The sequence below is a fragment of the Pantoea sp. MT58 genome, assembly GCF_014495885.1.
In the GTDB taxonomy this organism is placed as follows: Bacteria; Pseudomonadota; Gammaproteobacteria; order Enterobacterales; family Enterobacteriaceae; genus Pantoea; species Pantoea eucalypti.
In genome coordinates this window covers 1,543,115-1,600,785 of sequence record NZ_CP061083.1, presented here as the reverse complement: position 1 = coordinate 1,600,785, position 57,671 = coordinate 1,543,115, and the positions used below count along the sequence as shown (strand labels likewise).

The 57,671-nt window shown below is 47.3% G+C and carries 53 protein-coding genes, 1 tRNA gene and 1 pseudogene; 24 read left to right on the top strand and 31 right to left on the bottom strand.

The annotated features are described in order from the left end of the window. Positions 1–241: 241 nt before the first annotated feature. From nac to IAI47_RS07555, 4 genes are all read right to left on the bottom strand, one after another. On the bottom strand, positions 242–1,159 hold the full coding sequence (nac, locus tag IAI47_RS07570) for a nitrogen assimilation transcriptional regulator NAC (RefSeq protein ID WP_003852599.1): 918 nt from the start codon (positions 1,157–1,159) through the stop codon (positions 242–244). Between the two features lie 452 nt (positions 1,160–1,611). Further along, positions 1,612–2,637 (bottom strand): ABC transporter permease, encoded by a 1,026-nt coding sequence (locus tag IAI47_RS07565; protein ID WP_181162214.1) that lies wholly within the window; start codon positions 2,635–2,637, stop codon positions 1,612–1,614. 23 nt (positions 2,638–2,660) lie between these two features. Continuing rightward, the gene (locus IAI47_RS07560; protein ID WP_003852594.1) at positions 2,661–4,145 is read right to left on the bottom strand and encodes a sugar ABC transporter ATP-binding protein; all 1,485 of its coding nucleotides are present in this window, start codon (positions 4,143–4,145) and stop codon (positions 2,661–2,663) included. A 32-nt stretch (positions 4,146–4,177) separates the two neighbouring features. Beyond that, positions 4,178–5,101 carry a sugar ABC transporter substrate-binding protein gene (locus IAI47_RS07555; protein WP_008925990.1) on the bottom strand — a complete coding sequence of 308 codons (924 nt, stop codon included), beginning with the start codon at positions 5,099–5,101 and terminating at the stop codon, positions 4,178–4,180. A 506-nt stretch (positions 5,102–5,607) separates the two neighbouring features. Between IAI47_RS07555 and IAI47_RS07550 the strand changes: the two genes are divergently transcribed. The 5 genes from IAI47_RS07550 to IAI47_RS07530 all read left to right on the top strand — a co-directional run bounded on the left by IAI47_RS07550 (position 5,608) and on the right by IAI47_RS07530 (position 12,462). Then, positions 5,608–5,683, top strand: a tRNA-Asn gene (locus IAI47_RS07550). Between the two features lie 180 nt (positions 5,684–5,863). Continuing rightward, the gene (locus IAI47_RS07545; protein WP_187961265.1) at positions 5,864–7,135 is read left to right on the top strand and encodes an integrase arm-type DNA-binding domain-containing protein; all 1,272 of its coding nucleotides are present in this window, start codon (positions 5,864–5,866) and stop codon (positions 7,133–7,135) included. A 178-nt stretch (positions 7,136–7,313) separates the two neighbouring features. Then, positions 7,314–7,598, top strand: coding sequence for a hypothetical protein (locus tag IAI47_RS07540; protein ID WP_000623194.1), 285 nt, complete (start codon positions 7,314–7,316; stop codon positions 7,596–7,598). An 11-nt stretch (positions 7,599–7,609) separates the two neighbouring features. Further along, on the top strand, positions 7,610–9,550 hold the full coding sequence (locus IAI47_RS07535) for a site-specific DNA-methyltransferase (RefSeq protein ID WP_187961264.1): 1,941 nt from the start codon (positions 7,610–7,612) through the stop codon (positions 9,548–9,550). Between the two features lie 2 nt (positions 9,551–9,552). Beyond that, positions 9,553–12,462 carry a type III restriction-modification system endonuclease gene (locus IAI47_RS07530; protein WP_187961263.1) on the top strand — a complete coding sequence of 970 codons (2,910 nt, stop codon included), beginning with the start codon at positions 9,553–9,555 and terminating at the stop codon, positions 12,460–12,462. A 509-nt stretch (positions 12,463–12,971) separates the two neighbouring features. Here the strand turns inward: IAI47_RS07530 and IAI47_RS07525 are convergent. After that, positions 12,972–13,283: a conjugal transfer protein TraD gene (locus IAI47_RS07525; protein ID WP_187961262.1), complete on the bottom strand. Its 312-nt coding sequence runs from the start codon at positions 13,281–13,283 to the stop codon at positions 12,972–12,974. 806 nt (positions 13,284–14,089) lie between these two features. On the opposite strand from IAI47_RS07525, the gene mobQ reads away from it, so the two are divergent. Together mobQ and IAI47_RS07515 are read left to right on the top strand one after the other, a co-directional pair. Next, complete coding sequence (gene mobQ, locus IAI47_RS07520) at positions 14,090–15,607, top strand: MobQ family relaxase (protein WP_187961261.1); 1,518 nt, start codon at positions 14,090–14,092, stop codon at positions 15,605–15,607. Between the two features lie 184 nt (positions 15,608–15,791). Beyond that, positions 15,792–16,724, top strand: a complete 933-nt coding sequence (locus tag IAI47_RS07515) for a hypothetical protein (RefSeq protein WP_187961260.1) — start codon at positions 15,792–15,794, stop codon at positions 16,722–16,724. A gap of 54 nt (positions 16,725–16,778) precedes the next feature. On the opposite strand, the gene IAI47_RS07510 is transcribed toward IAI47_RS07515, so the two are convergent. The 3 genes from IAI47_RS07510 to IAI47_RS07500 are packed head-to-tail and all read right to left on the bottom strand — an operon-like array spanning position 16,779 to position 18,201. Then, a complete protein-coding gene (locus IAI47_RS07510) occupies positions 16,779–17,054 on the bottom strand; it encodes a hypothetical protein (RefSeq protein WP_187961259.1) in 276 nt (91 codons plus the stop codon). A gap of 10 nt (positions 17,055–17,064) precedes the next feature. Next, positions 17,065–17,616, bottom strand: coding sequence for a DNA-directed RNA polymerase subunit beta (locus IAI47_RS07505; RefSeq protein ID WP_187961258.1), 552 nt, complete (start codon positions 17,614–17,616; stop codon positions 17,065–17,067). A gap of 15 nt (positions 17,617–17,631) precedes the next feature. Continuing rightward, a complete protein-coding gene (locus tag IAI47_RS07500; RefSeq protein ID WP_187961257.1) occupies positions 17,632–18,201 on the bottom strand; it encodes a hypothetical protein in 570 nt (189 codons plus the stop codon). A 369-nt stretch (positions 18,202–18,570) separates the two neighbouring features. Between IAI47_RS07500 and IAI47_RS07495 the strand changes: the two genes are divergently transcribed. The 3 genes from IAI47_RS07495 (at position 18,571) to IAI47_RS07485 (ending at position 21,185) form a co-directional block, all read left to right on the top strand. After that, positions 18,571–18,882, top strand: coding sequence for a hypothetical protein (locus IAI47_RS07495; RefSeq protein WP_187961256.1), 312 nt, complete (start codon positions 18,571–18,573; stop codon positions 18,880–18,882). A 1,143-nt stretch (positions 18,883–20,025) separates the two neighbouring features. Next, the gene (locus tag IAI47_RS07490) at positions 20,026–20,691 is read left to right on the top strand and encodes a DNA-binding protein (RefSeq protein WP_187961255.1); all 666 of its coding nucleotides are present in this window, start codon (positions 20,026–20,028) and stop codon (positions 20,689–20,691) included. Positions 20,692–20,798: 107 nt separating this feature from the next. Then, positions 20,799–21,185: a DUF4756 family protein gene (locus IAI47_RS07485; RefSeq protein WP_187961254.1), complete on the top strand. Its 387-nt coding sequence runs from the start codon at positions 20,799–20,801 to the stop codon at positions 21,183–21,185. Between the two features lie 114 nt (positions 21,186–21,299). Here the strand turns inward: IAI47_RS07485 and IAI47_RS07480 are convergent, their stop codons facing one another. The 4 genes from IAI47_RS07480 to IAI47_RS07465 all read right to left on the bottom strand — a co-directional run bounded on the left by IAI47_RS07480 (position 21,300) and on the right by IAI47_RS07465 (position 23,286). Further along, positions 21,300–21,593 carry a hypothetical protein gene (locus tag IAI47_RS07480; protein WP_187961253.1) on the bottom strand — a complete coding sequence of 98 codons (294 nt, stop codon included), beginning with the start codon at positions 21,591–21,593 and terminating at the stop codon, positions 21,300–21,302. A 139-nt stretch (positions 21,594–21,732) separates the two neighbouring features. Beyond that, positions 21,733–22,038, bottom strand: a complete 306-nt coding sequence (locus IAI47_RS07475; protein WP_187961252.1) for a hypothetical protein — start codon at positions 22,036–22,038, stop codon at positions 21,733–21,735. Between the two features lie 24 nt (positions 22,039–22,062). Then, a complete protein-coding gene (locus IAI47_RS07470; RefSeq protein ID WP_187961251.1) occupies positions 22,063–22,281 on the bottom strand; it encodes an AlpA family transcriptional regulator in 219 nt (72 codons plus the stop codon). Positions 22,282–22,449: 168 nt separating this feature from the next. After that, positions 22,450–23,286 (bottom strand): DUF6387 family protein, encoded by an 837-nt coding sequence (locus IAI47_RS07465; RefSeq protein WP_187961250.1) that lies wholly within the window; start codon positions 23,284–23,286, stop codon positions 22,450–22,452. 201 nt (positions 23,287–23,487) lie between these two features. Here IAI47_RS07465 and IAI47_RS07460 point away from each other — a divergent pair, with 201 nt between their 5' ends. Continuing rightward, positions 23,488–23,718: a hypothetical protein gene (locus IAI47_RS07460; protein WP_187961249.1), complete on the top strand. Its 231-nt coding sequence runs from the start codon at positions 23,488–23,490 to the stop codon at positions 23,716–23,718. Between the two features lie 162 nt (positions 23,719–23,880). On the opposite strand, the gene IAI47_RS07455 is transcribed toward IAI47_RS07460, so the two are convergent. Together IAI47_RS07455 and IAI47_RS07450 are read right to left on the bottom strand one after the other, a co-directional pair. Continuing rightward, a complete protein-coding gene (locus IAI47_RS07455) occupies positions 23,881–24,375 on the bottom strand; it encodes a FidL-like protein (protein ID WP_008925991.1) in 495 nt (164 codons plus the stop codon). A gap of 1 nt (position 24,376) precedes the next feature. Beyond that, positions 24,377–25,159 (bottom strand): winged helix-turn-helix domain-containing protein, encoded by a 783-nt coding sequence (locus IAI47_RS07450; RefSeq protein WP_008925992.1) that lies wholly within the window; start codon positions 25,157–25,159, stop codon positions 24,377–24,379. Positions 25,160–26,004: 845 nt separating this feature from the next. On the opposite strand from IAI47_RS07450, the gene IAI47_RS07445 reads away from it, so the two are divergent. From IAI47_RS07445 to IAI47_RS07430, 4 genes are all read left to right on the top strand, one after another. After that, positions 26,005–26,790, top strand: coding sequence for a fimbria/pilus periplasmic chaperone (locus IAI47_RS07445; protein WP_008925993.1), 786 nt, complete (start codon positions 26,005–26,007; stop codon positions 26,788–26,790). A 72-nt stretch (positions 26,791–26,862) separates the two neighbouring features. Next, positions 26,863–29,319, top strand: a complete 2,457-nt coding sequence (locus tag IAI47_RS07440) for a fimbria/pilus outer membrane usher protein (RefSeq protein ID WP_369700113.1) — start codon at positions 26,863–26,865, stop codon at positions 29,317–29,319. A gap of 55 nt (positions 29,320–29,374) precedes the next feature. Next, positions 29,375–29,827: an AfaD family invasin gene (gene afaD / locus IAI47_RS07435; RefSeq protein WP_008925995.1), complete on the top strand. Its 453-nt coding sequence runs from the start codon at positions 29,375–29,377 to the stop codon at positions 29,825–29,827. A gap of 170 nt (positions 29,828–29,997) precedes the next feature. Next, on the top strand, positions 29,998–30,549 hold the full coding sequence (locus IAI47_RS07430; protein ID WP_008925996.1) for a hypothetical protein: 552 nt from the start codon (positions 29,998–30,000) through the stop codon (positions 30,547–30,549). 466 nt (positions 30,550–31,015) lie between these two features. Here IAI47_RS07430 and IAI47_RS07425 read toward each other — a convergent pair whose 3' ends face one another. The 4 genes from IAI47_RS07425 to IAI47_RS07410 all read right to left on the bottom strand — a co-directional run bounded on the left by IAI47_RS07425 (position 31,016) and on the right by IAI47_RS07410 (position 35,645). After that, a complete protein-coding gene (locus IAI47_RS07425) occupies positions 31,016–32,002 on the bottom strand; it encodes an isopenicillin N synthase family oxygenase (protein ID WP_004571376.1) in 987 nt (328 codons plus the stop codon). A gap of 27 nt (positions 32,003–32,029) precedes the next feature. Next, a complete protein-coding gene (locus tag IAI47_RS07420; protein ID WP_008925997.1) occupies positions 32,030–33,457 on the bottom strand; it encodes an amidohydrolase family protein in 1,428 nt (475 codons plus the stop codon). An 11-nt stretch (positions 33,458–33,468) separates the two neighbouring features. Continuing rightward, positions 33,469–34,458 (bottom strand): ABC transporter substrate-binding protein, encoded by a 990-nt coding sequence (locus IAI47_RS07415; protein WP_008925998.1) that lies wholly within the window; start codon positions 34,456–34,458, stop codon positions 33,469–33,471. Positions 34,459–34,721: 263 nt separating this feature from the next. Continuing rightward, on the bottom strand, positions 34,722–35,645 hold the full coding sequence (locus IAI47_RS07410) for a LysR family transcriptional regulator (protein WP_008925999.1): 924 nt from the start codon (positions 35,643–35,645) through the stop codon (positions 34,722–34,724). Positions 35,646–35,857: 212 nt separating this feature from the next. On the opposite strand from IAI47_RS07410, the gene IAI47_RS07405 reads away from it, so the two are divergent. From IAI47_RS07405 to IAI47_RS07365, 9 genes and pseudogenes are all read left to right on the top strand, one after another. After that, entirely contained in the window at positions 35,858–36,832 is a 975-nt protein-coding gene (locus IAI47_RS07405) for a PDR/VanB family oxidoreductase (protein WP_008926000.1), read from the top strand. Between the two features lie 20 nt (positions 36,833–36,852). Beyond that, positions 36,853–38,133, top strand: a complete 1,281-nt coding sequence (locus IAI47_RS07400; protein ID WP_187961248.1) for an amidohydrolase family protein — start codon at positions 36,853–36,855, stop codon at positions 38,131–38,133. Beyond that, complete coding sequence (locus IAI47_RS07395) at positions 38,123–38,584, top strand: RidA family protein (RefSeq protein ID WP_008926002.1); 462 nt, start codon at positions 38,123–38,125, stop codon at positions 38,582–38,584. The genes IAI47_RS07400 and IAI47_RS07395 overlap by 11 nt, the downstream gene beginning before the upstream one ends. Before the next feature lie 29 nt (positions 38,585–38,613). Beyond that, positions 38,614–39,495, top strand: a complete 882-nt coding sequence (locus tag IAI47_RS07390) for a creatininase family protein (protein ID WP_004571368.1) — start codon at positions 38,614–38,616, stop codon at positions 39,493–39,495. Between the two features lie 13 nt (positions 39,496–39,508). After that, entirely contained in the window at positions 39,509–40,492 is a 984-nt protein-coding gene (locus tag IAI47_RS07385; protein ID WP_008926003.1) for an ABC transporter substrate-binding protein, read from the top strand. Continuing rightward, the gene (locus IAI47_RS07380) at positions 40,489–41,316 is read left to right on the top strand and encodes an ABC transporter ATP-binding protein (RefSeq protein WP_008926004.1); all 828 of its coding nucleotides are present in this window, start codon (positions 40,489–40,491) and stop codon (positions 41,314–41,316) included. Before IAI47_RS07385 ends, IAI47_RS07380 begins: the two co-directional genes overlap by 4 nt. A 4-nt stretch (positions 41,317–41,320) precedes the next feature. Then, entirely contained in the window at positions 41,321–42,136 is an 816-nt protein-coding gene (locus IAI47_RS07375) for an ABC transporter permease (protein WP_004571365.1), read from the top strand. 27 nt (positions 42,137–42,163) lie between these two features. Beyond that, on the top strand, positions 42,164–43,567 hold the full coding sequence (locus IAI47_RS07370) for an FAD-binding oxidoreductase (protein ID WP_008926005.1): 1,404 nt from the start codon (positions 42,164–42,166) through the stop codon (positions 43,565–43,567). Positions 43,568–43,697: 130 nt separating this feature from the next. Further along, positions 43,698–44,976: pseudogene (locus tag IAI47_RS07365) on the top strand (OprD family outer membrane porin). Positions 44,977–45,002: 26 nt separating this feature from the next. On the opposite strand, the gene IAI47_RS07360 reads toward IAI47_RS07365, so the two are convergent. The 13 genes from IAI47_RS07360 to IAI47_RS07300 all read right to left on the bottom strand — a co-directional run bounded on the left by IAI47_RS07360 (position 45,003) and on the right by IAI47_RS07300 (position 57,561). Beyond that, the gene (locus IAI47_RS07360; protein ID WP_008926008.1) at positions 45,003–45,488 is read right to left on the bottom strand and encodes a hypothetical protein; all 486 of its coding nucleotides are present in this window, start codon (positions 45,486–45,488) and stop codon (positions 45,003–45,005) included. After that, the gene (locus IAI47_RS07355) at positions 45,478–46,260 is read right to left on the bottom strand and encodes a winged helix-turn-helix domain-containing protein (RefSeq protein ID WP_008926009.1); all 783 of its coding nucleotides are present in this window, start codon (positions 46,258–46,260) and stop codon (positions 45,478–45,480) included. The genes IAI47_RS07360 and IAI47_RS07355 overlap by 11 nt, the downstream gene beginning before the upstream one ends. Positions 46,261–46,621: 361 nt before the next feature. Continuing rightward, a complete protein-coding gene (locus tag IAI47_RS07350; protein WP_008926011.1) occupies positions 46,622–46,876 on the bottom strand; it encodes a hypothetical protein in 255 nt (84 codons plus the stop codon). A gap of 283 nt (positions 46,877–47,159) precedes the next feature. Continuing rightward, positions 47,160–48,005 (bottom strand): hypothetical protein, encoded by an 846-nt coding sequence (locus IAI47_RS07345; protein ID WP_033743209.1) that lies wholly within the window; start codon positions 48,003–48,005, stop codon positions 47,160–47,162. A 277-nt stretch (positions 48,006–48,282) separates the two neighbouring features. Beyond that, the gene (locus IAI47_RS07340) at positions 48,283–49,113 is read right to left on the bottom strand and encodes a hypothetical protein (protein WP_223296449.1); all 831 of its coding nucleotides are present in this window, start codon (positions 49,111–49,113) and stop codon (positions 48,283–48,285) included. A gap of 191 nt (positions 49,114–49,304) precedes the next feature. Further along, positions 49,305–50,003 carry a hypothetical protein gene (locus IAI47_RS07335; RefSeq protein ID WP_008926014.1) on the bottom strand — a complete coding sequence of 233 codons (699 nt, stop codon included), beginning with the start codon at positions 50,001–50,003 and terminating at the stop codon, positions 49,305–49,307. A 252-nt stretch (positions 50,004–50,255) separates the two neighbouring features. Next, the gene (locus IAI47_RS07330) at positions 50,256–50,987 is read right to left on the bottom strand and encodes a hypothetical protein (protein ID WP_143756069.1); all 732 of its coding nucleotides are present in this window, start codon (positions 50,985–50,987) and stop codon (positions 50,256–50,258) included. Between the two features lie 140 nt (positions 50,988–51,127). Further along, complete coding sequence (locus tag IAI47_RS07325) at positions 51,128–51,673, bottom strand: fimbrial protein (protein WP_008926016.1); 546 nt, start codon at positions 51,671–51,673, stop codon at positions 51,128–51,130. Between the two features lie 14 nt (positions 51,674–51,687). Next, positions 51,688–52,299, bottom strand: a complete 612-nt coding sequence (locus tag IAI47_RS07320; RefSeq protein ID WP_033743212.1) for a fimbrial protein — start codon at positions 52,297–52,299, stop codon at positions 51,688–51,690. A 37-nt stretch (positions 52,300–52,336) separates the two neighbouring features. Then, on the bottom strand, positions 52,337–54,997 hold the full coding sequence (locus IAI47_RS07315) for a fimbrial biogenesis usher protein (RefSeq protein ID WP_008926018.1): 2,661 nt from the start codon (positions 54,995–54,997) through the stop codon (positions 52,337–52,339). A gap of 37 nt (positions 54,998–55,034) precedes the next feature. Beyond that, complete coding sequence (locus tag IAI47_RS07310) at positions 55,035–55,646, bottom strand: fimbria/pilus periplasmic chaperone (RefSeq protein WP_255348849.1); 612 nt, start codon at positions 55,644–55,646, stop codon at positions 55,035–55,037. Positions 55,647–55,806: 160 nt separating this feature from the next. Beyond that, positions 55,807–56,397, bottom strand: a complete 591-nt coding sequence (locus IAI47_RS07305) for a fimbrial protein (protein WP_187961247.1) — start codon at positions 56,395–56,397, stop codon at positions 55,807–55,809. 891 nt (positions 56,398–57,288) lie between these two features. Next, the gene (locus IAI47_RS07300) at positions 57,289–57,561 is read right to left on the bottom strand and encodes a hypothetical protein (RefSeq protein ID WP_039659875.1); all 273 of its coding nucleotides are present in this window, start codon (positions 57,559–57,561) and stop codon (positions 57,289–57,291) included. Between the last annotated feature and the right edge of the window lie 110 nt (positions 57,562–57,671).

Here is a 57,671-nt window from a genome sequence, read left to right as displayed (position 1 = left end):
ACGCCGGGATTGTTAAGGGGCGGGCGTTCGCCCCTTAATGCGTCCGCCTGCACGGGAGACCTGAAATTCGCCACCGCCTGGCGGGCGTTACCCGCTCAGTGGGCAGGCACCGCGCAACGTAATCTTCTCAGTGTGAAGGTGCAGCAAAGCGAGACCCGCCCCCGCTGCTAAGCGTAATCAGCTCAATACCTGGCCCGCTGCTAAGCGAGAACGATTCAGAACCCGCCCGCTGCAAGCGCCCCTACCCCACTAACATCAACTCCCGCTCCTCAGTCAGCGGCTTGTTCAGCAGCGACAGCAGGATATTCTTCACCGCCTGTGCGGAAGGCGACAGCGGCAAACGGGCGGAAATGTTCAGCGACAGCGGCAGGCTCAACGATGGACTGTTAATGCGCGACATCCAGGCATCCGTTGATCCCACCAGCGCACGGGCAGCGGATTCAGGTAATACCGTCACACCCATCCCACTGGAAATCGCTGCGGTCAGAGTAGAAATTGATTCGATCTCTCCGATGATGCGCGCGCTCAGGCGACGCAGTGAAAATGCCTCATCAACCCGCTTGCGCACGGCGCTGTAGTCGCGTGGTAAAAACAGGCTCATCTGTGCCACATCGGCCAGATCGACGCTGACACCGGGATAATCAGTGGCGCCTACCAGGAAGAGATCCTCTTTCATCAGCGGCATACTGTTAATTCCGGCAGTGGGTGCGCGATCGTACAGCACCGCCATATCCAGCTGACCGCTCATCACCTTCTCGTTCAGCACGCTGCCACTGTTTTCATGCAGGTAGACCAGCACTTCCGGAAACTGATCGCGTACGGTTTGCAGCAGCGGCATGGTCAGCGAGGATGCCGCCGTGCCGGGTGCCAGTCCAATCGACACCTGACCGCTCAGCACCTGACCGGCGTTGATGACCGCGGTCTGGGCCTGCTCGCACTGGCGCAGAATAGTACGCGCATGGCCATAGAGAATCTTACCGGCTTCCGTTGGCGTAACGCCGCGCTTGGTGCGAATCAGTAATTGCTGATCCAGTTCATTCTCCAGTGTCGCGACCTGCTGACTGAGTGCAGGCTGTGCGATGTGCAGCACTTCTGCTGCCTGCGTCAGACTGCCGATATCGACGATTTTGACAAAGTACTTTAGTCGTCTTAAATTCATCTTGCCTCCGTCACTCACCCCGAATAGCGAAATGGGTCTGATCCAATCGCCCTGATAACTGAGATTTTGCAAGATGCAGGCCAGGTTTAAAGAGCAGCAGTCAGTGTCCAGCCAGATTTTTCCTAACGGCCCGGAAAATAAGCGTTTCTGATTACCTCTTAAGGGTTAATAAGGATCAGGAATGCGTAATCAGTGTGAGTAAGGATCCCGGGCGCACTGTGACAGTGCAGACGCTGCGAGTCAGACGTGCATAAAAGTGATGACAGACTGTACAGTTTTAGTGCAGTGGAAACGTATTGCACCTGATGAAGGCTTGCAGGGCCTGAAGCGTAGCGGTAAAGCGCAGGATAAAAATGTAAACGCTATCAGCAGGATTTCTTATCGCTGACGAAGGGAGGGAGGAAAGTAAACAGTGCCCTCTCCCGCATGCAGAAGAGGGCAACGCCTGCTGATTAACGTTTTTTGCGGTTACGGTGCATATCGATTGAGACCGCCGCCACGATGATGATCCCTTTGATGATGTCCTGAATGTAGGCATCGACACCAACGAAAGTGAATCCACTTTTAATCAGGCCGAGAATGACCGCGCCGATTAACGTGCCGGTGATACGGCCCACGCCGCCCATCAGGCTGCTGCCGCCGATCACAGCTGCGGCAATCGCATCCAGCTCGTATGACATCCCCATGCTTGACTGACCGCTGCTGACACGCGCCGCCAGGACCACACCCGCCAGGCCAGAGAGTGCACCAGCAATGGTGTAGACGATGATCAGATACTTATTAACGTTAATACCGGAGACTTTCGCCGAGGTCATGTTGCCGCCGATGGCGTAAACATATTTACCGTAGCGGGTATGTTTCAGGGCGATGTGGAACAGCAGCGCCACCACCAGGAAAATCACCACCGGCATTGCACCCTGCCCGATTGAGGTAAAACCGTCGGACAGGAAGCTGATTGGGTTACCCTGGGTGTAATACTGCGCCAGACCGCGTGCCGATACCATCATGCCCAGTGTGGCAATGAACGGTGGAATCCCGGTGCGGGTAATCAGTACGCCGTTGACGACGCCCGCCAGTAAACCGACGCCAATACCGGCCGCGATAGGGATCACCGCAGGCATATTCACCAGCGAGGGATACATCGGTGACAGACTGTCAGACGTTTGCGCCAGGCTCGCGGCAACCACCGCCGCCAGGGCAATCACCGACCCGGAGGAGAGATCGATACCGGTGGTAATGATGACCTGGGTCACGCCAACGGCGATAATCCCGATAATCGCCACCTGCAGGACAATCAGGATCAGACGGTTGGTGTTGAGCAGGAAAGACTGGTCACGCACGTACCAGCCAAACATTTCAAAAATTAACGCAATCCCCACCATCACCACGAAAATGCCGGTATCTTTCGGCAATTTATGACGCAGGCTGGCGAAAAAAGAGGGTTGCTGCGGGGCTGCCGGGGTAGCAGTAGCTTTCATATTGCTCATAGTGGTCTCGCGCCTCACTCGGATGCCAACGACAGAATGGTTTCCTGATCGGCTTCTTCTTTATCGAGGATGCCGGTTATACGCCCGCCGTGCATCACCATCACCCGGTCGCTCATGCCAAGGATTTCCGGCAGTTCAGAGGAGACCATGATGATAGCCACGCCACGGTTGGCAAGTTCACTGATTAAGCGGTAAATCTCCGCTTTAGCGCCGACATCAATGCCGCGCGTCGGTTCGTCCAGAATCAGAATCTTCGGTTGCGCCAGCAGCCAGCGGGCAATCAGGACTTTCTGCTGATTACCGCCGCTGAGGTTGTTGATGATCTGATCCATGGTCGGTGTTTTGATATTCAGGCGACGGATCTGGTCCATGCAGTCCTGCGCCATCTTCACATGGCTGACAAACCCGCTTTTACCGCTGTACTCCGGCATGTTCACGATGCTCATGTTCTCCATCACCGACAGCACCAGAAACAGCCCGGACTTTTTGCGATCTTCGGTCAGAAACGCCATGCCCTTTTCAATCGCCGTGGAAGGTGAGTCGATCGTCACCGGCACGCCATCAATTAAGATCTCGCCGCTGTCGAAGCTCTCCATGCCGAACAGGCTCTCCATCACTTCGCTGCGACCGGCACCCACCAGTCCGGCGACGCCGAGAATTTCACCCCTGCGGACGTTGAAACTGACATCAGTAAAACGATCTTTGCAGGTGAGATTGCGAACCGTCAGGACATCTTCTCCGATGGCGCTGTTGAATTTCGGGAACAGCTGGGTCAGTTCACGTCCCACCATCTGCGTAATCAGCGACTGACGGGTATATTTCGCCGTCTCATCACTGGCAATCCAGGCGCCGTCGCGGAAAATACTGACTTCATCAGTGATGTTAAAAATTTCATCCATCTTGTGACTGATGTAGATGATTGCTTTGCCTTGCTCCCGCAGATCACGAATGATGGTAAACAGGTGCGCCACTTCAGTTTCGGTGAGCGCGGAGGTGGGCTCATCCATGATGACGATATCTGAATCCCAGGAGACCGCTTTGGCAATCTCGACCATCTGCTGTGACGCAATGCTCAGCTCGCCCACCATGCTCTCCGCTTTCAGGCGGATATTCAGCCGGTTGAGCAGCTCCTGCGTCTTCTGATTCAGCCGGGCGTGATCAACAAAACCAAACTTCATTGGCTCACGACCCAGCCAGATATTCTCAGCGACGGTCATGTAGGGCACCAGATTGAGTTCCTGGTGAATCATCGAAATGCCGGAACGCAACGCGTCCATGGTGTCCTGAAACTGCACCGGCTCCCCTTTAATTTTGATGGTGCCCTTATCGGGACGGTACATCCCGATAAGGCACTTCATTAAAGTGGATTTGCCCGCGCCATTTTCGCCCATCAAGGCATGTACCGTTCCCGGACGCACCCGCAACGAGACGTTGTCGAGGGCTTTAACGCCGGGGAAGAACTTGCTGATGCCTTCGGCTTCAAGCGCAAACGCGTTCATACATCACCTCCGTACAGCTGGGTCGGGAACGATTATTTCAGGTTACGGTTGGTAAACTGTTCCATGTTTTCTTTGGTAATCAGCTGGTAAGGAATGTTGATGATTTTCTGGACTTTCTCACCTTTCACCAGTTTGATTGCCGTCTGCACCGCACCTTCACCCTGGCCCTGCGCATCCTGGAATACTGTGGCGACCATCTTGCCCTGCTTCAGCATCTGCAGCGCATCCGGTGTGCCATCGACACCCGCGATCAGGATTTTGTCCGGGTTTTTACCCAGCGCCTGCAGCGCACCAATCGCCATTTCATCGTTGTTCGAGGCGATGGCATTGATCTGATCACCGGCAGTCATCCAGTTACTGACCACATCCACCGCATCGTTACGGGTAAATTTGGCGGTCTGTTTCTGAACGATTTTGATGCCAGGGAATTTAGCTGCGACTTCTTCCACGCCTTTAGTACGGTCGCGGGTCGCTTCGTTTGCCAGGTCACCCATCAGGATGGCAACGTTGCCTTTGCCGTTCATCGCCTTCGCCAGCGCTTCCATCTGTAAGCGTCCGGCCAGTTCTGAGTCGGATCCGACATAAGCCATTTTTCCGGTCAGTTCAGCCCCAGGGCGACGGTTTACGAAGATCAGCGGAATACCCGCTTTGCTCGCCTGATCCATAATCGGTTTCACCGCATTGGTATCGACCGGGTTGACGATCAGCGCATCAACACCCTGTCCGATAAAGTTTTGTACCTGCTGCAGCTGCTGTGAAACGTCGCCTTTTGCATCCTCAACCTGCCCTTTGACGCCATCTTTCTGCATCTCTTTCTGCATTGAGGTACGCAGAATGGTGAGGAAGTTGTCATCAAACAGCGCCATTGAGACGCCAACCGAAATATCTTTTGCCATAGCGGCGGCAGGTAACATGCAGGCTAACAGTGAGGCGACAATCGTTTTTTTAATGTTCATAGGGACCCTTCTTATTTGTTAACTTGCTCAGTGGCTGCGGACCACGAATGAAAAATATCTTTTACATTCACCCAGCCTGTCTGGCGTCTGTTTCGGAAAATTTGAGGTAAGACTTCAGGTTCTGGCTATTTTTGTGATCGACCACTCCTTTTCACAATCACTTGATCTGCAAACAGTTAGTTTCAAAATGCCGTTTCACTTCTGACCGATGATAACGACCGTGATGATAAGCAGTTCATTTGTTCCATATGATCTCGTTTTGAAATTTTTATCATAAAAGCACTGAAACGCTTGTTTTAACATCGGCAAATAACAAAAATTTGACATGCATCTAACATCTACTGAGAAATGCCAGCAAAGTGAGATCCTGTTGGCAGTTTGAAAATCCATCACAAGTGACTAAAAACCGCCAATCCGCTGCTTTTACGAGCATCTGAACGCAAATCAGTAAACAGGGCTTTGACAAGCAGGATCTACGCCGCTAATATTCGCCCCGTTCAAGCGATTCCTCTGTAGTTCAGTCGGTAGAACGGCGGACTGTTAATCCGTATGTCACTGGTTCGAGTCCAGTCAGAGGAGCCAATTTAAGGGAAGCAGACGTTCACTGACGTCTGCTTTCTGCATTCCTATCAATTGGTTATCCCCCTTCAGTCGTTCACCCTCGTTCACTAAAAACCACTCGAAGCCATATCATTTTGATGGTAAAAATGCTGGTAATGCTGGTTCGATTTCCCTTTTACCAACAATCGAGGGGGTGTTTTCATGTCACTGACTGATATTAAAGCAAAAAATGCCAAACCCCTTGAGAAGGAATACAAGCTTACTGATGGCTTTGGTATGTTCCTTCGCGTTACCCCGAAGGGTTCCAAATACTGGCAAATGGCTTACCGCTTCGAAGGGAAGCAAAAACTCTTCTCTATTGGTGTTTACCCTGCTGTCTCTCTTTCTGATGCAAGACAACGCCGTGATGAGGCCAGAAGGCTTCTTGCTCAGGGCATTGACCCTAATGCAAAGAAACAGGCCGAGGTTAAAGAACTGAAGGCTAAGCGTGATAAGACACGCACCTTTGATGTAGTGGCTAAAGCTTGGTTCTCCACGAAAACAAAATGGTCAAAAGATTATGGTGACTCCGTATGGAAGCGCCTTGAAACCTATGTCTTCCCGACAATTGGTGACAAAGATGTTGCCGAACTGGATACAGGTGATCTGCTGGTTCCGGTGAAAAAAGTTGAGGCACTTGGTTATCTTGAAGTTGCCATGCGCATTCAACAATACATTACGGCGATCCTCCGCCATGCTGTTCAGCAGAAACTCATACGCCATAACCCTGCCTATGATATGGAAGGTGCTGTTCAGAAACCACAGACTGAACACCGCCCTGCACTGGAGCTGGAAGAAATTCCTCAACTACTGAAAAAAATTGCCGGATACAAAGGCCGCAGGTTAACCATACTGGCTATTCAGCTCAATCTGATGATTTTCATTCGTTCCAGTGAACTACGCTTTGCTCGCTGGTCTGAAATCGATTTCAAAAGTAAGTTATGGGTGATACCCGAAGAGCGTGAAGCAATTGAAAACGTCAAACATTCGACTCGTGGGGCAAAAATGAAGCGTAAACACTTCGTTCCCCTTTGTAAGCAAGCCATGAGGATACTGAAAGAGATCCGACAACTGACTTATGAAGAAGGTCATGATGATGGATTAATCTTTACTGGCTGTTATGACTCGTTTAAGCCCATGAGCGAAAACACCATCAACAAAGCCCTTCGCAATATGGGCTATGACACGAAGCAGGACATCTGTGGACACGGTTTTCGCACGCTGGCCTGTAGTGCCTTAATTGAGTCCGGTCTATGGTCAGAAGACGCTGTGGAGCTTCAAATGAGCCATAAGGAAAGCAACAGCGTTCGTGCCGCTTACACCCATAAAGCCAAGCACCTTGACCAGCGACGCCTGATGCTTCAGTGGTGGGCAGATTTCCTTGATGCTAACAGCAATGATATGGTCAGGCCATTTGAGTTTGCCCACAGGTGATCGTTTTGAGTTTGAAATCCAAGGCTAAACGCTTGATAACTCATCACATAGCAGCATGTAACTCTTTGTTTTGAATATATTTGAATAGCCATCATTGCTTGATGGCTACTACACCATTCTATTATGATTCTTCAGCAATATTTGATATCGTAGCAGTATTAAATACCGAGGAATAACCATGATATCAGGTCTTAATGGTGGAAATTTTATCCTTAGCTCGATGGCTAAGGAAAGAGTCAAATCAGGTCTACTTGATAGAGCAACAATAGAAGGCTCTAAAGGGGAGTATACCGTGATTTTTGATGGTTCAGAGTGGGAAGGTAAGCCATTAGTCTTAAGTAGCTCCAGACAGCCTTACGAAGCACGAGTCTTCAAAAGCATTGATGGTGCAGCGGCAGAGCTACTACGCATAGGTCTAAGTGAAGCTTCAATCAAAAACACCACTAAATCGAACAATAAATAACCAGGTTTAAAATGGATATGCAAAAAGAAACGATTTTTTCAGAAATTGAAACTGCTAACAGTAAGCAGATTGCTGTTTTAAAAGCTAACTTCCCACAGTGTTTTGATAAAAACGGGGCGTTCATTCAAGAAAAGCTGCTTGAGATCGTCAAATCATCAGATGTTGAACTCTCCAAAGAATCGTACAGCTTAAACTGGCTGGGCAAATCCTATGCCCGTTTGTTGGCTAACTTACCACCGAAGACGTTGCTCGCCGAAGATAAAGACCATAACCAACGTGAAGAGAACAAGAACAGTCAGAATCTGTTAATCAAAGGGGATAACCTCGAAGTATTGAAGCATATGGTTAATGCTTATGCTGAAAAGGTGAAGATGATTTACATTGATCCTCCATACAATACAGGTAAGGATGGATTCGCCTATAATGATGATCGCAAGTTTACACCAGAACAGCTTTCTGAACTGGCAGGTGTCGATCTTGATGAAGCAGCACGTATTCTCAATTTTACTGTCAAAGGTTCAAGTAGCCACAGTGCATGGCTGACATTCATTTATCCTCGTCTTTATATTGCTCGTGAACTAATGAAAGAAGATGGGACTATTTTTATCTCTATCGATCATAATGAGTTCAGTCAATTAAAACTTGTTTGTGATGAGATTTTTGGTGAGCAAAATTATGTTGGAGATATTGTGTGGAAAAATGCAACTGATAATAATCCGTCAAACATAGCCGTAGAGCATGAATATATTATTGTTTACACAAAAAACAAAGAGCAGCTTGAAAGTGAGTGGAAGTCTAACATTTCAGATGTTAAGAATTTACTTGTCAACATAGGTGAAGAATTCACATCAAGATATACGGGTAATGAACTTAAGGAAAAATATACCCAATGGTATCGTGAACATAAATCTGAATTATGGCCTCTTGACCGATACAAATATATAGATAGAGATGGTATCTATACTGGTAGCCAGAGTGTACACAACCCCGGAAAAGAGGGGTACAGGTATGATGTTTTACATCCAGTAACTAAAAAACCATGTAAACAACCTCTTATGGGATATCGTTTTCCATCAGAGACAATGGATCGACTTCTATCAGAAGAAAAGATTATCTTTGGTGATGATGAAAACAAAATTATAGAGTTAAAGGTTTATGCTAAAGATTATAAACAAAAATTAAGCTCTGTTATTAATCTTGATGGGCGTACAGCAACGAATGAACTCAAAGAGTTATTTCCTGAAATGACTCAACCATTTACAAATGCTAAAACAATAAAACTAGTAGAAGATTTAATCTCTTTTGCATGTGATGGAGAAGGTGTTGTTTTAGATTTCTTTGCTGGATCAGGAACTACAGCACATACAGTATTTAATTTAAATCATAAAAATAAAACATCGTATAAGTTTATTACAGTTCAACTAGATGAGCCAACAAAAGACAAATCTGATGCTTTGAAGCATGGCTATAAAACAATTTTTGACTTAACAAAAGAACGGCTAATTAGAGCTTCTAAAAATAACGGAAATCAAGGTTTTAAAGTATATCGACTAATGACTGATTTTCGAGCAAAAGATGAGTCTGAACTTACGCTGTCTAATCTTAGCTTCTTTGACGATGCTGTATTGACACCTGAACAGTATGACACCCTATTGACTACATGGTGTGTATATGATGGTAGCTTGTTAACAACGCCAATTGAAGATATTGATCTTAATGGCTACAAAGCGCACTTGTGCGATGGTCGTCTGTATCTGATTGCGCCTAATTTCACTAGCAAAGCACTGAAAGCTTTACTTCAAAAGCTGGATTCAGACAAAGACTTTGCCCCTAACAAAGTTGTATTTTTTGGCAGCAACTTCGAAAGTGCGAAACAGATGGAACTCAATGAAGCACTAAAAAGTTATGCTAATAAAAAATCTATTGATTTAGATTTGGTGGTAAGGAACTAATCATGTCTAAAGGGTTCACATTCGAAAAGAATTTACCTCATCAAAAGGCTGGCGTTGATGCGGTGATGAATGTATTTGTATCCGCCATACCTCATCAGACGGATCATGTTGCTATTCGCTTGTTAGCTAATCCAGAACTGAATCTATCTGAACAACAATATTACAACAACATAAAAAATGTTCAGGAGTTCAATGGTATTGAGCACTCAAAAGATAATTACGATGCTAAAAGCAACGTAATTGATGTTTCTATGGAGACAGGTACAGGTAAAACTTATACTTACACCAAAACAATTTTTGACCTGAACAAATCATTTGGCATTAACAAGTTTATCATCATTGTTCCGACTCTATCGATCAAAGCCGGAACCGTTAACTTTTTAAAAAGTGATGCTTTAAAAGAACACTTTCGAGATGATTACGAGCGTGAACTAAAGACTTACGTTGTTGAAAGTCAGAAAAGTTCTGGTAAAAATACAAAATCATACATGCCTCAAGCTATCCATGATTTTGTTGAAGCAAGTAATTTCAATAAGAAATATATACACGTTCTTGTGATCAACTCAGGGATGATTAACTCAAAGTCTTTAACTGACACTTATGATGTTGGTTTGCTTGATAATCAGTTTGATACGCCATTTGCCGCTCTTAGTGCGGTTAAACCATTCATTATCATTGATGAACCTCATAAGTTCCCTACAGGTAAAAAAACATGGGAAAATATTGAAAAATTTAACGCTCAATATATTGTTCGTTATGGTGCAACCTTTAGTGAGGGCTATAAGAATTTAGTTTATCGTCTTACAGCCGTGGATGCATTCAATGAAGATCTTGTTAAAGGTATTGATGCATACATTGAGGATATTGTTGGTGATGGTAATGCCAACCTCAAGTTCGTCAAATCTGACGGAAAAGAAGCGACATTTGAACTGAATGAAAATAGCAATAAAAAAACGTTTAAGTTAGCCAAAGGTGAATCGCTATCTAAGACGCATAATGCTATTCATGATTTAACTCTTGATGCTTTAAACAAGAATACAGCAGTGTTGAGTAATGGTATTGAGCTAAAAATTGGTAGCTCGATAAACCCCTATTCTTACGATCAGACACTTGCTGATAACATGATGCGTAAAGCTGTCAAAGAACACTTTAAGTTAGAAAAAGAGTATCTGACACAAAGGCCACGCATAAAGCCTCTTACTCTTTTCTTCATTGATGACATTGAAGGCTATCGTGATGGTAATCATATTGCCGGAAGCCTGAAAACTAAGTTCGAAGAATACGTTTTGGCAGAAGCTAATGAACTGTTAAAAACAGAGAAAGATGAGTTTTATAGAAACTACCTTGAAAAAACTGTTAAGGATATATCTTCTGTTCATGGTGGTTATTTTTCAAAAGATAACAGTGATAAAGATGATAAAATTGAGCAGGAAATCAACGAAATCCTTCATGACAAAGAGCTTCTATTATCTTTAGAAAATCCTCGCCGTTTCATTTTCTCTAAATGGACGTTGCGTGAGGGGTGGGATAACCCAAATGTCTTTCAGATTTGTAAGCTCCGTTCGAGCGGTAGCACCACATCTAAACTTCAAGAGGTAGGTCGTGGATTACGTCTTCCGGTGAATGAATACATGTGTCGTGTGAAAGACCGCAATTTTACTCTCAACTATTATGTTGATTTTACAGAAAAAGATTTTGTCGATTCTCTTGTCAAAGAGGTTAACGATAGTTCTTTCAAAGAAACAGTTCCAAGTAAGTTTACTCAAGAACTTAAGGATAAAATCCTATCTCAGTATCCTGAGCTTTCATCCAGAACACTCATGAATGATATTTTTGATGATGAGATCATTGATGATAATGACAACTTCAAAGATTCAGATGCCTATAGCCGCTTAAAAGCCAAATATCCGGCAGCATTCCCTACAGGAGTGAAACCAAGCAAAATCAAAAAATCCACTGATGGAAAAAGACGCACTAAAATGCGTGTTGGTAAGTTCAGTGAGCTAAAAGAACTATGGCATTTGATCAATCAAAAAGCAGTGATTGAGTATAAAATAAACAGTGAACATGAATTTTTATCTATTTTCAAATCATTCATGCTTGAAGAAACAGATAGATTTACTAAATCAGGCGTTCATACTCGCATTGATAGAATTTATATTCATAATGATACGGCAATGTCGAAAAGTATCGTCGGTGACGATGATAACTTTGCTAAACTAAACACAATGAGCTATCGGGAATTTCTTGATAACTTATCACAAACTATTTTTGCCAAACACGATACCTTACATAAGGTTTTTTGTGATATAAAAGACACTATCAACATCACTGAATACCTGAACATTCAAACAATCAGAAAGATTAAGTCTGGTTTTAGCAAGTATTTGTTGAACAATTCATTTAACAAATTCAGCCTTGGATATAATGTGATTTCAGGTTCAATTCATCCTACAAAGTTCACTAATGCAGACGGTGAGCCTGTGAGTGAGGTATTATCAAGTGATCTTGGTATATTGAATGACAACAAAAAACCACCGTTGAATTCTTATCTTTTTGAAGAAGTCTTTTATGACTCAGAGCTTGAAAGGCTCAACATAACAGATGGAGAGATTCAGTCTGTAGCTGTTTTTACAAAGATACCGAAGAACTCCATTAAGATCCCGGTAGCAGGTGGATACACGTACTCCCCTGACTTTGCATATGTTGTCAAAACAACAAAAGGTGATTATTTAAACTTCATTATCGAAACTAAAAATGTAGATGGGAAGGATAGTTTAAGACTTGAAGAAGAACGTAAGATAAAACATGCACAGGCATTATTCAGTCAAATAAGTCAATCTGTCAAAGTCGAGTTTAGAACACAATTTTCTGCAGACAGAATAGCTGAACTGATTAAAAAAGTTGGATGATAACATTTTATAAATGGAAAAGGGCCTTACGGCCCTTTCCTTTTCCCTTAAAGGGAACTCTCCATTAGAGAGAATACATATCCCCACACTTGGGGCAAATCAATCAGCCCATTGGGCTGTAAACCACTCCCCATATATGGGGCAATCAGACACTTAATGAAGTGAGTGTTCTCAAGGAACTCTTATTAAATATAATGTTAAATGTAGATTGTCAAATATATTTGAATATTTATTAAAAATATATCCACAACCATCAATCACAAATAAGTTTAATCCTCCATAAATAATTAGAGGGACAAACCAAGTTTCTGATGCCTTATCTGTCAGAGATAGATAATAGCATTTTTATTTTCTATCCTATTCACTCTGAATCGATCGGATCACAGCTTGTTGGGGCGTTCGGAACATCAACATAAGATAAAACACATACCATTTAAATAAATCATAAGGTTATGCATGTCAAGATAAAGTATCAAGTTATATAGAAGTTTATCACGCCTATAGACACTTCACTCCTGCCTCCCAATCATATCCTCAAGAAACCTTTTTCCTCGTAATTTTAATCTTGCTTTATCTTCAATGCTAATATTCGATAATTGTAGTATAAGTCCTAATATTAACTCTTTGTCCACCTCATCTACTTTACAGTCCATAGCTTTAGCTACCTCAGCACCAAGGATGATCTTCAAACGTGTCTCAGCACTCTTGGATAAATATTTCTCTTTGGTCTTGAGACGATTCAAACGCATCTGCGCTGATGCTATTTTTTGCTTAATTGTTTTTTCTGTTCTTGGCTTTCTGTTTTTATCATTATCACTCATAATTACTTCACCTTTTAGTTGTTAAAAACATGAAATACAATTAAAAAAGTAAAAGGTCAAACTTTAGGCAAAAGGTTGAATGCTTTGTATTCCAGATTAAATAACGCAGCGCGAGATGATTGTTCCAAAAAACCATATTGCTGGAATAGGGTTCATCTCTGTTAATGATAGGATTTATCCCGGAAAAATGATGTTTTGGTTTAAAAAATGAGATATCAGTAAGCTCAAAATAAAATTATGCAACACAGGCGAGAGCAACTACTAAAGTTAAATACCTGATACTCTCCCCGTTACTTATTTTATCAGAACAATGAAAAATATTTTACCCGTTGTTTTTAAACTCTGACTCATGATCTTAACCTGTGAATTGTGCAACACGGAAAAATATCTGTTATTTTCACTTTTTTATCTAAATTTCACTTTCCCGCCTTACGGCGGGAGAGAAAATACTACTTTCGCCCTTACGGGCACTCTCTAAAACCATAATTATTAAGATTCGTGTAATACCTCAGCCGTTCATCCGGTTCTAGCCCTGTAAATTTCACATTCCGTAAAACTAGAGTTATTATTTAAGTATAGAAAAACTTTTTACATTGTCGTTATAAAATAACGCAATGCCCACCTATACACTCACTTCGTGAGCGTGTGGGGTCTACCGACGGTTGCCTGCCGCAGGCTAACACCGTTTCCTTCGGAAACAAGGTCAACGTCAAAGTTTTTCTTACGAAAAACTAAAACCAGCATAGTTATATTTCCGATTTATCTTCTGGTTTGATATTTAGGTTTATATTGAGGATTTTCATTTTATGGCGATTTTTCATCTGGATTTTAAAATTGTAAAACGAAGTGAGGGCAGATCTTCCGTTGCTAAGGCTGCCTATCATGCTCGTTGCAGAATCACAGATGAAAGAACAGGTGATACGTATGATTATAGCCGCCGTAATGATTTATACGGGCATTTCATATTAGCACCTGCTAATGCTCCTGCACACATAGTAAAAGACTCTACAACATTGTGGAAAGAAGTAGAACGAGTTGAGCGTCAGAATAACGGTCAAACATCCCGTTATTTCGATGTCGCCATTCCTGCCGAGTTAAACAATGATGACAAGAAAAAGCTTGTCCTTGAATACTGCCAGAAAAATTTCGTTGATAAAGGCATGATTGCCGATATCGCTTTCCATGATCTCGATAGCGACAACCCACATGCTCACGTTATGTTGACATTAAAAACTATAGGACCAGAAGGTTTTGGTAAAAAGGAAAGAAGCTGGAACGACAGAAAAATGTCTGTTTTATGGCGTGAATCATGGTCAGCTATGGCTAACAGCTATCTTGCTGCCGCAGGTTCATCAGAACGTATTGATCATCGTTCCCTTCTGGCCCAACACGAGGAAGCGTTAGAAAACGCAGCAGTAGCTTTAGATAATGAAGAAAAAGCGCTATGGCTTGCTAAAGCCGCTGAAACGAACCGCCCTGCAATGAAACGTATCCACAGTTCCAAATGGAGTAGTAAGGCGGCTCAGGAACAAAGAGCAGCAGAACAGACTGTTCGTGATGCTGCTAAACACGAAGCTGTTGAAGTCTGTAAGACATTCAGTGAACTTGACCTTGAAATTGTTGTTGATGTCAGAAGCTTCACTGTGGCTGCTCTTGCTGAACCAGAAGAGATCATAATACCTGAAACACGTTCAAATAGTTCCAATGCTGATGAGCAAAAACCTGTATTGGTTGCTCCTGCACCTCATACTCGCCAGCGTGGTTTTAAATCTTACCGTGATAAAACAAAAGGCAGTAAAGTTGTTGCTGGTTTTCAGCCATCAATCAGTGTTTCTGATTCTGGTACAAATACTATTCTGAAAAAATCCTCCTCTCAAAACCCAAACAGGGCAACCAGAAGCGGCCCTGAACGTGTGAAAAGGAAACAGGTTATTTCGCGTCAGGATAATATCTTTAAACGCTTTACAGCCCTTTTGATTAATTTTATCAGGGATAAACTTATATGGGTTAAAACAAGCAAAACTAAAATTGATATTATTAGTGAAGAACATGATAAACGTATTGCTGAAAACTATATCTTTGATGACGTATTAGGTCATCATGTTCTACGCACTGACTATGAAAAACAAGCTAAGTTTAATCAAGATGACTATAAGCCAGCAGCTGATCAGATCAGCCGTCTCCCAAGTCGTTCAATGAATAAACAACCGGAAACCAATCTAAACATGGCTCCATCTCCACCCATGTCGCCAGAACAAACAAGGAAAAACAAGGAAAAACAGCTCCCCAAAACTGAAACCGCTAGGTCATCGCCGCAGTACTGACTTATCTTCCTAATAGCTATTTAGGACGGTTCTTTGGTGATTTTTTAGACATTAGGCGATAATTATAGATATTCTATTACAAATTTTTATACTGGAAGATTCCAAAAGGATTAATCATATACGGTTGAAAATTAGGAATACTAATGATATACATTTAGTGAAACAATAACCATGAGGCTAAGGAATGAAAAACAAGCTATGGATTTACGGTCGTGATTTTTTTGGAACCACAGAAAAATTCATTTCAACCTATTCTGGTCCGTCCCCTAAGATTTTATTAGATTCGAACGTTTCTGGCAGATACTCTTTATATTCAAAAATAGTAAATTGTCTACCGGGTGATAAAATAACTGTTTTTGCCGAAATTGAACAGGCAGTAAACAACAATTCATCCATACAAGACTCAAAGTTCGAAATATTATCAAATGATAATGAAATCAACTGCCTAAAATCAACCCTTTTGAGCGAATATAAACGATTGTTCAATGAGCAGTTGATTATGAAACATTTCAATTACATTAATAGCATTCCCAGCCTGAAAAATAAAAGTAAGTTAGAAAAAGTAATTTGTCTAATCAATCATTATCAAGACCATAATAGTAAATCATCAATAAACTTTCATTTATTGTTATGCATGTTAAACATAAGTATAAATTGTGACCCCAAAGATCGCTTTAAAAAACTACTTCACTACCCACAAGAAAGGTATAGCGTTGAATTAGTTAAAAACATACTCTTCGACCTTTTTATAATAGAAGAAGTGAATAGATTTATTGATGAAGGGGACAATGTATTTTTTTGCACCAACGATGTTGGCGCTGCATTCTATGCCAATTATATTAAAAAACTAACATTATGTATATCATTATATAATTTACATCAGGAACCAAGTAAAAATGAATTATATGGAATTGAAAAGGAAATCTATTTAACCCTTTCAAAAGACAATCAGTTTTATGAAATTATCGGTCGAATCAGGAGTGCCATATATAAAGAATGGCGTGGAGATTATAAAACAAAATACACATTCCAACTAACACCTATTGCGGATGCTATCGATAAACATCTTAGACCTAGAAAGCATGAGATAAAGAACATTGGGATTCCCACGCCTTAAAAAATTAAACCACGTCTTTTATCCTAAGACGTGGCCTATTTGTTATCGAAAAAATTACATCCTTCGCCTGAACACAACATTATCAGAGAATAATGCCTTACCAGCTATAAACCCAACAGCCGCAATGATTGGTAAGCTGATGGTAGCTCCAGCTATTCCTGTAGACATTCCTATCAGTACCGACAGGGCGAAGGTCAATAATATAATCACGAAAGCATACCAGCCGGGGTAGGTTCCATATAAAACAGTTGCCATGCAGCCAGTGCAGACATGGACGCCTCTCTGACTTTCTTTCAGGCAATACGGACACTGGATAGTTTTGTTTTCCATGATAGCCCCCTTAGATCGCTTTCCAGCCATTGCTGGTTTTAACAAGATTCATGGCACCATCAGCAGATCCGCTCATTCCTTTCACATCAGAGAACGCGCTTTTGTCCACCCATGATGGAATATCAGTTAATTTCCATGTGTAGGAGACGCGAACAACTTTCTGATTACCGTTTCCCGACTCAGTCCATTCTGTAATCTTATCAACGGCACGATGTCCCACACAGGCACCATCCTTGCGATCCCAGAACTCAACCTGTTGGCCTTTGTCTGTGACTTCCAAAACGTCAACGCTACTAAAGCCTTGAGACTGCTGTGAAACATCCAACAGCCCCTGCTTAGCCAGACCTTTTAAGATTTCATCACTGACACTATATCCTGCTGAACGGTAGCCATGGTCGACCTTAATCGGAAAACCTTTATTGAACGCAAAGTCATTGTCCTGAAGTGAGTAGCACAACTTCGATTTTGAAATTTTCGCGTTTATCGCATTCTCAAAATCGCTTTTTTCACCGCATCCTGATAATAAAAGACCAAGAGCTGCAATAGTTAAATATTTATACATAGTATTATCCAAGAATTATTTATTGATAAGACCGTTGCTCAACACAAGCAGACGAACTGGCATATCGGCGTTGTTGACCGTAGCGAAGCCGCGAACCTCGAATTTGTTAACCGTTCCGGCGACGCTGACTTTCTCGCCTCTCTTATAGGTAAGAACAGCATCATCAAGCCCTGAGTAGTAATTGATCCAGACCATGCCACCGCAGTAGTTGGTATCAGATGTTTTAAATAACAGGTAATAGTTCGCGTGAGCGGCTTTAGGCATTCCCGTCATTATATCGCTGGCACTTCTGCCCTTGGTAACCTCCAGAACAGAGGTATTTGTGATAGCGATCCTTTTGCCTGTCCATTTTTTTTCAGCCGCCATCGCGTTTTCTTCATAGTCTTTGCATACAGCTCCAAGACCAGCGACCGGGGAAGCCGGGCCGCTGTCCTGATCGGAAGTTGAAACACCCAGCGTTTTGTTCAGTGATGACAATGAAGAACTGATTGCCCCATTGACCTTACTCACACCTTCATTTAGCTGTTGGCAGCCAGAAAGAACCATCAGCGATACCGCCAGTGGTAAAAAGTTATGTCCTTTCATTTATTCCTCAAAGATTTAGCCAGATTTATATCCCACGATCCGAGCGCCCTTGCTCACAGCTCAGGACCTATCGTCTAATCAATTGATAGAATTGAATTATTTTTATTGTTCGTCATATCGTTTAAATCGATCGATAAAAAAAAATTGATAGTTTTCGACTATCGTAAATTATAAATTGATCGGCTAAAGTAATTAAAAGACCGATCGATCTATCTCATTTAATCGTCAAAAACTATCAATATGTATTTATCGATCTTTTATATCAATTGATTATGAGCAATGATTTATCATAGTTGGCTTGCTTCGGCTGGATGTTCTAAGGGAGCTGGGATCAGGAATGAAGCAGCACATAATGAGGATGTGCTACTTGTGTTGGATGTTTATCACCCTCCAGTGCTGTTCATCGCCCATAACAATCAGAACGATTTCCCATTACGCCACCTCATGGGATGGCAGGAAATCCTCTGGTATCGTTTCTCCTTCACGCCCAATAATGATCGCGTCGTTGCTCAGCGTGGTGGTAACCTTATCGCTGTTATCGAGGCACTTATCTACCAGCGCCAACCCTCGACCACGAACTTTACTGACTTCACCTGCGCTGCTAACAATTCTCGCCGTGCTGCCGTCTGGATAGATAACCTCATCACTCTCCAGCGCAACATTAACCTGACTGCCATCTGAAATTTCGATCTCATAACCGTTCCAGGCAACATGAACAGTTCCTCCCTTCTGGGTAAGACTTCTTTCAGTTGCAATGCTGTATATGGCATTAACAAAATGCTGGCAGTAATACGCCTTCTCACGGCAATGAGCGCATGCGCATTATCATTGATTCTAGCCAGCAGTTACGGAGTGAGTTCATTGGTATAATGACGTCCATTTTTTTTACTTGCCATTTAAAAGAGTGGTTTCAGTGCTATACGAACCGACTGTTAATTTGACTTTTATAACAAAGCTTCAGAAACATTGCGCAGGAAGAATAAAACCATTTTCCCCATAAAAATCTGAATATTTTTTTGAAAAGATTCTTATCTGATGAGCTTTCGCTCATGTGCTGGTGCACGGCTTTGCCCTGATGATGTAAAAAGGTTTATGGAGTTCCTCCTTTGTATGTAGAAAACCGCTTTCCTGAACAGCAGCGCTAGGGTGATTGTTCGAACAATCATATCGCTGAACAGGGCCTGCCCCTGTTAATAATGGATTTATCCATAAAAATTGCGGCAACAGCCGCCATGAAGCCTGAAGAATAACGATTGATGCTGAATCTCAGGCAGCACACGGTGTGATTGTTTGGGACAATCACTGCTGCTGTTCGCTGTAAGAGGAAGTAAAACAATATTGCTGATGAAAGTTTTTCACCGTGAGTTGATCAGAACCAGATTTTATTCACGCAGAAAATCAGGTAATTATACTGAAAGCAACAGGTGCCATTTAGACGGCACGCTCTCCCTTTTACTATATTATACTTATTACTATATTACGAACTTTATTTATCATATAAAACAGCACCTTACAGAAAAAAGGTTATAGGTTTCTATAACTCGGGTTATCGATATCTATAACCCGAGTTATGGGAAGCTATAACCGTAGTTAGCAAAAACTATAACCATAGTTTCGCATAGAAACTACTGTTTAAAACTGGCGAGTATTCCACTCTCAGTAAACTTATTCCAGTCATGAACCAAAAAAAGATTCTTTTTATCCTGTTCTGATGATAGTTTTCCACTCTATCAAAACTTTTTCCACTTATTTTTGACTTTGTTATTGATCATAGTGTTTAATCTATTATGTATTGATAAAAACAACAATAAGAGGAAAAATACAATGAGAAAAATAGATTTCCAATCCCTTAGCAGTTTATCGCCTTTTCAGCTAACACAGTATATTGATGACCATCATTTCACTAATGAACAGAAGGTGCAGATATTCGAACATTATCACAGCACCCATAAAGATGTTACCAATATCTACTCAAGAAAAGAAAACATTAAGTCTATCAGGAAGGATGTTGATTATGTCCACATGTTCACAAAAAACTTTCAGCAACTCGCAGAACTTGATATTTCTAAGAATGAACTTAAAGTTATCGCAAGGATCTTAAATATCATGGAGTTTGGAAACTGTTTTCATATCTCACAGGCAAAACTGTGCCGCGACTTAGACATTAAAAAGTCAAATATGTCTCTTGTCTTTAAAAAGCTTAAAAATAAAGGGATTATTATCGACAGAGAGGGTGATCTCTTTATGAACTCAAATATTTTTCTTAAAGGACAGGCGCATTCTATCAATGCAAAACAACGACCTAATGTCAAAAAGGCGCAGAGTTTTACTGTTGATGGAAAAGAAACGTTTGAAAGCGTTTATACTTTCCGACCAGACTCTGATGATAATTCTGACACGGGTAATAAGAGTGAAACGTCTGCAAATGATGAAACTTTATCCCTCGAGGCTCCTGAGATACCCGCATGTCTGTTTGAAGAGGCAGAATAACCTGTTCAACCATCAAAAGATATCCAATCAAACACTTCGCTGTAATTTGACACTTACGCTATACCTCGTAATATAAAGTTACCCCCTATTTTATTTACGAGGTATATATGAGAAAAGAAAAACTAGATAACAGCGACATTATTGACTATTCAAATACTCTGGAAGAATTAAGGAAATATCCATCGATAGCTCAATACAGACAGCAATATGGTGAGTTACGACGAGATAACACCCCGACCGCAGTGACAAAGCAATTTTATTCCGTTCATACCACCCTGCGCCGTCTGGATAAAAAGAAAAACAACCTGTTAGATTCATTTATTTCTGAACTCAATCCGGTGAAAAAGGAACATACTTTAGAGAGCGCAGAACGCCACATATTAGCCAGAGCGATTATCCGTGAGAATAGTGATGATGAAATCGTCTCTATGCTTATAAAGCAACGCACAGAGTTCGCACTGGATTTTCAGCGATCTGTTAATCTAAGTCTTTAACAACTTGCAGAACTGACCTCTGCCCGTGAGCGTCAGCCAATACCACTCGGTAAAATTTCACCTTAAAAAACACGCTTATCAGCCCCGCAGCGGGGGCCGATACAGTCAAAGACATCATAACGATTCGGCCAGCACTTGATAGTGCGTTTTGAATAACGCCTGCTTTACTTCTCTGAAATCGACTTCTTCCAGTTTTTCTTGTGTATTTTCTTCCCGGACAAAATCCTGAAAACACTTTTCAGCCATCATGATTGCCAGCCCGGTTAAACCGTCAATAAGGTTCGGGTCCATTATGTTGGTATATATTATACGTTGCGTCTCATCATCTGCCAGTTTAAAAATATCTGAATAGATTTGTGATGACATACCAAAGAATATGCCGGTTGATTCATTTTTAAAACTTAACATATCACTGCCTCTCTTTTATTAAGGGTTGTTTTCAACATTTTCTTTTATATTAAACTATTAGCACCAGGCATAACCAAACCTCATCCTTAAATGATGACTGGAACTTATCGTAATTATTTAGCCGTCAGCACTTATCTATTCAAAGCGCAAAGACATTTTTATAAACATACTGGTGAGTGAATGCCAGTGAGCGCAAAAATGCTCTAGATTTTTTCTGATTTACCTTTCTGAACATACAATACCCACTTCGTTCATCATGTCCTTCATAAAAATAATTTTTCGCGAGATCGATGACAACTTCAATAAACCTGCCCATCTCTTTCTTGTCTTTCATCAGTGATATATAAAATGCAGGCATATCCTTTCTAAGCTTGCTAATGTTCTCATTAAATAATCTTTCTGCCACTGCATTAAACTGCCTTGTTGTTTTTATTTCTAGAATCATAATAATCACCTTATTGTTAATGTTTTACGCTGAAACTTTACGTGAGACCATAATAGTCTTTTCAATCCATTCATCCACTTCGCTCTCAATAAACGCAATCGCTCTGACACCCGTTTTTATCTGTGCAGGGAAACGACCTGTTTTAATAAGCTCGTATATCCATGTTTTACCGAACCCAGTCCTTTTGATGACTTCCGGTAAGCGGATAAATCTTTCATTATTCTTTTCTGTGCGGTTAACCATATTTATCTCCTCTGTTGTTTGATGAGATAATCGTAAGGTTTCAGGCGATGATTTGGCAGAGACATTCAGAAAATCGTTTTTTACACGATTTTCTGAGAGGGAGAGAAAAGGGTAACTTCAGCCTGGGTGAATCCAGGTGATCACAATCTTTCTTCGGGGAAACGCGGACTAATCAAGTTCTGTATCGATGAGATCCCTCACCTTCCAGTGCTTTTTATCATCATATTTATACATAAAGTCGATGAAGGAGCGGAAAAGGGTCGGATCTTTCAGGAAGCTGACGGCCAGTGGATAATCCGTTGCTTTCACATTCTCCACTCCCCTTACACCAGCCAGAAATTCGTCAGGCCAGAGAAACCCGGTAAGCTGGGGTATGCCAATCCTGATCTGTTCATATGTTCCCCAGAGCAGAAGATCCATCATGGGTATGAGATGGTAATCAAGTATTTTTCTTATCGTGCTGACGCCAAAACGAAAATCTCTGACTGGCGGTTCAGGTGGTGCGAGCTGTTTTTTCCAGGAAGGTAGCATAACCTTCAGGTGCTCAATGATTTCATCGGAGGAAGCAGCAGAAAAGTTGATTTCAAGAAGCATTGCACCTTTACTGTTGAGACCTGCTTCTTTGAGATACTGCGACACCTCTGGCGAACACGCCGGACTTTCCCGCAGACTAGCATGAACCTCAGCCACAGTCATGAATGTGCCAACTTCCCGCAAATCTTCCCGTGTCAGAGGCTTAACAGCATAACTTGACAGCAGCGTGCGTTCCGGCCTGCCAAAGACATCCCCGAACACCACCCTGCCCGTCATAACCTCATCAAGATAATCACTGAGCACGGTCCGGTTCTCAGAGGCTATTTCATCCCAGAGTGTCATCATCCGCCAGGCCACGATCCGGTTGTCCATCTGGGTAAAAAGCTGTTCAACCGTCAGGTCATGAAGCACGCTGTAGTTGTCCATGCAGAACCAAGCCTGCACCGCTTTTTCAATTTCAGCTTTAGTCATGATATTCCTGATGGCTTTACTTCTCTGGCAGGTGTGTTATCAGTAACCTTACCGTATTCATTGAGGCTAATCCATTGAGAAAAAACAGGGAAAAAGTGCAGTCAGACCGTATCTTTACTCCTGTTGTTCAGTCACGTTCGCCAAAGATTACTACCGTAATCAATTGAATATAATTGACATTTTAGCGATACAGGATTAAAAATGTTGGTAAATATGATGGTAAAAAATCACCCCGTCATTTCAATACCACTAATAGTAGGAGATACAGATGAAGTTCGAGTCCAGTCAGAGGAGCCAGAATTAGAAAAGCCCGCTCAGGGAAACCTGAGCGGGCTTTTTGCTTTTATGTTACAGGTCGGCGAATCACTTACAGGTTCAGATGTGAACCATCAAATAACGATGTGCTTTGGTTGCTACTCAGGCAGCCTGTAGATAGAGCGTCTATCGACCCCCACTGATGTTAGCCAGGAAGCGGTTTAGCATTTGTGCTGTGCCTTTCCGCCATCCTTTTCCTTTGCTGCCTGCCAGAGAAAATGGCGCCAGTGCCTGGTTCTTTCTTTAGTGCAAAGGTTCTGCGAGCTTTCATGCAATCAGTTAAAAAGCCACGCAGGTAAAGACAAACGAAAGTGGGCTTCCCATCATAAAAGTATGATGTCCGACATTAATCACATCAAGTTGTAAGGTTTCCGGGTCGCCGGTAAATTCAGCCAACAGCTTCTCAAAGGTTGGATTATCTGTATTGTCAGTGGGAGAGATAATGATGCGGCTTATAGAGTAATGCGCTGTATTACTGCCCCTTACTTCCCCCCTATTCAGTATGAGGGTTCTTCCTAAATTTTTTTCCTCATTATTGATTAACACCCGTCCATTCAGTAAAAAATATCCGGTTCCGTCCTTGTATAGTCTGAGATCCTGGGCGACATTAAATTTAAGCGTCTGTCCCTCACCACCCAGATCGTATTGGGTAAAAGAGTAACATCTCAGTGGCAATATTAAATTATTTTCAGACCCAAAAAATATAAAACCCAGAAGAATTGCCGTACAGACAGTTGAAATAGCTATCAGAACTCTCACGTTTGGAAACATCATATTAATTCTCGTTAATATGGAAGAAATTATTGCAACTGGTTACATTCCTCTCTTTTCCAAGCTTGCAATACGAAATTAATGTTCGGCCATCATCTTTTGGCGAAAAAGACGTATAGTTATCAAAATAGATTTTTTTATTTTTATCACAGACTAAATTATTTTCTGCTAAAAGAGCAGTTATTTTACTTTTTACTTCTTTCATCTTATTTTCATTGAGATCCTTAACAAAAACCACCTCGCACCCCTCTGCAAGAAAATCTGATTTCAGATAAATGTTGATATTATCCAATGAAGACGTATTGTTTTTAAAGACTAACACCGCAGTTGCAATAAAAACGGGTGAAATGATATACAGGCAAAGAACAATGACTTTCCATGAAAGAAAAGATCCAGGTTTATTTAATAATGCCTTAGGTAAATGAGCCGGTGGCGATGACTCTATTCCGTCAAAGGAGGGGGATTTAACGACAGAATGATTAGTATTTAACTTAATACCAATTTTAGGAATGGTAATGACAATTTCATCACATCCAAATGCGGATAATGCACGTCTCATTATACTCAGGTATTGCGTTAAATTTGCATTTGACCCTCTGAGGTTATGTTTATCCCAGACTTCAACAATCAAATATTCTCTTGTCAGAATATCGCCATTGGAATCAAGAATGAGTGCCAGTAATCGCGCCGAAGGCAGGTTAATCTGAACGGTATCTTTCGTCGGTATATGTCGGAGAGTACTGTCATCCGTATTAAACACTATTGAACCATTAATGGTATACAACACCTTCACATCCCCCCGATTAAATAAATTCAATCTCAGATTTATCTTACAACATAATACAGTTAAACCCCTTTTGCACGTAGCATTTTTAAACCAAGCGAATAAAAAGCACGGGAACGCGTTGATACCCACTGACTCTGTTTCAGGGAAATTATTGTCCTGATGTCGGAACGCCGTTGCTAACGAAAGTATGAGTATATTCGCACAGCTGAACCTTCCGCTGTCAGAAGGGAACTACGACGATTCAACCAGATTCACGGCAGGAGATGCTCTTTTAAACTCTCCTCCGGATGTCAGGTAGTGGGCAGCCTGCAACAATCGGCGACTGTTTAAGCTAAAAAAATAACAAAAATAGATCATTAAACTAAAAATACAGATAAATTCGAATTACATTCCGTTATTGGTTTTCCTGTATAACACTGTTTCCATCCTGAGGTGGCAAGCCCCGGCCAGTGTGGGGGTTAAGGTGGGTACGCATCCTGCTTCAGCTCGGTGATTATAGATGTACCTGAATCCGCGCCATCTATATGAATGTGAAAAGCAATGACCTGGTAATTTCTTCAACATGCTTTATGGGCATTATAAATAACCCGAAAACACACCAGAGGATTACTGAATATGAAACTTAAATTTAAACATTATTGCACGACTGCCCTTTCCACCTGTAGCTCATCGGGCTCGCTAACTACCTGTGCCGCTTTTTATCTGAAGCTTTTCTCTTCTTAAAAATCTGGCCGTGTATTTTTAAAATGAATTTCTTTGTTAATTTTACGTTTACCTAAAAATTAACAAGGGTATTTTACGATTACGTTTAGTCAGGAATAATTATTCTCTGATAGGGATGTGTTATGTATTTACTTTGTAATAAAAAAACTTATAGGGCAGCCGGGGCTGTACTGGCCGCCGCGATATTAATCAGTAATGGCGCTACTCCGGCTTTTGCGCAGGAGCTGAAGACGGTCACCAATACCAAAGTATTCGAGGTCAAACTGGGTGCCTCACGAGTGATATATAACCCGGACTCCAGCGGAGCGTCTTTATCCATCACCAATGCGCAGGCTTACCCCATACTGGTGCAGGGAAAGGTGCTTGCGGAAGATAAAAAAACACCTGCGCCTTTTATTGTCACCCCGCCAGTTTTCCGTCTGGATGCACAGCAGCAGAACCGCCTGCGAATTATTCGTACCGGCGGTCAAATGGCCGGTGACCGTGAAACGCTGCACTGGCTTTGCGTGACCGGTATTCCGCCTAAAGATAGTGATGTCTGGGCTCAGGATGCGAAAGGGACACCGTTAAAGCCCACAGCAGTCACGCTGAACCTGGAAGTCAGCGCAAACAGCTGTATTAAGCTGCTGGTGCGCCCGTCCGGCGTGAGAGGAACGATGATGGATGCCGTATCCGCGCTTAAGTGGCAACGCCAGGGCGATAAGCTGACGGTAACTAACCCTTCCGCATTTTATATGAATTTGTCCTCACTCAGCGTGGGGGAGATGAATATTCCGGATAGGGAATATGTCGCTCCGCACTCTTCCCGCAGCTTTATCCTGCCAAAAGGCGCTGCCGGTCAGGTGAAGTGGACGGTTATCACTGATGAAGGTGGAGAGAGCCGCACGTTTCAGTCACCGTTGCACTAATAAGGCGCCTGGATAATGCAATATTTTCGGTTTTCTGTGGTGGCCATCGTGGTATCTGCCGGGCTGTTTTCAATGCCGGTGATGGCCCGGACCTGGGAATTTGATGCTTCACAGTTGGGTGGTGGTGTCAGTGATGCGGATATCGCTCTATTTAACCAGGGCGGGCAGCTTCCAGGAACCTATCTGGTTGACGTGTTGCTCAATGGTGAGCAGGTGGATTCCCGTGAAGTGGTTTTTGTTCAGCAGGAAGATTCCCGGGGCATGCCTGTTTTGCAGCCCTGCCTGAGCAGGAAGCAGCTTTTACGTTACGGCATAAAGACGGAAGACTATCCGGCATTGTCCGGCAAAGGCCTGGACGCAAACAAAGATTGTGCTGACATCCGCGTTATTCCGCATGCCAGAGCTGATTTTAATTTCGGGGCACAGCAGCTGGTGCTGAGCGTTCCGCAGATAGCATTGCGCCCTGAAGTAAAGGGCATTTCTCCCCGAGAGCTGTGGGATGAGGGAGTTCCGGCGATCCTGATGAATTACCGGACCGGTACCAGCCATGTGGAATCCCGGGTCGGGAGTAGAAATGTCAATGAATCGCAGTACCTGCAGCTGGAGCCCGGCGCTAACTGGGGACCATGGCGATTACGTAATTCGACGACGTGGCAGAAGAGCCGCGGACAGACCGGCCGCTGGCAGACTCCTTATACCTATCTTGATCGGGGCCTGTATGACATGCAAAGCAGGCTGACGCTGGGAGAGCGTTTCACGCCGTCGGAAATTTTTGACAGCGTACCTTTTCGCGGCGTGATGCTGGGTTCGGATGAAAATATGCTGCCCTCTTCGCAGCGGACTTTTTCACCCGTGGTGCGCGGTATTGCCCGCACTCAGGCCAGGGTAGAAGTGAAGCAGAATGGCTACACGGTTTACAACGCCACGGTAGCGCCCGGCCCGTTTGCCCTGAGTGACTTTGCCGCTGGCGGCTCGGGTGGGGATTTGCAGGTTACCGTATGGGAAGCCGACGGCACTACTCAGGAATTCAGCGTCCCTTATCAGACGCCGGCGATTGCGCTGCAGGAAGGCCACAGCGTGTACAACCTGATGGCCGGGCAGTATCGGGCATCAGATAACACGGTTGATTCGCCTCTGGTTGCACAGGCCACTGTTATGTATGGCCTGCCGTGGAGCCTGACCCTATACGGCGGTTTGCAGGGCGCGGAGCGCTATCAGGCGACGACTGCGGGGCTGGGTATGTTGCTCGGGTCGTGGGGCGCGGTATCTCTGGATGGGACCCACGGCCGTGGGCAGAAGAAAGAGCGTGAAAGTGAAACGGGGGGATACGGACGGCTGCGCTACAGCAAGCGCGTTGAGGTAACCAATACCTCGCTTGATCTGTCCCATACCCGCTATGACGCATCCGGTTTCAGCACGCTGTCTGAGGTAATGGACAGCTATCGGCAGGAAAACCCAGCCGGCAGTGACGCACAACGCCGGTCTGAGACAACCCTGACGCTCAGTCAGTCATTGGGCGGATTGGGGAGTCTCAGCCTGAGCGGTTCTCGCAACAGTTACGGCAACGGGCAAGGGAGTACAGAGTCGTTCAGTGCCGGCTATGGCGTCAGTATACGCGGCGTTTCCCTGTCGCTGAATGCGACGCAGAACCGTAACCGGAACAGCGGCAGTAAATGGCAGGATAACCGGCTGATTAACATGATGGTCAGTATTCCACTGGACCGCTGGCCTGGTGGGGCAACCCGGGCGACCTATCAGATGACGTCGCCTTCATCCGGCGGCAATACACAGCAGGTGGGGTTCAGTGGTCAGGCGTATGACCGCCAGTTGCAGTGGAATGTGAACCAGCGTCAACGTTCGGGGGCGGTGAGCGGAGACCGCAACGACAGCGACCTGAACCTTGGCTGGAGCGGGGGCTACGGCCAGCTGAATGGCCGTTACGGCTACAGTCCGTCTTACCGGCAGACAGGACTGGATGCGTCAGGCGGCATCGTGATTACCCGCAGTAGTGTCACCGCAGGGCAGACGCTGAACGATACCGTGGCACTGGTGGAAGCGCCGGGTGCCTCCGGAGTGGCTGTTGGCGGCTGGCCGGGAGTGAAAACCGATTTTCGTGGCTACACCACACAGTCAGGCCTGCAGCCTTACCGGAAGAATATTGTCAGCCTGGACCCTGCTCGTCTTTCGGCTGATGCAGAAATAAAACAGACGGACGTGACGGTAGTGCCGACGCAGGGCGCGGTTATCCCGGCCACCTTTATCACGCATATTGGCCGGCGGGCGCTGGTGACACTGATACGTCCGGACGGTAAACCGGTTCCTTTTGGGGCACTGGTTACCCCGGAAAACCAGGCGTCATCAGGCAGTGGCATTACCGGTGAAGCCGGACAGGTGTATCTGTCCGGACTGAACGGAAAAGGTGCCCTGATGGCGAGATGGGGAGAGAAGCAACAGTGCCGGGCTGATTACCGTCTGCCGGAAAAACCAGGGCCAGCAGGGCTGTATCTGTCAGAGGCAGTTTGTCGCTGAAAGCAGTTACCGGCTCCCGAAAAAACTGAACAGAAACATCACCCGGAGAAGGGGAATGATGAACAGAAAAAGATTGTATCTGATAGCGGCAGCGCTTTTGACAGTCATGGCCAGCAGCGCTCCGGCTGTCGCGACGGGTAGCCCGCAACTGGTGTTGCAGATGAACCATGGCCTGCAGGCGGGTGCTGTCAGAGACGGCACAAAGCTCGGCAGGGGCACGCTGGTCAGCTACGACATCCATACGGGCTTTCAGCTCCGGAGCGAGCAGGCTGTATCCGGCCAGCAGGGAGGACGTTATGTGCTGACAGGCCAGCAGAATCCGGCGCATCAGTTGCGGGTGCGTCTGGTGCCACAGCAACAGGTGGTAACGGAAATGGCGGACATGCAGGTGATAACCGTGCATACCGGCGAAGACAGAATGGTTTTTGACATTCTGGCGGATGGCGACCAGAGGGTGAAAGCGGATACCTACTCTTTAAACATCGCTGGTCAGGTGGTCACTCAGTAACGTGCAACAGCCGGGCGCTATATAGAGATTTCACGAATACCCCGTCACTGACATTTTTGGTGACGGGGAGCCATCGGTGGCACATATGCCTCGATGGTCGGGTAGACGCACTGTCTACGACTTTTAGGGACGACTGCAGTCGTTAATTCAACACAACAAAGGATAGAGATATGAAATTTTTAAACATCAAAACCTCAGCGGCAGCAGCGATAATCATCGCGGGTATTTCATCCCACGCAGCAATCGCAGCGCTGTCCGAAGCCAGTGCTACGTCGGCCGACATTACTTTTACTACTCCGCTCACTGTTTCTAACGTTTTGACACCGGTGTCGGGTCTGTCGGACGGGACTAATAGTGGAATAGTGCTGGCAAATGGTACCATCACTTCGACAGGCGGCGCCTCTCGTCATTACATAGCTTTTGGTATGCCCGGGTCATTAACAGGGTCTGATAACGGCAAGACCCAGGCCACATTAAGGATTAAAGGCAAAAACGACAGCAATAACGGCATTCTTGTATCAATAATCAGGCCTGCTAATACTCCTGACTCTGTTGGCTCTGCTCATTGCTCAGAGTTAAATTTGACATGTAACACCGATTACATTTTATACAGCACTGCCACCAACGGCGTATCAACTTACAATGTTACATTAAGCGGGACGCAGGACGTGAAACCTGATACCTATACCGTCCAGACCACCGCTTACGCGTATGGAGACTGACAGAAATAAAAACATCAGGCGAACACCCTGTAATGTTCAGGGATTTGACTGACTCTGTCGCATTGACGTTAATCAGAAGCATAGGCGAGGAATCCCGCCTATGCTTACAGCTTCAAATTTTCAATCTCAGGTAAGCCAGTTCAGAGAATAGCTTCATATTTCAACATTCATTAACAGTAATCGACACAAATCCTTCTGGTTACATTGTTCTGCCTGTTCGGCAGTAACAGAGATTTACGCAACAAAGAATGTTGTTATCATGTTCAAATCAAATAATGAGATCGCATTAAATTCCTTCTATGCGAGGGTTGTATTTTTTATGCCCGTAAGTACATGAAGGCGAAGGCTATATTAGCGAGTTACTGACAAAGGCGATCTCAGCCAGAAAAGCCAGAATTAAAAAAGCCCGCTCAGTTTTCCCTGAGCGGGCTTTTTGCTTTTCAGCTCTCTTTATCTTTCTGGCAAATTATCCTTTCGCAAAGTTCGCCTGAATGCGCTGTTGCAGATAATCTTCGGCGGTGATGGCCGGATATTTCGCCTGCGGCCCCAGAATCTCCACATCTTTATTAGCCTGACAGAAAAAGGCCAGGCTGTAGCGCGCACCCTGGTATTCGCCGGGCAGTGGGCTTCTCACACGGTGGAAATTTGACGGCAGCTGATCGTCGCTCCAGCGCATCAGCATGTCGCCGATGTTGCAGGTGATCACCTCTTCGCGCGGCTCGATGCTGGTCCACTGCTGACTTTCGCGGTCTTTGCCAGGACATACCTGCAACCCGCCCTGACCGGGACGCTGGAACAGCAGCGTCAGACAGTCAAAATCTGTATGCGCACCCGCGCGCCACATCCCCTGCTCTGACTGCTCAGTGGCATAGTAGTGCAGCATGCGCAGCGTACTCTGGTAAGTTTGCAGGTCCGGATTATGTGCCTGCTCGAAAAAGTGCTCAGGAAAGCCCAGTTTGAGGGCAAAACAGGAAAGCAGTTTCATGCCCAGTTGCCAGCATTGCGATTCAAAATTCAGCATGGTCTCTTTGAAAGCCGGCAGTTCCTGTTCGGTCGGCCATAGCGGTGCCATCAACGGACGGGTAATCTGGTAAGACTCTTTCTGGTCTGGCGTTCGGGTTGATGGTCGCACCTGAGATTTATTCTCCCAGCCTGCGTTACGCGCCAGCGGATATTGCGCTTTTATCTCTTCGGGCAGTAAGAAGAAATCCTCTGTCATGCTGAACGCCTGACGGATATCGCCGAGTGCAATGCCGTGATTGCTGACCTGGAAGAAGCCAATTTCTACGGCTGCGCTCCAGAGTTCGTCGGCGATCTCACTTTTACGGTTTTCGAAATCTGATAAATCGATACAACGCACTTCACGGGCAAAAGTTTCTTCACCCATCGCGCCCATTCCTGCTTCTTTTTCCAGTTCCTGTAATGCATATGCTGTTTGATTTGATTGCGTCATTGTTCTTATCCTTCTTAATCAATAGGGTTAGCGCGCAGCGCGCTGTTGTAAAGTACGGACGGCAGACATTGCCTCATGGCGCATGGCCTCCAAATCGAGTCCGGGGATGACATCGTTTTCGACGATCACCCGGCCATTTATCATCAGTGCCTTAAGCGAAGCGCGTCCGCCACAGGCCACCGGACCAATGGCCATGTCGTGCAGGCCGAAGTAGCGCGGGTCATCCAGCCGATAAATGGCGATATCCGCCAGCCTGCCCACCTGCACGGTGCCGCTTTGTTGCAGGCCAAGGATCTGCGCCCCGCCTGCGCTGCCCCACCGCACCACGTCTTCAACAGATGCTGCGTCGCCGCCGCCTTCAAACGTGCCGCCGTCATAACGCGGTGTCGCCAGCATGCCTTTTCGGGCGCGCTGCAAAAGCCAGGCCGCATGCGCTTCACTTTGCATATCGGCGGCTTCGTTCGATGCCGCACCGTCTACGCCTAATGAAACAGGCACACCGGCCTGTTCCAGCGCCAGCAAATCAGCGATGCCGCTGCCCAGACGCCCGTTGCTTTGCGGGCAGTGTGCAATGCCAGTGCGGGTCTGACCCAGCATCGTGATTTCCTGCGGCAGCAGTTTTACCAGGTGCGCAAACCAGACGTCCTCACCCAGCCAGTCGTGTTCCGCACAAAACTGCACCGGCGTCATGTCGAATCTGGCACGCGCCGCATCAAGATAATCCACGGTTTCCGACAGGTGGCTGTGCAGCCGAATCCCCAGACTGCGGGCCAGTTTCGCCATTTCGCGCAACTCCGCACCGGGTGCAGAATGCAGCAAGGTTGTAGGTGCCATTACCACACGGCGCAGTGACGTCGGTTTCGGATCGTGATAATGGCCCACCAGCCGTTCAATATCCGCCATGTAATCCCCGAAGTTTTCCGGGCGCAGCGCCTGCGGCAAATCTTTCTCGATCGCGCGCGCCTGCGTTGCGCCACCCCGACAAAGCACAATGCGCATTCCCAGCGCCTCACCTTCACTGAACAGGATTTCCGAGGTATCGAACGGCATATCTGGCCAGTAAAGGTAGTTATGGTCCGCCACCGTCGCGCAGCCGGAACACAACAGTTCGGTCAGGCCGATACGCACCGCAAGACGAAAGGTGGATTCATCGAAGGTGGCACGAAAACGATAAGGCGTGGCACTCAGCCATGCGGTCAGGCTTTGGTTCAGCCCCTGCGGTTCCCCTTTTAACAGTGACTGAAACAGGTGATGGTGTGTATTCACCCAGGCGGGATAAACCACGCAATCGCGCGCGTCGATCAGCTGCTCGTCGGGCATTGCCGTCAGGGAACCTATCGCCTCGATCACCCCATGACGCACGCGAATATCCGGCCCGGCGTGACGCGCTGCTTCTCCCGGCAAGCCGGTGAGGATTGCGTGCGCATTTTTAATCAGTAAAACGTCAGATGACATTGCAACACTCCTCAGGGCTTAACCTGCATCTGGTCGACAATTTCAGTGGTATACGCCTGCTTCCAGTCGGTATTCGCATTCAGCAGTCTGGCGTTCACCATGAAATCACGGGTTTTCTGCCAGCGGGCCTCCGTCATGGTGCCCCACCCCTGTGTTGCCGCATCACCGCCGTCAATCAGATGGTGCGCTTTGATTTGCTGAACGCCCCAGGCCAGCAGGTCGTCCGTCATCTTCGGGTTATCCTTTTTGATCAGCGCGTTGCCCGCCGCCGGATTTTGCAGATAGCTTACCCATCCTTCCATCGACGCCTTTACAAACTTAGCCATCGCCTCTTTCCGGCTGCTGATCAGTTCAGGACGGGTGATCAGAATGCCGCCGTAAGGGGGATAGCCGTGCTCCGAGAAGAGGAAGAAATTCGATTTCACACCCGCCTTTTGTGCCTGAAAAACTTCAGAACTGACATAGGCTTGCTGCGCGACATTTTCGTCAGCCACAAAGGGCTGGATATTGAAGGTGTAAGGACGAACCTGTGAATCGCTAAGCTGATAGCGTGCTTTCAGCCATGGCCACCAGGTCGATTGCCCGGAGCTGGAGACTAAAATGGTTTTGTCTTTCAGACCGTCGAGGGAAGTGACTGAAGCATGTGTCAGCAGCCCCTGAGGATCAAACTGGAAAGGGGCGGCGATGGCTTTGGCCTGAAAACCGCGCTGCACGGATTCGAGTAGCTGGAGATCATAACCGATGATCACATCAGCGCGCTTTGCCAGCAGCAACTGCATGCCGTTGACCTGCGGGCCGCCGGACTGAATGCTGACATCCAGTCCGTAACGCTTGTAAATGCCTGTGGCCTGCGCCTGATAATAGCCGCCCTGCTCCGCCTGCGCGTACCAGGATGTCAGTAGCGCTATTTTCTCATCGGCGTGTGCCGACAGTGAAAATGCGGCAGGGATCAGCGCGCTCAGCACGCAGCAAGACAGGGGAATGCGGGAAACTGACTTCATTGCTCCTCTCCTAATCATCACCGGAGGGGCATTGAGCGAATGCGGCTCAGCTCCCCTGACCGGCTCAAAATGAACCGCGAAATGGTTGCTGAGCAATGTCCCGCGCAGTTGCCCGCACTGACCGCTTCTACTCACTGTGGGTTATACAAGAAAGGTGCCAACATCACGAATGCGCTTTCTCTGCGCGTTAACAGGGAATTTATCGGCGCTGGCTCTGCAACCTTTGATTCATTACAAAGCAACCAGCACCAGAACAGTGCAAATCAATTCCGATCACCTCGCGGCATCTGGATCTCGCTGAACAACATCTCCAGCTGTTTGAGCATCATCGAGGCGGCCAGCGAAAGCTGTCTTGTCGGGGCGACGCACAACGAAAGGGTGAACGTTTTTAATTGCGGATCGGTCAGCGGAATAAATTGCAGTTCATCGCTTTCCACCTCATCAATGATGTCGAGCCAGCAGAGAATACCGATGCCCATTTTCTCTTTGATCAGCGAGCGGATCATGTGGATGTTATTGGATACCGCGACTTCGTTAATCATGTCGCCGTTGATATTCATCAGTGCCTGGACGGGTTCGGCCAGCATCAGCGGCGCAGCCGGCAGGATAAACGGATATTCCATGCACTGGCTAAAACGCACGTGGCTTCTGTCGCCAAGCGGATGCCCTTTCGGCACCACAATCCCCAGCTCGATTTCTGCAAAAGCGCGCACCTGCAACTCTCGTGAACTTTGCGGATTAAGCATCAGACCAAAGTCGGCATCGCCAGACATCAGCGCCTGCTGAATGTCCACGTTGTTCATGGTGGTCAGCGTGAAGGAGATATTCGGATAATCAGCATGCACCTTCCTGAGCATCGCCGAGAAAAACTGCCGGTTGATGGCGTCAATGGTGGCAATTCGCACGTGTCCCCGCCGCAGACCGCGCAGGTCATCGAGTTGCTCGCAGACCCGGGTGAAATCCTTTTTCCAGTTGTTGGCGGCGTACAATAGCAGCTCGCCGGCTGCCGTCAGCCGCAATCCGGTCGGGTGCCGTTCAAACAGCGGCATTGCCAGTTCTTTTTCCACCCGCAGGATCTGCCGGTCAATCGACGATGCGGCGACATGTAAGGTTTCCGACGCCTTACGAAACGAGCCCTGGCGGGCAACTTCAGTGAAGTAAAGCAGAAACCGTGAGAATGCGAACATGATTGTGTGCTCTCTTTTTTGCAACGGGATGTGCGAATCAAAGCGCTGGACGCAACAGCTTTACAACAATAACGTAGCTTTCATCGCAATGGGAACAATCGTTTCATCGACATTACATCCCGCCGCGGGCTCTTTCAGGCCGGATGGCAGCAGGTTATGCGGTGAACAGGTTACCCTGGTTTATGAATGACTCATCAAAATGAATACGGTAAATGACGATGAATGATGCCGGATTAATTCCTGTCACGATCAAGGCGATCGGCGAAAACGGTAAAGGAAATATTTCACTGCAACTTATTGCACAGGACGGAGGATTATTACCGGCCTGGTTACCCGGTGCGCACATCGACGTTTTCATTCCTGAGATTGGCCCGCGCCAGTATTCTCTCTGCAACGAAAATCACGGCGGGGAATATTATGAAATCTGCGTAAAACTGGCAGACAACGCGACCGGCGGATCGCACTTTATTCATCATCATTTCAGTGCTGGCGACACACTCAATATCTCGATGCCACGTAACCATTTTCCTCTGCCAGCCGCCGGGCGCTATCTGTTATTTGCCGGAGGAATTGGCATTACGCCACTGCTGGCGATGGCGGAACAGATTTCTCGGCAAGGCATTGAATTTGAACTGCACTACTACATTTCAGGTCTGGATAAAGCGGCGTATATACCGCGTCTCACAGCACCTTCACTGGCAAAAAATGTCTTTTTACATGACAGCAGCGCAAACGATTCCCTGCGGCACACGACGCCGCTGAGCCTGTGTCAGCCGGATGCCAATACGCAGGTGATGGCCTGTGGCCCGGATGGGTTTATTAAGCGCCTTGAAGAGATTATGCAGACGCACCACTGGCATAAGAATCAATTATCTTTTGAGCGATTCAGCAATAAAAATATAAACAAAAATAACGCCAACTCTGAATTTCACATTGAGCTGAAATCCAGCGGAAAACGTTATTTAGTTGGTTCAGACCAAAGCATTGCAGAAGTCTTATTGAGTGCCAGAGTCGATATTATGCTGTCGTGCGAACAGGGCATTTGCGGCTCATGCATTACGGAAGTTATCGACGGTATTCCCGATCACCGCGACTGCGTGCTGACAGAAGAAGAGAAAGCGGAGAACACGCAGATTACGCTGTGCTGTTCGCGCGCTAAGAGTCCTGTTCTGGTCCTGGACCTGTAATGCCAATGCGGAGCCTCAATATGAACTTTCCTTCTTTTGCCTCACCGTTAAACGGCATTGCCAACGTTCGCCTTCCCGCCTGGCTGCTTCCTGTCGGGTGGCCTGAGGAGGCAGGTGAACCGGTAACGGCAGATCTGCGCGTTGAGGCAGGCAAAATAACTTCCGTGACGCCTTTTCAGCGCGACCAGAATGATTTGTGGGACGCACAGGGCATGCTGGCGCTGCCAGGTCTGCTCGAACCTCATGCGCATCTTGATAAAACCTTCACCATTGGTCGCAGCCGTCCCTCAAAACCCGGTCTGCTGGCCGCGATTGAAACCCTGCATGAGGATCGACGGCACTGGACCACGGCAGATCTTCATCAGCGTGCCCGACAGGGAATGGCATGGGCCGCCGCCAACGGCGTAACCCGCCTGCGCACCCATATTGACTGGTTCGATGCCACGCCGCCGCTGGCCTGGACGGCACTGGCCACTATCACACAACCCGGCGTCATGCTGGAACGGGTGGCGCTGGTCCCGCTGACTCTTTTTGCCGACAGCGAGGCCGCTGACCGCATCGCCGCTGCGGTGGCGCAAAGCGGGAACCACTGCCTGCTGGGTGGATTTATCCACTCATCCAACTGGGATCCGGCCGCCATGACCAACCTGATGCGCAGTGCCTCGCGCTGGCAACTGAATCTGGATTTGCATATCGATGAAGAGCTTTCGCCGGTGGCACACGGCCTGAGCTGGCTGGCGCATTACCTGTCAGAAAATAGATTCAGCGGCCATATCTGTTGCAGCCACGGCTGCGCACTGGCTTCCGGCAGTGAACAACAGGCAGTGGAGGTGCTGCGTTTGCTGGCGGAGCAGCGCGTCACGCTGATTGCACTGCCGATGACCAACCTGCTGTTGCAGGATGCCGTCACCGGCCACACGCCACGACAGCGCGGCATAACGCTGCTGAAAGAGGCGCAGGCGGCAGGCGTTCCGGTGCTGCTCGGTTGCGATAACGTGCAGGACGCTTTTTGTTCGGCTGGTAGCTATGACCCGCTGGATACGCTGGCCTGTGCCCTGTTCGCACTGCAGCTGGATATGGTTTTTGACTGGCAGTCGCGACTGATCTGCGATGTCGCCGCGCTGAGCGGTGATGCACCGCCCGGCCTGCCACTCGCACCTGGCAGCGATGCCACGCTGATTCTCTTTCCAGGCAGCGACAGCCTGACCTGGCCTTTAAACAGCGCAGCCCGGCTGATTTTCCACCATGGCAGGCTCGCCCACCAGCGTACCTGGAATCGGGAGTTATCCCATGAGTCTTGAAGCGGGTGCGGGTAAACCGCTCGCCAACTATGCCGCGTGGCGCCGCGCGGGCGATTTTGTTTTTCTCTCGGGCGTGATTCCGGTTAATCCGCAGAGCGGGACCATCGTGCGCGGCTTTCAGGATATCCCAGCCGAAGCACGCCTGTTGTTGGGCGAAACCGGCGAATTCTCGACTGATATCAAACAGGGGCCGATCCTCGCCCAGAGCTGGTATGTGCTCGAAAGTATCCGCCACATCATTGAAGACGCTGGCGGGCAGATGAGTGATGTGATCAAGCTGGTGCAGTACTTTCGCAATCTTGACCACTTCCCCTATTACAGCCGGGTCAGAAAGCTTTTTTATCCCGGTCAACCGCCGGTTTCTACCGTGGTTCAGGTCAGCGAAATGCTGCCCTGCGCCGACGTGCTGATTGAAGTGGAAGCCACCGCCTGGTTACCCCAGTCCCGCTAACCCTGACAAGTCCGAACACGAGGCAGAGCATGATTAACGGCTATATTCCCGCAGAACGTTTTCTCCCTTTTCTGAGCTGGACAGCTATCGCTGCTCTGCCCGACAAGGCTAACACCGTGATTGTCTTACCGACCGGCGCCATCGAACAGCATGGTCCGCATCTGCCGTGTTCGGTGGACAGCGTGATTTCTTCCGGCGTGGCGGGTCACGCACTGGCGCGGCTTCCGGAAGAGATTCCGGCCTTCGCGATTCCGCCCATTACTTACGGCAAGTCTGACGAGCATCTGAATTTCCCCGGCACGCTGACCCTGACCGGCGACACGCTGTTGCAGACGGTGCTGGAAATTGCCGAATCGCTCTACCGCGCCGGGTTCCGCAAACTGCTGATGATTAATGGGCACGGCGGACAACCGCAGGTGCTGCAAATGGCCTCGCGGGAAATGCGCCTGCGTCACGGCGATATGATCATGATCCCGCACGACGTGTTCCGCGTGCCTAACGTGGAAAATCAGTTCCTGAGCGCGCAGGAGCAGAAAATGGCGATGCATGCCGGTCACAGCGAAACGGCAGTGATGCTGGCTCTGGCACCGGAGTGCGTTCACATGGAGCACGCGGTCGCCAATTATCCGCCAGCGTTTCCCTGTCCGACGCTGTCATCTGGCCGCCCTGTCGCCGCCTGGGCTTCTTATGATTTTGGTCCGAGCGGCGTAATCGGCGATCCGATTGGCGCAACCGCCGAACAGGGGCACGCGATCCTCGATTCGCTGGCGGCAAGCTGGGCGCAGGCGATCACGGAGATCCACCTGATGGAATGGACAGTCCGCAGCGAACCTACCTGGGGTAAACACCACTGGAACGGTTTTGTGCAAACCCGCTTCACTCCTCCTTCGTCTTCTCTGGCCTCTGAATAAAGGAATTCTCAAGATGAAACTACGGCGTTCACCCACTTACACCCTGCTGGCTCTGCTGCTGGGCGGCGTTTCGGCCAGTTCAATGGCGGAAGAGAAATTCACGTTCCTGACCAACTGGTACGCGCAGGCGGAGCATGGCGGATTTTACGAGGCGCAGGCTAAAGGGTTGTACAAAATAGCCGGTCTGGATGTCAGCATTAAAATGGGCGGCCCGCAGGTTAATGTGATGCAACTGATGGCCGCCGGTCAGGCGGACTGTACGCTCGGCGACAATGGCCAGGCACTGGAAACCTGGCAGGCTGGCGTTCATGCGGTGACCGTGGCAACGGTGTTCCAGCATTCGCCGACGGTGTTTATCAGCCACGATAAAGTCGGGGCCGGCGAACAACTGAAAGACAAAACCTTTTTGCTGGCGACCGAGGCTTATACCTCATTCTGGCCGTGGGCGAAAAGTGAACTGGGACTGGGTAACGCCAAAGTCCGGCCCTACACCTTCAGCGTGCAGCCGTTTCTTGCGGACAATAATCTGGTACAGCAGGGTTATGTGACTTCCGAGCCGTTCTCAATCGAGAAAGGTGGCAAACCGTTCTATGTCTACATGCTTAGCGACTGGGGATACCCGCCGTACGGCAACTCCATTATCTGCATGGCCGACACCGTCAAAAAACGCCCGGCAGCCGTGGCGGCGTTCGTGAAAGCCTCCATGCAGGGCTGGAAGGAATACCTGCAGGACCCCGCCGCGGGCAACGCGCTCATTACCCAGGCTAACCCGCGTATGGGCGCCGACCAGATTGCCTTTGGCATTGCGCAGATGAAGAAGTATGCGCTGGTGACGGGTGGCGACGCGCAAACCGGCGGTATCGGCATCATCACTGAACCTCGTCTGAAAAAGACCTGGGAGATGCTGGTCAAAAATAAACTCATCGACGCGGATAAAGTGCCGTTTGAGCAGACCTATACCCTCGAGATGATTAAAGACGCGAAGGTTATGCCATGAATTCAGCCCCGAAACTCACCGTGATGAGCGATGTCCGCTCAGTTATTCCTCCGACCGTTCCGGCTATCGAGGTGTTGTCGGCGGAGAAAATTTACAGCAACGGCACCCGCGCGCTTCTGCCGGTCAATCTGACCATTAATCAGGGCGAATTTGTCACGCTGCTCGGCCCGTCGGGCTGCGGCAAAAGTACGCTGTTAAAAATGGTTGCCGGTCTGGTGGAACCCAGCGACGGCAAGCTGATGCTGTGGCGCCGCGAAAGTCGTGAAAAAGCACAGGTTCCGCTCTCTTTCGTGTTTCAGGAAGCCACGCTGATGCCGTGGAGTAATGTGCAGAACAACGTGCGTTTGCCGCTGGATCTGGCAGGCGTACCCCGCGCTGAAGCCAATACCCGCGTCAGTGAAGCGCTGGAACTGGTGGGGCTTGGCAAATTTGCCAACGTCCTGCCTCGCGAACTGTCAGGCGGCATGCAGATGCGCGTATCAATTGCCCGCGGGCTGGTCACGCGCCCGAAGCTGCTGCTGATGGATGAACCGTTCGGCGCGCTCGACGAAATCACCCGCAACAAACTCGACAGCGACCTGCTGCGCCTGTGGCGGGAACAGGGACTGACGGTCGTGTTCGTCACTCACTCGATCCACGAAGCGGTGTTCCTGTCGCAGCGGGTGATCATGATGGCCGCGCGTCCGGGGCGCGTGGTGGAAGATATCGCCATCAACGAACCTTTTCCCCGCAGCGAAGATTTCCGCGTCAGTCCGGCATTTTCACGCTATGCGAAGCAGTTGCAGGACAGCCTGCTGCAAGCCAGCCAATCGGGTATGGAGTAACGGTATGAAAACGCAAAATGCTTCTCCGTGGATCAACAACCCCACGTTCCGCAAAGTGCTCTATCCGGCGGTAGTCGCCGTGGTGGTCATTTTGCTATGGCAAGGCTGGGTGAGCTATTTCAACATCCCTCAGTTTCTGGTGCCGTCACCCGTGGTGATGCTGCAAAGCCTGTGGACACATTGCGGTTCGCTGATGACGTCGCTGCTGTTCACCCTGAAAATCACCCTGATTTCATTTTTACTGTCGATTGTCATCGGTGCAGTCGTGGCGTTCGTGCTGGTACAGAACCGCTTTATTGAAACCGCGCTGTTTCCCTACATCGTGTTTCTGCAGGTGACGCCGATCGTCGCCATTGCGCCGTTGATCATCATCTGGGTCAAAGACACCACATTGTCGCTGGTGGTGTGTTCAACGCTGATGGCGGTGTTCCCGATTATTTCCAATACCACACAGGGGCTTCGCAGCGTATCGCCGGGGCTGCTGAGCTATTTTCAGCTGAATCACGCCAGCCGCCTGCAAATCCTCATTCGCCTGCGCATTCCCTCCGCTCTGCCCTATTTCTTCGGCGCACTGCGCATTTCCAGCGGTCTGTCACTGATCGGTGCGGTGGTGGCTGAGTTTGTGGCCGGCACCGGCGGCAATAATACCGGCCTGGCCTACCAGATATTGCAGGCGGGCTATCAGCTGGACATCCCGCTGATGTTTGCCGCTCTGCTGCTTATTTCACTCACCGGCATTGCACTCTTTGGCGCGATGTCCTGGATTTCCCGACGCGTGCTGAGTGCCTGGCATGAAAGCGAAGCCGTGCAATCTCATTAACCTCATTCATCTTTAGGCAGGAAGATTATGGACAGTGAACAACGTCAACAGGCGCTCGCCCTGATACAGCAGGCGCTGCCTGAGCTGGACTGGACTTTACAGGCGCCGAAGGTCAAACGCCTTTCCCGTGATTTTCACTGGTTCAGCCCGGTGCTTAAGCGGCAACTGGAAGACAAACAGGCCGATGCGGTGGTCAGGCCGCGCAGCGAAGAAGAGCTGAGATTACTGGTGAAAGCCTGTGTTCAGCATCAGTTGCCGCTGATCCTGCGCGGCGGCGCGACCGGCAACTACGGCCAGCTGGTGCCACTGGAGGGCGGCATTCTGGTCGATATGACCGCATTCAATCAGGTATGTGAACTGGGCAACGGCGTGGTACGGGCGCAGGCAGGGATCCGGCTGGCGGAGATTGAAACCCTGACCCGGCCAACAGGATGGGAACTGCGCTGCATGCCTTCCACCTACCGGCTGGCCAGTCTGGGCGGCCTTTACGGCGGCGGATTTGGCGGTATTGGCTCCATTAACTACGGCCCACTCGGCGCGCCCGGCAATGTGCTCAGCGTAAAAGTCATGACGATGGAAGCCGAACCGCGCATTCTGCAGGTGCCCGCGCCACAGGCATTGCTGCTGCATCATGCCTATGGCAGCAACGGTATTGTGCTTGAGGTGGCGCTGGCGCTGGCACCGGTCCATCAGTGGATTGAGAGGCTGGACGTGTTTGATGATTTCACCGACGCGCTGGATTATGCCAATGCCTTTGCCCGTTCGCCCGGGCTGGTAAAACGCCAGCTCGCGCTGTTCGCCGCGCCAATCCCCTCTTATTTCAGTCACCTGAACGGAGGCTATCAGGCCAGCCAGCATGCGGTAATCAGTGTGATCGCACAGGAAAGCGAAGGATTTTGTGCGCATCTGCTGGAAAAATACCGCGGTCAGAGCGCCCTGCGCCAGCCGGCCGACGAAGCGCGTGAGGCTAACGCGTCGCTGATGGAATATTGCTGGAACCACACCACGCTGCACGCACTTAAAGTTGACAGCTCTCTGACGTATTTACAGACAGCGTTTAATCACACCTGTTATCGTCAGCAGATTATCGATATGGCAGCATTGTTCGGTGATGAGGTTATTTCGCATATTGAATTCCTGCGTGACAATGACGGCAACATTACCGCAAGCGGTTTGCAACTTGTGCGTTATTCAACCGAAGAAAGACTGAATGAAATAATGACAACCTTCCGTGACAATGACGTGAAAATAAATAACCCACATGTTTATCATATTGAGGATGGTAAACAGGGAGAAATTAAACCGGACGTCGTTTCTGTTAAGAAGTGTCTTGATCCTGAAGGATTACTTAACCCCGGCAAGCTCAGAGGCTGGGCGGAACGCGACAACCTCGTATTAGATAAAGACCCTCTGTTATTAATAAGTAAATAATAATAATCCTCCCCACTTCAGGTGACAGAAACAGCGGCGGGGCGGCGATTGCCTGTGTGTGCCCTTAAATAAAAATTACCGGCAGTTTTTCTGCCGGGCAGCTCTATTACTTTTTGACAGGATGGCACTAATGAGAAATAACCTATTCAGCGTTACGCTGAAGTTGAGCGCTATTGTCGTTTCACAGGCACTTTTAATAAACTCTGCGCTGGCGGCCATGCCGGGGGCAAGCGGTTGTTCCGCTGAGGAGGCAGATTCCCTCAGCGACATGTTCTCCTGCGGGTCAGTCAGCGGCAGCCTGCGCACTCTGTATTACTCCACCCATAATGCCTATTTTGTACCGGGCTATTCTCAGGACACGGTCAGCTATGGCGGTAGCGTAAAATATGCCACGGCAGAGTATTACGGCCTCAGCCTGAGGCGTAAGCGGTATTCTCCAGCGCGGTATATCACACAACGACGACCACCTGATTACCGAACTCGGCCCGAACCAGACCGGCGTGGGCGAAGCCTATGCAAGCTGGCATTATCAGGACTTCCGCATTACGGCCGGCGATCAGCGCATCAATATTCCGTTTATTGGCGATTACGACTGGCGTATTACGCCCATTCTGTTTCGTGGTATCGACGCAAACTATGGCGACGGCGATAATTTCCTGCATGCCACCAGAATCACCCGTTACAAGCCATGGGGAGATGACCAGTTCCTCAACACCACGGCCTATACTGACGCCGATGGCACGACAAACGGCATGTGGGGTGCCGGAGCCGGACGGGCCATCAGGCTGAATAATAAAAAATTGAATAGCCAGTTGTGGTACGAGGATTACGACAATTATACCAGGCTGGTATACGCCGACAGTTTCCTGTCGTGGACAGATACTCCTTCCCAGCCAAAGATCGGTATTCAGTTTATTCGCGGCGTAAGTGATGGCAAAGCGCTGGCTGGCAACGTGAACAGCACCAGTTACGGCGCGCAGTTTGCGATGAACCTCGCAGAGGCATTGAAGTGGTCGTTAAATTACAACCATATCACCGCCAGCCACGATGCATACGGCAACGGTGCGCTGGTGACGCCTTACGCGCACAATACCTCCTCCGGCCCCTATTTTGCCCAGCCCTTCTTCACCAGCACGCAGGATCTGGGCAGCGGCAACGCCTGGTCCACCGATCTGAACTGGAGCGCAACCGAAAGCCTCTCTCTGGGCAGCCGTTACTCGTTTATGGATTTAACGCCAGCCAAAGGCGTCGCGAGCAGTAATCAATCCGAATATATTGTGTACGGCACCTGGAAATTTGGCGGCATGCTTAAAGGCCTGAGCATCACCGACTTTGCCGGTGTGCAGACCACCTCAACATCCGACAAAGACTTCTGGCAGAACCGCCTGGCGCTGGAATATGATTTCTAGATAACCCTCGGCTTGCCTGTAGCTTATCAGTAGCGCAGGCATATACTCAGAAAAGACGATGGCCCGCCGATGAGGAACGATTTGTCAGCCAGAGGGAAAATATCAATCTGCATGGTATCGGGTGTAAGGGAATATTCATTAAGCACCCGATGCACTAATTCAGCCGGGACATTATCGTCATGAGAAGGTTTAACTTCTGTTTTATTGAACCGAAAGGTTGAACCTTGTGATATTTCGCCATCACCTAATAAAATCACACGATTGATCTTGTAGGTGTTTGTTGAACTTCTCAGGTGTCCATCAAGCAAAATGTAAGCTGAATCCTTTGAATAGATTCGCACATCATGAATTAAATGGACATTTAAGGATTCGCCCTCACGCATATAATGATATTGCGTCGTATAAAGGCATTTAAAGGGGAGAGAAACAGCACTACGATGATACCCGTATACAAATAAAGTCAGACAAAAGAAAGAGAGCGCAATGAAAAATATCATTTTCTTATTTTTCACTGAAAACCTCGTTAAAATAATAAAAATTATTGCACATAATGCTTTTGCCTTTTCTATCTTCTTCGCAGTATGTAATAAGCGTGCGTTTGGTGTGATCCCGTCCTTGCGATGATAAGTCATCAAAGTAGAATCGGTTGCCAGGTTTACACTGCATGCCTTTCGCTTTCATGAAAACAGTCAGGGTTGCTTTGACTCTGGATAACGCTTCGTCATTCAGGTCAGCGAAAGTAATCAGTTTGCATCCATCTTCAAGAGAATGATAAACAGGGGTTGGGCTGGAACCTCCGCCTTTAGATATACCGAAAAAAATAAAGCTGCAGGCCAGGAAAGCAATAATCAAAATCCATGCGTTCATGTCTTTGGGGATTGTTGACATCTTTGACAGGGGTCCAGATGGCCTTCGTTTTGAGATAACTTCAGTAGTATCGCTATTATTCTCTTCATCTATTTTCTGAATATGAACAAATTCGCAAAGTCGAATCCCTACCTTAGGCAACGTCTCGATAAAGTTTTCACACCCAAATGCTGAAATGCTACGCCGCAGAAGGCTGAGATATTGATTAAGACTACTGTTTGAGCCAACAAGTCCAAACTGGTCCCAGACGCCTGTGAGAAGGCTATCACGAGTTACTATTTCGCCTTCCGATTCAAGAATAATGAGCAATAATCTCTGTGCTGGCAACGGAAGCGTAACCGAATCTTCACTTTCAATACGATATAATACGCCATCTGCGGGACTGAACCCGATACAGGCATTGATAATATATTTCATAATTATAATAATTGTCGCCTTGTGGTGGGACGCGCAGTGACAATAACCTCTCTATACCTTCCCGACTTAACCGGGACATGCGTTAAAACTCTCAAAACATCTGACGCACTTGTTAAATGTTTATAACCTGCCATTAACCTGTATGCCACGCGATTAAAAGCGCATGAGATATTTTTTAAAAACGATCTCATAACACTATTCGATTAAATTCAGTACAGTAAAACCTGCTGCTTTCTCGCCTGGAAATCTGAGAACCGAAAACAGCCATTACTGCGGGTGACTTTATTATTCTGTTTTTTTAAAAACAGAATATGTTTACAACCCGTAAATTCAACAGAGCGTTCATACAAACAAAGATTTTTCATTGATAGTAATCAAAGGATTTAATATGCACTTCCAGTTTTTTTATAATGCATTTAATTTCGTCTAAATAGCTGCTGCCATTATCGTGATTTTCCAGACACTCTTCCAGTTTTACTTTCAGGAACACCGATGCGGCCCGATCGGGAATGGGAGGGCAAACTGACTTTATAAACACAATTAATTCATTGGTTTCACTGAAACTATACTTTTCGAAAACCCTGATTAAAACATTACGTGAAATGGCTCTATCCACATCATCCTCCTTTTTTGTTTTTACTGATAAAAAACACAATAGTTACATGTAATTTATTTAACATTAATAACATCATAAATTTCGCGATTGCTCTCTGAAAGCGGCGGAGAAGACAAAAAAGTTAAGACCGATACAGTAAGGCATTCGCAAATAAGATATATATATTCATTTACCTCAACAGGCAATATTATTCACCTCTTATGCTGCTCTGCGGCGGAATTACTGAGTGCCAAAAAAGACCCGCAAAGTTTTCTCTCTCCATGGTGCGTTTTCGTGGCCTTTTTTACTGGCAGCTCAGCCTGGCCGTCAGAACAGACTGGTAAACGCCACCCGTAGCACCCGGACTGACATTTACCGACAGCGGAATATCACCCCCTTCCCAAATCTCAGGTGCCACCCACTTATTGCCATCTTTTACATTCAGGCTGCTGGTCGGGCGCACTATCACACTGGATTTTCCTCCGAGCTGTAATGTTCCATCAGACTGGATATGAGATCCTGAAAGTTCAATGCTTCCATTCCTGGTTGTGAAAGGCCACCGCACAGTTCTGGAATCTCCGGCTAATAACGTTCCGAGCGGCAGGTCATTCATACTCGCAGAACATGTTTTACTCGCCGGGATAGTAATTTCTCCGGCACCGCCGCCGCCCTCGTAGTTACCTTTTACGCCAATCACGAACCCCACATAGTACCCCCTGTACTCGTTACCTGAAGGGTTTGTGACTATCCCATTTGTAAGCCAGCAAGTAATTATATTCTTGAAAAACATACCGGTAGGAATTCCAGTGTCCCAGTCTGTCCGCCAGGTTGTTAGCCATCGTGACACCCGCATGCCCGATTGATCGCTACAAATTATTTCGATATTAGGCACTACAATGGGCAGCGCTTCGTCGGCAACAAACCAGTTCGAGTGATCCCACTGTGGTTGACTTTTCCACAGAAGTATCTGTACTTGATAATTGTCATTTAAATCAGTCCTGCCATCACGCCACGCGGTTGCTGCCCCTGAGACATCCACTACAGAAGGACTTACTGCACTCATTTCCTGCGCAGAAGCGGTTAAAGGGAGCCCCATAACAGTGAGCGCGAAAAACACGCTCACTGACTGCAATATGATTTTTTTTAGCATTACTATTACCACCGTTTGTTGTGTTACCGACAACATGATAATTTACTCGTTGAATGAGATTTTTATCCGAGCATGAATATTATGCTCTTGATAATTATGTTTTATCCCCTGAATATTTTTGAAACCGGAAGCATTCTGAAACGTTGTTTTTCATATCCCGATCTCTAACCCATTATTTAAATAATCAACCTCAGGTCCCCACTGCTCGCACCCTGAGTTATGAACAAGGGCGAATCGGGAAAATTTCTCATTCCGTGTTGCGTAATTGTGGTCTTTTTTACTGGCAGCTCAGCCTGGCCGTCAGAACAGACTGGTAAACGCCACCCGTAGCACCCGGACTGACATTTACCGAAAGCGGAATCTCACCTCCTTGCGAAATTTCAGGTGTCACCCAGTGGTTTCCTTCTTTTATATTCTTGTTACTGGTCGGACGCACTAACACACTGGATTTTCCTCCTAGCTCTAATGTCCCTTCTGACCTGATATGTGATCCTGAGAGTTCAATGCTTCCATTCTTTGTTGTGTAAGGCCACTGTATGCTTTTGGAATCTCCGCTTAATAACGTGCCCAAGGGTAAATCATTGATGCCTGCTGAACACTCTTTACGTGCGGGGATATTAATTGGCCCAGCGCCCCCCGCCTCATAGTTTCCATCAACTCCAATCACAAATCCCACGTAATACCCATTATATTCGTTTATTGAGGGGTTTGTGATAGAACCGCGCGTAATCCAGCAAGTCAATGTGCTGTTTGTTGAAGAAATTCCTGTGTCCCAATCCATCCGCCATATTGACATGCGTGTTGACACGGTTACCGTACCATTTCCGCAATTCACTTCTATATCTGGAACCACAACAGGTAACGCTTCGTCGGCAACAAACCAGTTTGAGTGATCCCATTGGGGTTGACTTTTCCACAACAATATTTGTACCTGGAAATGGGGCTTGCTTAACTTATGGCTTGGAGCACGATATCCCGATATGTAACCTGTATTTACTACAGAAGGACTCAATGCACTCATTTCCTGCGCAGAGGTGGTGAAAGAGAGTCCCAGAACAGTGAGCGCGAAAAACACGCTCATTGACTGCAATTTGATGTTTTTAAGCATTAGAATAATCACCATTTGTTATTCTACCTAATATGCTCCGCTATAAATTTAAATGAGTTTATAGTCCCGGAATAAAATGTGTCACATGTTTCTGGCTGATTTATTCATCATTATTTTGATAAAATAAAAAAATATTACTTTTCTGCATTTGTAGCGAATCGGTAAGCCAGATCATTTTCTCAATCTCCCCTTTACTGGCAGCTTAATGTCAGCGTCGCATACGAGGAATAGGAACCGGGCATTGCGTCTGTCGTGGTGACGGCTATGGATGGATTAGAATCCGTTATAGACCAGGCAAGATCACCCGCAACCATTCCCTCTCCGGGAGTGAGAGAGACCGAAGGATTTCCTCCCAGCATCAGAACACCTCCTGTAATGTCACTGCTTTCGAAACGTATTGCGCCGGATGGGAGGTCGACGGGAATGACGATGGTCATTGTACCGACTGACCGGAGGTCGCCCAGGTTGATTGCAGGCGGCACTTCTGCTTTGCAGGTCGTTTCGGGAATAGTATATTTCCAGGTACTCTGATAGTGCCATCCTTCATTGCGTCCGTCTGGAGCCGTTCGCATTCCTATGAACATGTTAATCCCATTATCTACACGCATGCTTGTTGTCTGGCATGTCATGATTGTGCCCTTTGGAATAGTCACGCTTAGTTCCGTGTAATCAGTATCACGGAGCGATATCATATATCCCCCACCCGTGCAGACATAAATTCCGGTGTGACTAATATAGGTTTGTTCGGCTCGCAGGTAGTGTCCTTTTTCAAAGTCGCTTAATAGTGCCGCTGGCTCGCTTTTCCATAGGCCGGTTTGCGCATTCAATGTCACGCCCCAACTCGCCTGACAGGCAAGAATAAAAAGGATGAGGCTTGCTCTTTTTTTCATTATTTCCTTCCCTGAAATTTCTTCACGAAAAAACCCGTACTACGTTGACACTACAAGCCGTTTATACAGGACACACTTCTCTTCCTAACGACTAACCTCGGATATGTGATGCTGGCATTCTGTGGAACAGGAACCCTTAGCTCTATGTGTTGAATATCACAAAACAGCACGAAACAGCCTGACCGACCCAATTGAGTCATTTTTAAATAATGGCACCATAATTTTTAGGAATTTTTTATATCGACACCAATGCTATATGCAATCAAGAGTGATGCTACCGGCGACACTCCCCACCCCTCCCACCGAATCCTGCGGCACAATTACTGTTCCATTTATAGTTGTTCCTGAGGCACTCGTCCAGAAAATTGAATCGTAAGTGGCATTATAATAAGAACTCAGATCCAGAGATAAAATAGTTTCCGCATCACGCTTTAATGGAATAACACCTTTATTATTTCCAACATTAAATTTGAGTCTTCCCGGAGAGCTAACCTCAAGAGGTATGTATACTGGCGTAATGTCACCCGGATTAAGCACACCAAGATCTATAGCTACAGGAACTGTTGCATTACAGGGATAAGTGTAATATGTATAGAATTCGGTTTGATTCCATATGCCATAACGCCCATCACCAACAATCATCCCTACTCGAGTAGATGTATAAATAGCGTCTGAAGACGCATTATTGTCTATCAGACCCTGAAGCGTATCCCCTTTTTTAATGTGTACCCTGGTCTTAACTTCATGACTTGCGTTGGCGGGAACAAAAGATGGCAGCCCTGAAAATACAGCTACGCCATTGTGTATTATTGTAAAAATACCGCCATTATATTCTCTGCTGCTCCCCCATCTGACGTTAATTTCCTCATCTATATCGGTATCAACAGTCCAGACAGTAGAAACAAAATGTTTATTCCCTTTTGAACTTAACTGGGTGGTTGTAACCTGGATAGCTAAGCAATTCGTACTAAGCAGTAAAAGCAATAGTAGTCTTTTCATTTATAGGTAAGTTTAAGTTTTATTGGCGCATTAAGTGTTTCAGACACTATTTCATTCCCTGGCGACCATCGTATCCCACGTGCTCACGTAAGCCTTTTATAACTGTTGCATTACACTCATTATCACTACAAATAAGTGAAATTCATCGTGATTGTCGTCAGAACTGAACCCGCTTCCACCTTATCTGTCAGTGATACATAGCTCGCCTTGTAATTCAGCGTGGTGTTTGTGGTAAATGATTGCTGCTTTGCAGCAACGTCCGTTCCCGCCTTGATGAGCGTTGTTCCGTCCGTATCGTATAAATAAATCCCAACGTTTTTAGCTCCGCCGGTCTGCCCGTCATGGTCATTTTTGAACGCGCCTCCGCTTCCAGCCGCCTTTCCACTTACCGTAACCCTGACTCCGGTCGTCCCGTTACCACAGCCTGTAAACACAACGGGAATGACCGCAGAACCCACAACAGTGCCGGATGCCTGCCTGAAATCACTCACAGATATGGGTGCAAGATCGCCATTTGCTTTATTGCCTACTGTGCAGGTATTCGCCCTGACTGTCCCCGAAATCGTCACTGTGGTGGTATCTGCAGCGACTGCCAGATTATTCCCCGCCGTAACAGCCGCCATTAATACCATCACGGTTAATAAATTCTGTTTTTTCATTTTCATTTTCATGTTCTCCTCCTTTTCTACTGATATGCCAGTGTCAGATTTACCGTGGTGCTGAAACTCCCTGCTGCCAGCGTGTCCTCGTTGGTCACGACATAAGCTGCACCAAAGCTGAGGGTGTTATCTCCTGCTGTCAGAGAAGTATTCGTTACGCCATCCGTGTCATTCACCTTAAATGGCTGTGCGCCATCAGCAGCCTTGTAAAACCGAAGCCCGATACCTTTTGCTGCCGTTGCGCCTGTGTCAGCATTTTTAAACGCATAACGATTAGGATCTGCTGGATCTTCGTTTCCGGCTGTGGTGATTTTCACTCCCCGGGTAATCCCCGTACCGCACTCTTTTAATTCCACATCAACCACCTTAAATCCCAGGGTTGAGTTATTTCCCTCGAAATCCCTGAGTGAAACCGGACTCAGTTCGACGGCCTGTGCTTTATTAATCGTGCAGGTATTGTCAACAATGGATCCCGTCACCTTGATGGCAACGGGGTCTGATGCTGCAACCGCACTGCCCACTACTCCGCCTGACAACATCGCGGTAGTGAGCATGACTGCCGCTGCTGGCCTGAACCCGAATCCATGCTTAAGATGCTTTTTCATTACTTTTTTCCCCTGATGATCAAATTTGTTCATAATTTCTGTTCGCAGAGTTTGTTGTTTAAAGGCCCGTTCATCGACACACGCTGTTGATTCTGATGACTGCCTGATCTTTTGCGTCTGGTAGCGTCCAGGGCGCAGAACATTGCTGACTTTTGCCCTCGCCCCACACTGCACTGACCATTCCTTTTGCTGGCATTCCCGACAGATAAACCAGCCCCTCATCTCCTACAATGCCGGTCTTCTCTCCGGCGGTGACGATGGTCCCAAAGGGCAGCGGTTTACCGTTGTGTGTCAGCGTCATCAGTACCCGACTGCCTGTATGTCCCTTAAACGAAGCTCGTACAATGGCGCCCCGTGTTGGCACAACACGGCTGACGGCATCATCAATATCGGTGTGATCATCAAATGAGGCGGTGTCCAGAGCCACACGGTTTTCGCGGTAGACGGAGGCATAAGGTTTGATTGCATAGCCGCGCCAGTCTGTACGAACACCGGTTTCATTCTCAATCGCCGCCCCGGATACGCCTGGCGCAGCAATCAGAACACCGGTTTCGCCTATCGGCTGACCCAGGGTTACGCCGTCTGCATGCAACAGCACACCTCCCCTGACACCGTAGCTCAGCTGTTTATAGTTACTGCTGTAGCTGTAGCCCGCATTACCACTTCCGTATCCACCTCTGTAGTTCGTACTCAGACTGCCACTGTTGCCACTGCTGCGTGTATATCCCTGGGACAGGTTCCAGCCGAGGTTATTTCCCTCAAGGGCGGAGCCACTCACGCCGGCCTGATGCGAGATATGACCGTTCCCATCTCGTCCTGCACTGTAGGTGGCATACACAGGATGACGACTGCTTTCTCCCTCGCCTGACAGTAGTGCATTGAGTGGAACGGACAGAGAGAAATAGAGTGATTTATCCGCACCTCCACGTCCGGCATCGCGGTTGTAACTCCATGACAGACTATAATTCACCGGCCCGACAGCGCTGTTAAACCCGGCCTGCAGCGAGTCCGTGGCGTCAGCACTGTTCCAGTAGGTCTGCCTGACGCCGGTAAGATAGAGTGACCCGATATCTCCCACTCGCTGGGAGACACTTGCCTGAATTTTCGCGCGGCGATTGTTATATAAGTTGTAATAATCGGTATAAGGCTGCTTTACCGGCTTTCCTTCTGCATCAACCGTGTCTGTGTCATACCGCCAGCCCTTCATTCCCTTGAGAGCCGTCTCATCAAGCGTATGAAAACCCTGCGTGGAGTAACGATATCCCGTTAACTGAAACGTTGTTCCCAGAGCGTTAAGGGAGCGTGCGTATAAAAACCTCAGGGACTGCCCCTTATGACGTGTGCCATCGGCAAGCGTACTGTCGGCCTGCGTGATGTCCGCGGAAAGTGCACCGAGCAGCCCCAGATTCAGCCCGCCGCCAATCAGCCCGGAGAGATAATTCTCTGAATATTGCATCCCGCCATACAGGGTGACGTTGTGTGGTAATCCCCATACCAGCGTGCCCTGAGCGAATTCCGGGTTGTTATAACTGTCACCACCCGCCTGAAAACGGCCAGCTGTCAGTGAGTACTTAACATTCCCCTCACGCTGAAGTACGGGTACGGATGAATATGGCACGGTGAAGTTATGTGTGCTGCCATCCGCTTCGGTAACCGTTACCTCAAGATCTCCGCTGGAGTAAACCGGATAGAGGTCATTAATCGCAAACGCACCAGGGGAAACAAATGCCTGATAAACGGTGTAGCCATTCTGTTTTATGCTGACTCTCGCATTCGTGGTGGCAACCCCTCTGATAACAGGCGCAAATCCCCGATGGCTGTCGGGCAACATACTGTCGTCCGTCTCCAGCTGCACTCCCCTGAACCCCAGTGAATCAAATACGTCCCCACTGGTTGTGCTATCACCCATGACCAGTTCGCTGCGCAACGGAACAATCGCCCGTTCTGCATAGGTTTTTACGTGCTGCCATTTACGATAGCGGTAATAACGGCTTTCATATTCATTCCACGTCCGGTAATCCCGCAGGCGCCAGGGCCCTACATTCAGTCCACTGTTCAGGTTGAGATAGTGGCTGCTGCTGTTACCGTAACGACCATGACTGGTATTTCCGCTGTAGCTGTAATTCAGAAGGGCTGCATTTATCCCCTCATCCCACCGCTCCGGCGGGATATAACCCCGTGCGCGGTTTTGCATCGCAGCCTGTGGAATGCTGATATCGAGTCTCATTTTCTGAAAGTCAAATGAGGTGAACGCATCAGGAATGAATTTCCCCGGAGAAACACACGCCTCTTCTGATGTTGATTTCAGGTCAGGAAACGCCGTCAGGTTAACCCCAAGCTCAGAGAGATCCCGGCGGGTGAGGCAGGCCATTAACCCGGTATTGTCACGTATATCTGATGTAGCACGCGCATCCGCCGCTGGCGCTTCTGCCTGCGTACCGGCATCAATAAAACGCAGGTTGCGGCTGGTGACCTGCCTGTTATTAACATAAATATCAACCTGATAATTCCCGGGTAATTGCGCCCCCACCTTCCCAAAGCGTGAAAGGTCTGCGACTGCCTGCCCATCCGCCGCGAAAAGCTCCGTCGGAAAATAAAGGTCAGCGTGCGCATAGCCGGGTAACATCAGCCCCACAGCAACGCAGAACGCCACAGGTGAGAGGATGCAGGCCAGCCGGGGCTGGATAATTAACTTTCCCTGATATTGCTTATATTTATTTAGAGTACGCATACATCAGACACCAAAATATTCAAATAAAAACAGATGGTTATATTATTTTTGCACGCAGTTCCGGGGTCGCCGCACCATAATCATTTATTGTCCGGTAGGTTATCGATCCGGCAGAGGTTGATGGCAGAGGCACAGTGATGCTGCTGCGTGGAGAAACCATGGTGTCAGAGAGGCTGTTGCCGCCTGCTTTCATCTCAACCAGCGTGAGATAGTAAGGTGTCGGATTTTCAATTCGAACCTGTCCACCAGCGCGGTGAAATTTCAATTCAGCAGGTGCTTTATCGACCGCGGGTGTGAGTCCTGCCGGGCGGAGAAATAATTTGATCCGTGTGACGGCTGCCAGCATGAGCATGTTTTTCCCTTCCATTTTCTTTTTATCCACGGAAGGAATGGCTTTGGTATTGAAGTAATAAAGTGTTTCACGGTCGGGCGCAGCTGGCGCGCCAACATACATCAGACGAAGGGTGTTCTCATTACCCGGCCCACTGACATACAGCGGCGGGGTAACAACAAAATCCTGACTTTTTTGGTCATCCGACTGTTCAACCCAGGACTGCACAAGAAAACTGCTGTCATCAGACGTATTGCGCACAGACATACTGACCTGCTTCTGGTCTGCCGGATAAATAATGCGAGTGCCTCCCAGCATTATTCCGCCTGCACTTGCCAGAGAAGGCAGCAGACACGCAGTGGAGATAAAGAGGGTAAATAAGGTGTTTCGTAACATATGACCCGGCATCGTTCGTTCCTCTGATAACAGTAATGCGTATGTCCGCGACAAGGGTGTCGCGGACGCTGTGACGTTACGGTTACTGATAGTTCACCGTGAAGTTGACAGAACTGTTTGCCGCACCCGCAGTGACACCCGTTTCAGCGGTTGCTACATACGTTGCCGTGAATGGAATTTCGTTTTCACCCATCAGGATGTTGCTGGCTTCAGTGCTGGCAGTGCCATCAACATGCACAGCCTTATTCGCCTGCATAATCTGAATACCGACGTTTTTGGCTGGCTGCTGACCCGCACCATTTGCTGTCACCTGCAACGTGGTGGCGTCTACTGTTGGACCCGTGAAGGTGATGGATGCTTTGGTGTAGTTTTTCGTCTCCGCAGGTGCGCCTGCCTGAGGGGATAAATCACAGCCAATCAGCTTGATGCTGAAAGGCACGGCAGAACCGGTTGATCCTTTTTTAGGTAACTGGTTCGTCGCAATCTGTCCCAACGGAACGTTCTGACCATTCGTTGAGTTATCCACAGCACAAGGTGCGGCAACAACAGCGCCGGTGAAGTTAATTTTACCGCCATCAATACTGATTGCCGCAGGCGCGCTTTCTGCCGCATAAGAGGCGAATGATCCGGCCATTAATACCGGTAATAAAGAAGCCAGAATAACTTTTTTCATCTTATCTATCCTATTAGTTGATAATTACACTTCCATCATGAAATAGAAAACGTCACAACTGTGATACTTTCCATTCTCAAATCTCACGAATAAATCTGCATGACCTGACAGCAGATTTATTCGTGAAATGGTAAAGAGCGAAATACCCGCAGAATAAAAATTACCATTCACTAATCAGCATCAACCTGTACATCAATACGCACTCAGACTCAGCCCTTACCTAAGAACTGAATAGCGCGTTTTGCACTGACACTCAGATTGATTTGTGCCGTACCTCAATGACGGTAATTATTATCAGACAGGCGGCGACTCGCAATATTCAGCCATATAAATTGCGTTTATAGCTTTTTATTCCATTAAAATACTGTTATATAAAATTAAATACTGAAAATTATATTTCTGCATGCCTGAGCTGATAAGGAATAAAACTAAAGAAGTGAGGGGGAATGTGGGATAACGTTCAGACCATACTGAATTTTTAGTGAAATCACTAATTTTATTAGTCGTTAACTTAATACGGTCTGATATAAAAATCAGCGTGATTTTTCGGTGACGCCTGGCTAACCTCAATGTGATTTGAATTTTAAAAAAACTAATCGCTGTCACATCAAGCGGAGGGCATGAACAATATCCCTAAGAATGTTTAGTTGAGTGGTTTTGAAAGGGGAAACTGCGTAAATACGAAGTCATTCAGAATGAAGATGATCGTCTGACAGATAATAAATATTCTTGCCGGACGTGGGTGTTCATTCTTTGTTCCAGCGAGATAATCCCATCATATTAAGAGACGCTGGCGGGTTAACGCCGGGCACCGCTTTTTGTGATGATGCGGTGCCCGATAGCGTCAGAGAGTCTACCGACTGTTTTCTGAAGAACTGTGGGAATTCAGGATTATTTTTTTCGCCAGAAAAGAAAGGCAGCCAATGCTGTGAGCACGCCAATCAATGGCATTGTTCCCGCGCCGGCCAGAAAGTTATGCCGATCAATGGCATTCTCTTTTCTGATATCTGCAAAGCGCGCAGCGGCCTGCTTTTCATCAGGAGCACGCACTTCTTCAGCCTCTTTTATAAACCCCTGAGCAAGCAACTCGCTGGCGCGGTTCATATCTGACCTTGCCAGGGCAATGGTCTGTTTTCCCTGCGTGTAGAAACAGTAATCTGGCATCAGTTGTGCTCACTATTGAGAGTGGGATTTTTACTCTATCGGATGCGTGGCGGGAGCGGTAGCGTTATTGTTGTGTAAGATTTTTTAGGTTTAGCGCGCGCGTTAATTTC

Excerpts from the sequence above, each read along its gene's own strand:
- nac (WP_003852599.1), bottom strand. The coding sequence starts at position 1,159 with ATGAATTTAAGACGACTAAAGTACTTTGTCAAAATCGTCGATATCGGC.
- IAI47_RS07565 (WP_181162214.1), bottom strand. The coding sequence starts at position 2,637 with ATGAAAGCTACTGCTACCCCGGCAGCCCCGCAGCAACCCTCTTTTTTC.
- IAI47_RS07560 (WP_003852594.1), bottom strand. The coding sequence starts at position 4,145 with ATGAACGCGTTTGCGCTTGAAGCCGAAGGCATCAGCAAGTTCTTCCCC.
- IAI47_RS07555 (WP_008925990.1), bottom strand. The coding sequence starts at position 5,101 with ATGAACATTAAAAAAACGATTGTCGCCTCACTGTTAGCCTGCATGTTA.
- IAI47_RS07545 (WP_187961265.1), top strand. The coding sequence starts at position 5,864 with ATGTCACTGACTGATATTAAAGCAAAAAATGCCAAACCCCTTGAGAAG.
- IAI47_RS07540 (WP_000623194.1), top strand. The coding sequence starts at position 7,314 with ATGATATCAGGTCTTAATGGTGGAAATTTTATCCTTAGCTCGATGGCT.
- IAI47_RS07535 (WP_187961264.1), top strand. The coding sequence starts at position 7,610 with ATGGATATGCAAAAAGAAACGATTTTTTCAGAAATTGAAACTGCTAAC.
- IAI47_RS07530 (WP_187961263.1), top strand. The coding sequence starts at position 9,553 with ATGTCTAAAGGGTTCACATTCGAAAAGAATTTACCTCATCAAAAGGCT.
- IAI47_RS07525 (WP_187961262.1), bottom strand. The coding sequence starts at position 13,283 with ATGAGTGATAATGATAAAAACAGAAAGCCAAGAACAGAAAAAACAATT.
- mobQ (WP_187961261.1), top strand. The coding sequence starts at position 14,090 with ATGGCGATTTTTCATCTGGATTTTAAAATTGTAAAACGAAGTGAGGGC.
- IAI47_RS07515 (WP_187961260.1), top strand. The coding sequence starts at position 15,792 with ATGAAAAACAAGCTATGGATTTACGGTCGTGATTTTTTTGGAACCACA.
- IAI47_RS07510 (WP_187961259.1), bottom strand. The coding sequence starts at position 17,054 with ATGGAAAACAAAACTATCCAGTGTCCGTATTGCCTGAAAGAAAGTCAG.
- IAI47_RS07505 (WP_187961258.1), bottom strand. The coding sequence starts at position 17,616 with ATGTATAAATATTTAACTATTGCAGCTCTTGGTCTTTTATTATCAGGA.
- IAI47_RS07500 (WP_187961257.1), bottom strand. The coding sequence starts at position 18,201 with ATGAAAGGACATAACTTTTTACCACTGGCGGTATCGCTGATGGTTCTT.
- IAI47_RS07490 (WP_187961255.1), top strand. The coding sequence starts at position 20,026 with ATGAGAAAAATAGATTTCCAATCCCTTAGCAGTTTATCGCCTTTTCAG.
- IAI47_RS07485 (WP_187961254.1), top strand. The coding sequence starts at position 20,799 with ATGAGAAAAGAAAAACTAGATAACAGCGACATTATTGACTATTCAAAT.
- IAI47_RS07480 (WP_187961253.1), bottom strand. The coding sequence starts at position 21,593 with ATGTTAAGTTTTAAAAATGAATCAACCGGCATATTCTTTGGTATGTCA.
- IAI47_RS07475 (WP_187961252.1), bottom strand. The coding sequence starts at position 22,038 with ATGATTCTAGAAATAAAAACAACAAGGCAGTTTAATGCAGTGGCAGAA.
- IAI47_RS07470 (WP_187961251.1), bottom strand. The coding sequence starts at position 22,281 with ATGGTTAACCGCACAGAAAAGAATAATGAAAGATTTATCCGCTTACCG.
- IAI47_RS07465 (WP_187961250.1), bottom strand. The coding sequence starts at position 23,286 with ATGACTAAAGCTGAAATTGAAAAAGCGGTGCAGGCTTGGTTCTGCATG.
- IAI47_RS07460 (WP_187961249.1), top strand. The coding sequence starts at position 23,488 with ATGTTGGTAAATATGATGGTAAAAAATCACCCCGTCATTTCAATACCA.
- IAI47_RS07455 (WP_008925991.1), bottom strand. The coding sequence starts at position 24,375 with ATGATGTTTCCAAACGTGAGAGTTCTGATAGCTATTTCAACTGTCTGT.
- IAI47_RS07445 (WP_008925993.1), top strand. The coding sequence starts at position 26,005 with ATGTATTTACTTTGTAATAAAAAAACTTATAGGGCAGCCGGGGCTGTA.
- IAI47_RS07440 (WP_369700113.1), top strand. The coding sequence starts at position 26,863 with ATGCCGGTGATGGCCCGGACCTGGGAATTTGATGCTTCACAGTTGGGT.
- afaD (WP_008925995.1), top strand. The coding sequence starts at position 29,375 with ATGATGAACAGAAAAAGATTGTATCTGATAGCGGCAGCGCTTTTGACA.
- IAI47_RS07430 (WP_008925996.1), top strand. The coding sequence starts at position 29,998 with ATGAAATTTTTAAACATCAAAACCTCAGCGGCAGCAGCGATAATCATC.
- IAI47_RS07425 (WP_004571376.1), bottom strand. The coding sequence starts at position 32,002 with ATGACGCAATCAAATCAAACAGCATATGCATTACAGGAACTGGAAAAA.
- IAI47_RS07420 (WP_008925997.1), bottom strand. The coding sequence starts at position 33,457 with ATGTCATCTGACGTTTTACTGATTAAAAATGCGCACGCAATCCTCACC.
- IAI47_RS07415 (WP_008925998.1), bottom strand. The coding sequence starts at position 34,458 with ATGAAGTCAGTTTCCCGCATTCCCCTGTCTTGCTGCGTGCTGAGCGCG.
- IAI47_RS07410 (WP_008925999.1), bottom strand. The coding sequence starts at position 35,645 with ATGTTCGCATTCTCACGGTTTCTGCTTTACTTCACTGAAGTTGCCCGC.
- IAI47_RS07405 (WP_008926000.1), top strand. The coding sequence starts at position 35,858 with ATGACGATGAATGATGCCGGATTAATTCCTGTCACGATCAAGGCGATC.
- IAI47_RS07400 (WP_187961248.1), top strand. The coding sequence starts at position 36,853 with ATGAACTTTCCTTCTTTTGCCTCACCGTTAAACGGCATTGCCAACGTT.
- IAI47_RS07395 (WP_008926002.1), top strand. The coding sequence starts at position 38,123 with ATGAGTCTTGAAGCGGGTGCGGGTAAACCGCTCGCCAACTATGCCGCG.
- IAI47_RS07390 (WP_004571368.1), top strand. The coding sequence starts at position 38,614 with ATGATTAACGGCTATATTCCCGCAGAACGTTTTCTCCCTTTTCTGAGC.
- IAI47_RS07385 (WP_008926003.1), top strand. The coding sequence starts at position 39,509 with ATGAAACTACGGCGTTCACCCACTTACACCCTGCTGGCTCTGCTGCTG.
- IAI47_RS07380 (WP_008926004.1), top strand. The coding sequence starts at position 40,489 with ATGAATTCAGCCCCGAAACTCACCGTGATGAGCGATGTCCGCTCAGTT.
- IAI47_RS07375 (WP_004571365.1), top strand. The coding sequence starts at position 41,321 with ATGAAAACGCAAAATGCTTCTCCGTGGATCAACAACCCCACGTTCCGC.
- IAI47_RS07370 (WP_008926005.1), top strand. The coding sequence starts at position 42,164 with ATGGACAGTGAACAACGTCAACAGGCGCTCGCCCTGATACAGCAGGCG.
- IAI47_RS07355 (WP_008926009.1), bottom strand. The coding sequence starts at position 46,260 with ATGAAATATATTATCAATGCCTGTATCGGGTTCAGTCCCGCAGATGGC.
- IAI47_RS07345 (WP_033743209.1), bottom strand. The coding sequence starts at position 48,005 with ATGCTAAAAAAAATCATATTGCAGTCAGTGAGCGTGTTTTTCGCGCTC.
- IAI47_RS07340 (WP_223296449.1), bottom strand. The coding sequence starts at position 49,113 with ATGCTTAAAAACATCAAATTGCAGTCAATGAGCGTGTTTTTCGCGCTC.
- IAI47_RS07335 (WP_008926014.1), bottom strand. The coding sequence starts at position 50,003 with ATGAAAAAAAGAGCAAGCCTCATCCTTTTTATTCTTGCCTGTCAGGCG.
- IAI47_RS07325 (WP_008926016.1), bottom strand. The coding sequence starts at position 51,673 with ATGAAAATGAAAATGAAAAAACAGAATTTATTAACCGTGATGGTATTA.
- IAI47_RS07320 (WP_033743212.1), bottom strand. The coding sequence starts at position 52,299 with ATGAACAAATTTGATCATCAGGGGAAAAAAGTAATGAAAAAGCATCTT.
- IAI47_RS07315 (WP_008926018.1), bottom strand. The coding sequence starts at position 54,997 with ATGCGTACTCTAAATAAATATAAGCAATATCAGGGAAAGTTAATTATC.
- IAI47_RS07310 (WP_255348849.1), bottom strand. The coding sequence starts at position 55,646 with ATGCTGGGAGGCACTCGCATTATTTATCCGGCAGACCAGAAGCAGGTC.
- IAI47_RS07305 (WP_187961247.1), bottom strand. The coding sequence starts at position 56,397 with ATGAAAAAAGTTATTCTGGCTTCTTTATTACCGGTATTAATGGCCGGA.
- IAI47_RS07300 (WP_039659875.1), bottom strand. The coding sequence starts at position 57,561 with ATGCCAGATTACTGTTTCTACACGCAGGGAAAACAGACCATTGCCCTG.